Raw genomic sequence first — 56,470 nt, 5'->3', positions numbered from 1 at the left:
CATCTATACGCTGGCGCGCCTGCGTCTGGCTGAACGTGGTGTCACCGCTGTTTATGGTGGCGGTTTCTGCACCGTGACCGATCCACGCTTCTTCTCCTATCGCCGTGCCTCGCGCACTGGTCGCTTCGCCTCCCTTATCTGGCTTGAGGCGCCCAGCCTCACAAATACGATTCCTTTTTGACGGCGTCTGTTTTTCGTCACGCTGCGTTGCCGCTTCTCGCCATAGCAGGCTATGACTCGTCGCGGCGCCTTGCCTGACGAAAACAGCCACTCGTCAAAAGAGGATCGTATTTGCGAAGCTGGGCGCCCGCTAGACTTGCCTGACCTGAATCAACCCTCTGACGCTTGAATCTTCCAGAATCGACCGCATCTATAGCGGTATCTGGCAGGTTTCTTTATTCAGGATGGTTTTTAGGTCCGGCCTGCTCAAAAGGAAGGTGACTTATGCGAATAGACCGTTTAACCAGCAAATTACAGTTGGCCTTGTCCGACGCCCAGTCTTTGGCTGTCGGCCACGATCATCCGGCCATCGAGCCGGCGCACTTGATGCAAGCCATGCTTGAACAGCAGGGTGGTTCGATCAAACCTCTGCTGATGCAGGTGGGCTTCGACGTCAACAGCTTGCGTAAAGAGCTGACCAAAGAGCTCGACCAATTACCGAAAATCCAGAACCCGACCGGCGACGTGAATATGTCGCAGGATCTGGCGCGCCTGCTTAATCAGGCTGACCGTCTGGCGCAGCAGAAGGGCGACCAGTTCATTTCCAGTGAGCTGGTGCTGCTCGCTGCAATGGACGAGAACAGCAAGCTTGGCAAGTTGCTGCTCGGCCAGGGCGTGAGCAAAAAAGCCCTGGAAAACGCGATCAACAACCTGCGTGGCGGCGAAGCAGTTAATGACGCCAACCACGAAGAGTCGCGTCAGGCTTTGGATAAATACACCGTCGACCTGACCAAGCGCGCCGAAGACGGCAAGCTCGACCCGGTGATCGGCCGTGACGACGAAATTCGTCGCACCATTCAGGTGTTGCAACGCCGCACCAAGAACAACCCGGTGCTGATCGGTGAGCCTGGCGTGGGTAAAACCGCGATTGCCGAAGGTCTGGCCCAGCGCATCATCAACGGCGAAGTGCCGGATGGCCTCAAGGGCAAGCGTTTGCTGTCGCTGGATATGGGCGCGCTGATTGCCGGTGCCAAGTATCGCGGTGAGTTCGAAGAACGCCTGAAATCGCTGCTCAATGAGCTGTCGAAGCAGGAAGGGCAGATCATTCTGTTCATCGACGAACTGCACACCATGGTTGGCGCCGGTAAAGGCGAAGGCTCGATGGACGCCGGCAATATGCTCAAGCCTGCTTTGGCGCGTGGTGAGTTGCACTGCGTCGGCGCGACCACGCTCAACGAATACCGCCAATATATAGAGAAGGACGCAGCGCTCGAACGACGCTTCCAGAAAGTCCTCGTGGATGAGCCGAGTGAAGAAGACACCATCGCCATCCTGCGCGGCCTCAAAGAGCGTTACGAGGTTCACCACAAGGTGGCGATCACCGACGGCGCAATCATTGCCGCGGCCAAGCTCAGTCATCGCTACATCACCGATCGGCAACTGCCGGACAAGGCCATCGACCTGATCGACGAGGCCGCGAGCCGTATCCGTATGGAGATCGACTCCAAACCGGAAGTGCTCGATCGTCTGGAGCGTCGCCTGATTCAGTTGAAGGTGGAATCGCAGGCGCTGAAGAAAGAAAGCGATGAAGCGGCGATGAAACGTCTGGAGAAACTCCAGGAAGAAATCGTCCGTCTTGAGCGTGAGTATTCGGATCTGGAAGAAATCTGGAACTCGGAAAAAGCCGAGGTGCAGGGTTCTGCACAGATTCAGCAGAAGATCGAACAGTCGCGTCAGGAGCTGGAAGCGGCTCGTCGTAAAGGCGATCTGAATCGCATGGCCGAGTTGCAGTACGGGGTGATCCCGGATCTGGAACGCAGCCTGCAAATGGTCGATCAGCACGGCAAGAGCGAAAACCAGTTGCTGCGCAGCAAGGTGACTGAAGAAGAGATCGCTGAAGTCGTGTCGAAATGGACCGGCATCCCTGTGTCGAAAATGCTCGAAGGCGAGCGCGACAAGCTGATGAAGATGGAAAGCCTGTTGCACAAACGGGTGATCGGCCAGGAAGAAGCCGTGGTCGCCGTGGCCAACGCCGTACGGCGTTCGCGTGCCGGGTTGTCCGACCCGAATCGTCCGAGCGGCTCGTTCATGTTCCTCGGCCCGACCGGTGTCGGTAAAACCGAGCTGTGCAAGGCCCTGGCCGAATTCCTCTTTGATACAGAAGAGGCGATGGTGCGGATCGACATGTCCGAGTTCATGGAGAAACATTCCGTGGCACGGCTGATCGGTGCGCCACCGGGATACGTCGGTTACGAAGAGGGCGGTTACCTGACCGAGGCTGTGCGTCGCAAGCCTTATTCGGTGATCCTGCTGGACGAAGTCGAGAAGGCGCACCCGGATGTGTTCAACATCCTGCTGCAAGTGCTTGAGGATGGTCGCTTGACCGACAGCCATGGCCGCACGGTGGACTTCCGCAATACCGTGATCGTGATGACCTCGAACCTCGGTTCTGTGCAGATTCAGGAACTGGTCGGTGATCGGGAGGCGCAGCGTGCTGCGGTGATGGATGCGCTGACGTCGCACTTCCGTCCGGAGTTCATCAACCGGGTCGACGAAGTGGTGATCTTCGAGCCTCTGGCGCGTGATCAGATCGCGGGCATTACCGAGATCCAGTTGGGTCGTCTGCGTACTCGTCTGGCTGGGCGTGAACTGAAGCTGGAACTGAGTCCGGAAGCAATGGACAAGCTGATCGCGGTTGGTTACGACCCGGTGTATGGCGCACGTCCTCTGAAACGCGCGATCCAGCGCTGGATCGAAAACCCGTTGGCGCAATTGATCCTTTCGGGTCATTTCATGCCAGGCGACACGGCAACCGGCGTGGTCGAGAACGACGAAATCGTTTTCAACTAAGTCCAAACGCCAATGAAAATTGGCAGGCCCCACATTGTGGGGCCTTTTTTTTCGTTAGGCTGTTGAACTCAAAGGAAAAGGCTTGTAAAGTGCGCCCCGCAGTCAGTCGCCAAGACGGTCTCAGCTCACTGAGTTGAAATCTGAAATAAGTTGCAAATCATTAACTTGAAAGCAATTTAGGGGGTTGACAGAGGTGTTCTAGGTTGTAGAATAGCGCGCCTCAGACACACGAACGCAGCGATGCGAACGAGAGTCTAAGAGCTGTAAGTTTCACCGTTGTAAATTGAAATATGTAGTTCCGTGATAGCTCAGTCGGTAGAGCAAATGACTGTTAATCATTGGGTCCCAGGTTCGAGTCCTGGTCACGGAGCCAATTTCAAGCCGGGGTATAGCGCAGTCCGGTAGCGCGCCTGCTTTGGGAGCAGGATGTCAGGAGTTCGAATCCCCTTACCCCGACCATTTTTGGGTCGTTAGCTCAGTTGGTAGAGCAGTTGGCTTTTAACCAATTGGTCGTAGGTTCGAATCCCACACGACCCACCATTTTTGAAACCAGTTAACGCTGGAATCGAATCTTAAGATCAGAGGCCAAAAGCGCTGATCGAAGAAGGCGACTGAAAGGTCGCCTTTTTTTTACCGGGGTATAGCGCAGTCCGGTAGCGCGCCTGCTTTGGGAGCAGGATGTCAGGAGTTCGAATCCCCTTACCCCGACCATATTAAAAATCCTCGTATCGAAAGATACGGGGATTTTTTGCCTCAAATTCATGAACAGGCAGACACGAAAAAGCCGCGCTTTCCGAAAAAGAGCGCGGCTTGGTTTTTCCGGCAATCAGGCGCCGTCTTGATCCTTCAAGTGCTCGAACAGGCCTTTAGGCATTTTCTTGCCATTGGCTTCGAAATTGGCCTTCACGTTGTTGTAGGCCTCTTGCTCGTCGATGAAGCCGTCATGGTTGGTGTCGATCTTGTCGAAGTCGGACTTTGGCGCGACCTTGAGGAATTCCGCGCGGGATACCTTGCCGTCGCCGTCGGTATCAGTCTTCGCCATCGACGCATCGCCACACTTACCTTCACCGCATTTGCCTTCCGGCGCTTTCACCGAGGTTTCTGCCGAGGCCGCCATGTAGCCCTGAGCCAGCGGCTGTGCAGCGAATACCGAGCCGGACAACATCAGGCCGCCAGCCAGTGCAGCGCCGAGCAGGCCGATGGATTTTTTACCGAGAGTCGAAGTGCGGGACATTTACATTCTCCTGGGCTGCGCAACGCAACCACACGTTAAGGACGAGAGCCTGAGCAGGTGTTGCTCGGGTGTGGCCATTAAGCGGTGGCGGTGTATCGCGTCTGTGTCGCGGAGCGGGGAGTTTGTAAGCGAAGGTGGGATATAGAGGGCGCAGATACACTACGAGACAGAATCGCAAAGCAAATGTAGGAGTGAGCCTGCTCGCGATAGCGGTGTGTCAGACGACATCTTTGTCATTTGACACACCGCTGTCGCGAGCAGGCTCACTCCTACAGTGTTTAGTGCAGTTTGAGGCGCGGCTCGGTCCCGCGACCAATCTTGCTGCCGAGCATCAGCATTGCTGTGCGGAATGGCCCATACAGCGCCATCTGGTGCATGCGGTACAACGACACGTAAAACATCCGCGCCAGCCAGCCTTCGAGCATCACGCTGCCGGTCAGGTTGCCCATCAGGTTACCCACGGCCGAGAAACGCGACAGCGAGATCAGCGAACCGTAGTCGGTGTATTTGTACTCCGGCAAAGTCTTGCCTTCGATGCGCAGTTTCAGCGATTTGGCCAGCAACGACGCCTGTTGGTGCGCGGCTTGGGCACGCGGCGGTACGTTGCGATCGGTGCCCGGCTGCGGGCAGGCGGCGCAGTCACCGAAAGCGAAGATGTTTTCATCGCGGGTGGTTTGCAACGTCGGCAACACTTGCAGTTGATTGATGCGGTTGGTTTCCAGGCCGTCGATGTCCTTGAGGAAACCCGGTGCCCGAATACCTGCGGCCCAGACTTTCAGACTGGCCTTGATCTCGTTGCCGTCGGCGGTGATCAGGCTGTCGGCCGTCACTTCGCTGACCGAAGCGTTGGTCATCACGTTGACGCCGAGTTTCTCCAGGGTCTTGTGCACCGGGCCGCTGATGCGTTCTGGCAAGGCTGGCAACACCCGTGGCCCGGCTTCGATCAGGGTGATGTGCATGTTTTCCGGTTTGATCCGGTCGAGACCATATGCTGCCAGTTCATGCGCCGCGTTGTGCAACTCTGCGGCCAGCTCAACGCCTGTGGCGCCGGCACCGACGATGGCTACGCTGATCTGCTCGACCACATCGGTTTGCCCCGCATGCGCGCGCAGATAGTGGTTGAGCAGTTGCTGGTGGAAGCGCTCGGCCTGTTTGCGGGTATCGAGAAACAGGCAGTGCTGCGCCGCGCCCTGAGTGCCGAAATCGTTGGTGGTGCTGCCGACGCTGATCACCAGCGAGTCGTACTGCACTTCACGCGCAGGCACCAGTTCTACGCCGCTTTCGTCGTAGGTGGCGGCCAGCTGGATTTTCTTTTGGGCGCGATCGAGCCCGCTCATGCGTCCCAACTGGAACTCGAAGTGGTTCCATTTCGCTTGGGCAACATAGTTGAGTTCGTCTTCGGAAGAGTTCAGCGAGCCGGCGGCCACTTCGTGCAGCAGGGGCTTCCAGATGTGCGTCAGGTTGGCGTCGACCAGCATCACGCTGGCCGTGCCGCGCTTGCCCAGAGTCTTACCCAGACGGGTAGCCAACTCCAGACCGCCGGCGCCGCCGCCGACAATAACAATACGATGGGACATAGGGATAACTCGCAAGGTTTTTAAAGGAAATCGGTGCGGTTACCCAAGCGAGCGCCAAGCAGCTCATAGCGTCAGGTAACTGATAAATCGGCTCAACAGGCCCAGACCAATGGTCACTGCCAGTACCAGCACCAGGAGCATCCACGGCCGGAATGGCCGGCGCTCGACACGGTGTTGGGACAGTTGCAGGTACTCTTCGACATGTTTCTGGTCTTCGGGGTTCAGGCGGCTGGTCATAATTGCCTCGTCAGGTAGACGTTGCTGAATGTGAACAAGCTACAGCGGTTTTTATCCGGGGTTGAACGCAGCATAGCCGCTGTCCGGAACCGGCTCGACAGACACGCCATCATCGAGGCGAATGATCCCGCTTTGTAACACCCGCGCGGTAATTCCGCCATGCCCGCGCACGGCTTGAAAGGTGCCGGGGCCGAGGTTGTTCTGCAGGCGTGCGCAAGGCTGACACCAGCCAGTCGTTTCGAATATGGCCTGACCGATACGAAAGCGCCGACCCTTGAGGCTAAACAAATTGATACCGCTGATAACGAGGTTGCGTCGCAGATCTTCAGGCCTGACCGGTTGATCGACGGAGCGACCCATCAACGCGCTGATCACTGGCAGATGTTCGAACTGAATCAGCGTCACCTGCCGTGCGTTACGTAAACCAGGGCGAGCGTGGTCGCCGGTCAGCCCGGCCTCCAGCCGTGCTTCCACGGCATCCAGCTCGATCATCGGCCCACGGGATTCGGGGCGCACGCCGATCCAGCGAACGCGGCCGGTTTGCGGTACATCGGCGATCAATTGTTGAAGTGGCGTCACAGGCTGATTCCGACATCGAAAACGATACTGCGGCCGAGATTGCTACGCAGGAAATCCGGTGCATCCGGGTGAGCAAACAGTACCCGAGCGAACGTCGGACCGACCAGCGACAGTGAGCGCCAGCCTTGGCGCAAATACTCGGTCGGCGGCGGAAAGTGGCTGTTCAAATCCAGCACTTCGCGCTTGAGACTGGCGAAGGCGATGATATCCAGTTCGCCCAGATCCATGCCGCGTTCTTTGTAGTTGTGTGCTTTTTTACGCAAGGTTGGCGCCAGTCGCAGAAGAAACTCATTGGCCGGGATACGTTTGGGTTTGGCTTCGCGGCGTACCAATTGGCTGAGCGAGAAGGCGCTGCGTCGACGTTGCAATTCATCGCGCCATTCGTCGTTTAGCCGCCGGCCCTCATCGAGCACGAAGAACACTTCAAAGTTGGCGTCGCGAAACAGCACGTCCGGCGGCTCGCCGGCGGGGGCGAATTCGTCGGCGCGGTAGGGAATGTTCAAGCCTTGCAGCAGGCGCTGGCAGACCCAACGCTCACGCTCCCATTTGCGGGCATTGGACAGGAACGCGTTGGCTTGCTCGGCCGCGATGGTCAGCAGGCGTAAATAATCTGAGTCATCCATAGGCCCAAGCTTAGCGTTCAAATGCGACAAGCAGATAGCTTTGCATCGAGCGGTGTAGACTTTTCAGCACAGGAATCGCGCCCATGCAGAAGCTGTCGAAGGCTGCGATCTTTTGATCCTGTTTATTAAAGATCAAAATATCGCAGCCTTCGGCAGCTCCTACAGGGTATTCGAAGGAGAGGTGAGGGAATCATGATCGGTGCTGAACTGTTGTCGTTCACAAGTCTGACGCTCGGCTGGCTGATTTATTTGCCAGTGCTATTCTGGGCGATCATGCGCGCGCCTTGGGTCGAGCTGTTCAGCGACAGCCGTCGCCAGCACCTGCTGTTTGGCACAGTGTTCGCCCTGTTTCTGTTGTGGCTGGTGCGCAGGGATTTCGACACCGGCGTGTCTTATCACTTCATCGGCATGACAGCGGTAACGCTTCTGCTCGACTGGCCGCTGGCGATTGTCGGCGGGCTGATCGCACAAATCGGCCTGGTGCTACTCGGGCGTCAGGATCTCGCGGCGCTTGGGGTCAACGGTGCACTGTTTATCTTGTTACCGGTGGCCGTTACCGAGTGCGTGGCGATTCTCGTCGAACGTGCGCAGCCGCGTAATCCGTTCGTGTACATCTTTTGTTCCGGGTTTCTGGCGGCTGCATTGTCGGCGTTACTGTGCCTGCTGCTGAGCCTGACCTTGCTCTGGTACGACGGCCTCTTTGCCATGCCGGAATGGCTGGAAGACTTCATTGGTTACCTGTGGCTGATCATATTCCCCGAGGCGTTTATCAACGGGATGGTCATCAGTGCATTGGTGGTGTTCTGCCCTGAATGGCTGGAGACCTTCAATCGCACGCGCTACCTTTCGGCGCCGTGGAAGGACGACGATCCGAAGTCTTGATCCACATCAAACCCGTCACGCGCGGGAAATTTCATGCTCGGGCAAATCCCTTCAGGAGCAGCGGCATGAGTGTGTACGAATGGGCGAGGCAGGAAACCCGGCAGAGTCTGGAGATGGCGCAAGAGGTGGGTTTTGACCCGGGGTTGAGTTTGCGCGCCTTGCTCAGTGCAGTGGTGCAACAGAGCAAGGCGGTGCGCAACGCCGAAGACCTGGCTGACGAGTTGCGCTTTCTTGCGGAAAACCTCGACGACGATCAGGACTACGGCTTTATGCGACCCTGATCGGCCTCAGTGACGTGGATCGAAATCGCCGGAAAACATCTCGTCTTCTGCGTCCGGGGCCACCGGGATCTTGTGTTCTTCCGACGCCCAGGCGCCGAGGTCGATCAGTTTGCAGCGATCGGAGCAGAACGGCCGAAACTTGTTTTCGGGGGTGAATTCGACGGGCGCGCCGCAGGTCGGGCATTCAACGGTGGGAATCTGGCTCATGCTTGGCCTCCGGATAAAGTCAGGTAAAAGTGATGCAGACGTTCGACTTCGCTGTGCAGCCAGGCGAGGTCGCGGTCGTTGACCACCACGTCATCGGCACGGCTCAAACGGTCTTCGCGGCTCGATTGGGCCTTGAGGATTGCTTGAACCTGCTGTTCGCTGGTCTGGTCACGCTGCAAGGTGCGTTCGATCTGCAATTGTTGCGGGGCGTCGATCACCAGAATGCGCTGGGTCAGCGCGTATTGCCCGGACTCGATCAACAGCGGCGAAACCAGAATCGCGTAAGGCGATTTTGCCAGCGCCAAGTGATGAGCGATTTCCTCGGCGATCAACGGGTGCAGCAGTGCTTCGAGCCAGCGGCGCTCTTCAGGCACTTCAAAAATAAGTTTGCGCAGGGCGGCGCGATCGAGTGTGCCATCGGCTTGCAGGACACCGGCGCCGAAGTGTTCGGCAATTTTTGCCAGCGCCGGGCGCCCCGGTTCGACCACCCAGCGCGCCGCATGATCAGCGTCCACCACATGGATGCCAAGGTCGATGAAGTGCTGGGCTGCCGCGCTTTTGCCGCTGCCGATGCCGCCGGTCAGGCCGAGTATCCAGGGTTTTTTCACAGGGGTATTCATTGCAAACCGACAAACTGCCAATAGAAGTCGGTTATTTGACCACCCCAGAGCAAGGCAATCCAGCCGGCAATTGCCAGATAGGGGCCGAAGGGGATCGGCGTCGAGGTTTCCTGCTTGCGCAAACGCAGCAGAATCACCCCGATGATCGCGCCCACCAGAGACGACAGCAGGATCGTCAGTGGCAGAATCTGCCAGCCACCCCAAGCGCCACACAGTGCCAACAGCTTGAAATCACCGTGACCGATGCCGTCCTTGCCGGTCAGCAACTTGAACAGCCAGAACACCGACCACAGCGCCATGTAGCCCGCCACCGCGCCCCATAACGCATCGTGCAGGGGCACGAACAATCCGAAACTGTTGACGATCAGCCCAAGCCAAAGCAGCGGCAGCACCAACACATCCGGCAGCAACTGATGCTCGGTGTCGATCAGACTCATGGCCAACAAGCCCCAGGTCAGGAAGATCAACAGGCAAGCCTGCCAGCCAAAACCGAAATGCCAGGCAATGAATGCCGAGAGCAGGCCGCAGGCCAGTTCGGTCAGCGGATAACGTTTGCTGATCGGCGCAGCGCAGGCCGAGCAGCGCCCGCGCAACCACAGGTAACTGAGCAGCGGAATGTTTTCCCACGGGCGGATCTTGTGCGCGCAGTGCGGGCACTCGGAGTGGGGCAGCATCAGGTTGTAGGTCGGCTGCGGCGTTTCACCGGGCAAACCGAGCACATCCTGGGCCTGCTGGCGCCAATCGCGTTCGAGCATTTTCGGCAGGCGCCAGATCAGCACATTGAGGAAGCTGCCGACCACCAGCCCGAGGAGCAGCGCGGTACAGACAAAGGCCAGAGGATAGAGGGCAAACAGTTCTTCGATAGGCATGTCAGATCGCTGAGCCGAGTTGGAAGATCGGCAGGTACATGGCCACGACCAGCCCGCCGACGATCACCCCCAGCACGACCATGATGAACGGCTCCATGAGGCTGGTGAGGTTGTCGACCATGTTATCCACTTCTTCTTCGTAAAACCCTGCGACCTTGTCGAGCATCTCATCCAGCGCGCCGGACTCTTCGCCGATGGCGGTCATTTGTACCGCCATGTTCGGGAAGACCCCGGTGGTGCGCATCGAGAAGTTCAACTGCATGCCTGTGGCGACGTCCTGGCCAATCCGTAGCACCGCGCGCTTGAACACTACGTTGCCGGTCGCACCGGCCACCGAGTCGAGCGCCTCCACCAACGGCACCCCGGCGGCGAAGGTGGTCGACAAGGTTCGGGCAAATCGCGCCACGGCGGACTTGTACATCAGCGTGCCCACCAACGGCAGTTTCAGTAGCCAGGTGTCGCGCCGGTCACGTAGCGCCTGGGATTTCTTCAGTGCATGGCGAGTACCGAACACGGCCGCGATCACCACACCGAGTACGGCCCACCACCATTGCTGCATGAACTCCGAGATCGAGATGACCATCAGCGTGAACGCCGGCAGTTCTGCGCCGAAGCCGGAGAACACCGATTGAAATTGCGGCACCACTTTCACCAGCAGAATCCCGGTGACCACCATCGCCACCAGTACCACGGCGGTGGGGTAGGTCATGGCTTTCTTGATCTTGGCTTTGAGTCGTTCGCTTTTTTCCTTATAGGTCGCGACACGCTCCAGCAAGGTATCGAGCGCACCGGACTGTTCGCCGGCATCGACCAGGTTGCAATACAACTCGTCGAAATACTGCGGCTTCTTGCGCAGCGCCGTGGCGAAGCTGTTACCGGCCGCGACTTCCTGTTTTACCTCATCGACCAGTTTGCGCATGGCCGGGTTGTCGAAGCCTTCGCCGATGATGTCGAACGACTGCAGCAGCGGCACACCGGCCTTCATCATGGTTGCCATTTGCCGGGTGAACAGGGCGATGTCCTGCGCCTTGATGCGCTTGCCGAAGCTCAATAAGGAAGCCGACTTCTTGCGTACCTTGCCCGGATTGATGCCTTGTTTGCGCAACTGCGCCTTGACCAGTGCAGGGTTATGTCCGCTGAGCTCACCGCTGAGTTTGCTGCCCTTCTTGTCGGTACCTTCCCAGGCGTAGATGCTGATTTTCGCTGCCTTGACCGCCATGTTCAGTCCTTGGTGACCCGGTTGATTTCTTCCAGGCTGGTGATGCCTTGCATGGCCTTGTGCAGCCCTGAGGTGCGTAAGTCGTCGAAGCCGTCGCGCCGCATCTGGCTGTCGATTTCCAGCGAGTTGCCTTCGGCCATGATCAGGCGTTGCAGTTCAGCTGTGTTCTTCACCACTTCATAAATCCCCACGCGCCCCTTATAGCCGCCGTTGCAGTGATCGCAACCGACCGGCTCGTAGATCGTGAAATGGCCGATGCGTTCCGCGGGGAAACCTTCCTTGATCAGTGCTTCACGGGGGATTTCGATGGGCTTCTTGCAATGACTGCATAATTTGCGCGCCAGCCGCTGGGCGATGATCAGGCTGACCGAGGTGGCAATGTTGAAGCCGGGAATGCCCATATTATGCAAGCGTGTCAGGGTTTCTGCGGCGCTGTTGGTGTGCAGGGTCGAGAGCACGAGGTGACCGGTTTGCGCCGCTTTGATGGCGATCTCGGCGGTTTCCAGATCACGGATCTCACCGACCATGATCACGTCCGGATCCTGACGCAGGAACGAGCGCAGGGCCTGAGCAAAGTCGAGTCCTTGTTTGGGATTGACGTTGACCTGGTTGATACCTTCCATGTTGATCTCTACCGGGTCTTCGGCGGTGGAGATGTTGATGTCGACGGTATTGAGAATATTAAGCCCGGTGTACAGCGACACGGTTTTCCCTGACCCGGTGGGGCCGGTGACCAGAATCATGCCTTGCGGCTGCTTGAGCGCGGCCATGTACAAATCTTTTTGCGCCGGCTCGTAACCGAGCGCATCAATGCCGATTTGCGCGCTGGACGGGTCGAGAATCCGGATCACCACTTTTTCGCCCCACAGAGTGGGCAGGGTGTTGACCCGGAAGTCGATCGACTTGCTCTTTGACAGGCGCATCTTTATTCGCCCGTCCTGCGGTTTGCGTCGCTCGGAAATGTCGAGGCTGGCCATGACTTTCAGGCGCGCAGCAATGCGCCCGGCCAGTTGAATCGGTGGTTTGGCCACCTCGCGCAGAATGCCGTCGGTGCGTACCCGCACGCGGTAGTTTTTTTCGTAGGGTTCGAAGTGCAGGTCGGAAGAGCCGCTTTTGATCGCATCCAGCAGCATCTTGTGGACGAAGCGCACCACCGGCGCATCATCGGCGTCGATGACGCCGATGGCATCCTCTCTGCCGTCGTCGATGGACTGGACATCGACACCGTCGAGGTCAACGTCGGCCATCTCCTCGAGACCACTGGCATGGGTGTCGAAGAACTTTTCGATGGCATCGGTGAGTTTGTCGTCTTCGACCAGAATGGCTTCGGTGCTCAGCCCGGTGCTGAACTGGATGTCGTTGATCGCCTGGTGATTGCTCGGATCGGATATGCCCACGAACAGTTTGTTGCCACGCCGCCACAGGGGCAGGGCGTGGTGTTGGCGCACCAGTTTTTCGCTGACCAGGCCTTTGGGCTGGGTTTCCTTGTCCAGGCAGTTGAGGTCGAGAAACGCCATGCCGAAATGCTCTGACGCGATCTCGGCCACCTGCCAGCCTTTCACCAGTTTGTTCTGCACCAGATAACTGACCAGCGACAGGCGATTGCGCTGGGCCTGTTGCCAGGCTTGTTGTGCACTTTTTTCCGTCAGCAGTTCAGCCTGCACCAATTGTTTGGCCAGACCGCTCAGAGCGATGTCATTCATGGGGATTCCGCACGCTTGCAGTTCATGACTTATAGCCTAGTCAAGTGACAGCGCCAAACACGGCGGGTACAGGTGACAAAAAGTGTCAGATAGTGCGGTTACAGGTTGTAGGAAAGGGCGGAGCGCGGTATCGGCGCCCACTGCTCAGGGCCTGAAGGCGTTGGCATGGGCTATGCTGCGTCCTTTGCAGATCATGAGATTTCGACTCATGCATGGAGCGTGTCTATGAAAAAACAACAAGGTTTTACCCTGATCGAGCTGCTGATCGTCGTCGCGATCATCGGCATTCTGGCGACGATTGCGTTGCCGCAGTACACCAAATATCAGGCGCGCTCGAAAGTGACGGCCGGCCTGGCGGAAGTCAGCGCCCTGAAAGTGCCGTTCGAGGACACCATCAACCAAGGTACCGATCCAACGCTGACGCTGGTCGCGGGTAGCGCTACCGCGACTACTTCCAACTGCACACTGGCGGCTTCGGGCACGGCTTCGACCGGTGCCGGTTCGATTACCTGCACGCTGGTTGCCGCTCCAGGGCCGGTATTGGGTAAAACGATCACGCTCACCCGTACCGGTGCTGCAACAGGCAGTACGTCGGGCGTTTGGAGCTGTGCTACGACCGTTAACGCGGACTACTCGCCAAAGGGCTGTACTGCCAGCGGTACGTAATGTCAGGTCTTGTCTGAGCAATAAATGCCCCGCAATGCGGGGCATTTTTCATTGTCTGACGCTTCACAAAAGCTTCAATAATTTCAGCGCCTTAGGAACTTTCCGAAAAACCGCAACTTGCATGTGAATTTTGCACATGTCATGCAATTTGCATGAATCCGGAAATTTGCATTATTTATAAGGTATTGATTTATAAGGATTTTATGTGTTTTAAAAAGTTGGCACAGCGTTCGCAATATATCCAGTAACCCTGCTGACAAGACACGCAGCAGACTTTCCAGAAAAACAGGAGTTACTCGTATGAAGAAGTTCGCTATCACTGCCGCTGCTGCTACCGCGCTGACCCTGACCATGGCTTCCGGTGCGTTTGCACAATCCACCCAGGCTACCCAGGCTCCAATGACTCTGGCCGCCGGTGAAATGACCAAGGCTAAAGAAACTACTTCCGATACCTGGATCACTACCAAAGTCAAAAGCGACCTGGTTACCGAAAAAGGCATCCCAGGCACCGACATCAAAGTAGAAACCAACAAAGGTGTGGTATCGCTGTCGTCGACTGTAGCTATCACCGAAGCTCAGAAAACCACCGCGGTGAACATCACCAAGAAAATCAAAGGCGTCAAAGCGGTCTCCGCTGACGGCCTGAAAGCCGAGTAAGGCATGACTTCTCGCCTGGACCGGGAGAAGGCGCGACAGACGGGCCGAGCAATACGTCTGCCGCCACTTTAGAGTTCATGCGAACGGTCACACGGAAGTGACCATTACAGGCCCCGCCATTCGTGTCGGGGCCTGTTTTATTGTGTGGAAGCAAAGATCGCAGCCTGCGGCAGCTGCTACATGGGATACGATCCCTGTAGGATCTGCCGCAGGCTGCGATCTTTTGATCTTTCAGTTACCGCGTTTGCTGTTGATCTGCCGCAGGCGATTGCCTTCAAAGCGCAGGTATTGGTACATGCCGTTGCTCGGCCCGTACGTCCACTCCTCGACCTGGAACTCTTCCCGGCGATTGGCGCTACGCTTGTAGCCCAGCACGTCGCGGCTGACTGGTTCGCCACACTTTTGCAGCACTTCGCTGGAGCGATCGCCGAGGCTGATCAATTGGCTGCCACAGCGCAGCGTGTCGGACGCCACGGCATGGCCGGCAGCGAAGCTCAGTGTCAGCGCGGCCAGCCATTGGCGCTTCATCACTCGGCATCCAGGTGCATTTGTGTCACTACACGACCATCGCTTTCAGACTCGCCAAGGTTGGCGTCGATGAAATACACGCGGTCGTCCGCCAACTGGCCTTTGTCGACCAGATAGTCCTTGATGCTGCTGGCGCGATCCTGACCCAACTGACGCAGCAATACATCGCTGCCGCTCCAGAAGCTGATCACGCCTGCGCGCATTTTCGCCGTGCGTTCTTCCTTGCCCAGATCCTTCCATTCGGCCGGAGGCTGAGTTTTCAGGCGGGTGCGGTAGATGCCTTCAAGCAGCGGGCCTTTTTCGCCGTCCGGCACCTGCAGCAACGATGCCTGGGCCGGCACCTTGTCGCCGCGACGCTGGAGCATCTTGTAGTAGTTGTACTGATATTCACGTTCCAGACGCTGTTCGGCGAGCAATGGGCCGTCGCTGCTTTTCGCGGCAGTGCCTTCGATTTCCAGGCGCAGGGCCGGACGTGCCTTGAGCGCTTGGGACAACTTGTCCAGCGCACCTTGGGCATCCTTGCTCAAGTCACTTGAGCCAGGCGCGAAGGACACCGTCCCGAGGTCTTCGGAACCGCCGCCGCTAATCAGTCCGCCAATCAGTTTGAATGGGGCGGCTGCAGCTTTGACGATGAGGTTGCGCAGGGTCTGCCAGACAATCGGCATCACGCTGAACTGCGGGTTGTTCAAGTCGCCGGTCACCGGCAGTTCGATGGAGATCTTGCCGTCGACGTCCTTGAGCAAGGCGATCGCCAGTTTCAGCGGCAAGCTGACGGCATCCGGGCTGTCGACTTTCTCGCCGAGTTGCAGTTGCTCGACCACCACTTTGTTCTCGGCTTTGAGCTGGCCCTTGGTGATCAGGTAATGCAGGTCGAGATTGAGCCGGCCCTTGCGGATGCGGTAACCGGCGAACTTGCCGGAATAGGGCGTCAGGGTGGTCAGTTCGACCCGTTTGAAACTGGTGGTGATATCGAGGCTGGCCATCGGGTCGAATGGATTGACCGCGCCCTTGATGGTCACTGGTGCATAGCGGTCGACCTTGCCATTGATGTCGACGCTGGCTGGTTTCGTCTGACGACTGTCGATGGTGCCGATCTGGCCGTTAAGTTGCTGGACGGCGGTGGCGAAGTTCGGCGTCAGGCTGAAGTCGGCGAAGTTGGCGGAACCGTCATTGATGGCGATGCCGCCGATGTGAATGCCCAACGGCTTGTCTTTGCTGGCCGGTTTGGCCGCGGCGGTTTTTGCTCCGCTGTCGGCAGGCTGTGGAATCAGCAGGTCATCGATGTTGGTGGTGCGGTCATCGTTGATCATGAAGCGCACATACGGCTGGAACAGGTTGACCTTGTCGATCGACAGGCTGTCGCCGTGCTGATAGTTCAGGCCTTCCACCACCACTTGCTGCCATTTGAGGAAGTCGCGGGTTTTCAGGGTGTCGAGGGTGTGCAGTTGATCGATCTGCGCACGTCCGGTCACGCTGAGGGCCAGCGGCGCGGTACTTTTCAGATTGACCTTGAGGTCACTGCCCAGCATGCCGCTGCGCAGTTCGAGGCGAATGAACGGATTGATGTACGACTGTGCGACACGCAGGTCGATGTCCTGGGTTTTGACGTTGAGCTGAGCGTTGACCGGGGCGAGGTTGACCGTGCCATCGGCGCTGATCTTGCCTTGCTTGCCCAGCCCGCTGTCGAGCTTGAGCTTGAAGGGCGAGCCGTTGAGGCTGTCGAAATCCTGCAGGTTGACGTTCAGCGGGGTGATGTCCAGCGCGACTGCAGGCGTTGCCGAACGGTCGGCGAGATGCACGGTGTAGTTGCGCAATTGCACGTCTTTGAGCAGCACTTGCCAGGGTTTGCTCGGCGCCGTCGGTTCAGCTTTCGGCGAGTCTGCGGCCGCTGGAGTACTGGCTGGTTCGGCGGCGGCTTTGGCTGCCGGTTTCGACGGTTGACTGGCGAACAGTTTTTGCCAGTCCAGTTGGCCGTCGGCTTCAAGCGCGGCCCAGGTTTCGAGCTTCTGGCTACGGATCTTGCCGACCACCACTTGTTGTTTGGCCAGATCAACGCTGGTTTCGCTGACATCGAGGCGTTCGAGTTTCGCCAGTGGGCGACCGTCCGGCGCCTTGATCGCGAAAGGCGCAATGCTCACCGCGACGTTATTGAGCAGCAGTTCGGTTTCTTTCGACAGATTGAGTTTGTATTCGGTGCTGAGGCTGATCACGCCGTCTTCGAGCACCAATGGCACAGAATCACGCACGTAAGGCCAGAAAGCTTTCATCCTGCCGTCGGTAACTTTCAGCGTGCCTTCGGAGGTGAACGGGATCAGGCTGAAGTTGCCTTTCCAGTCGATCTGCCCACCCGCCGGACCGGCGGCGACCAGCGTCATATCGGCGCTGTCTTCGGGCAGGGTGCTGAGGTTTTTCAACTCGAAATCGAGTTTGTCGTAAAGGAATTCGATCGGCTCGCTTGGCCGTGCATCCTGGAAGTGCAGCATGCCGCCGGCCAGTTTGATGCGATCAATGCGCAGCGGGAAAGGTTTGGCGTTCGGATCGGTCGGGGTCGGCTCGCTGGCTGGAAGCTTGAACAGGCTTAGCAGGTTGAGCTTGCCGTCTTTGCCAAAGACGATTTCGGTTTTGGATTTTTCCAGTTCGATATCGGACAGGTGCAGGGCTTTTGTCCACAGGCTGTCGAGTTGCAGGTTGGCGTACAGTCGCTCGAAACCGACCTGTTCCTTACCCGGCTCGCCAATGACCAGCCCCCACAGCGTGACTTCAAGGCTGAACGGGTTGAGCTCGATACGCTGCAGATGCGCGGGCACCGTCGCGTAATTGGCCAGTTGCTGGTTGGCTATGCGCAGGGCGATGCCCGGCAAAATCAGAAACCCCAGCAGGCTGTAAAGGGCCAGAGCAGTCAACAAGGCGCCTATCGCGCGAATCAATCCTTTGGGCATGTGCGGCTTCATCTGTCTGAATCGGAGTGCCTTGGAGTATGGCACGCGATTCTGGTTCCGAAGTGCCTGGTGTGGGACAGGATTGTTCAGATTCTTCTGTAGGAACAAATAACATGTGGGAGCGAGCCTGCTCGCGAAGGCGTTGTATCAGTCGCTATATCTGCTGTTGATACACCGCTTTCGCGAGCAGGCTCGCTCCCACATCGGATGGTTGTCAGCCGCGCGGGAGGGCTCAGAGCTGCAGGATGAGGGTTTTCAGGGGTGGCTGCTGGTCCATCGACGGGAAGTCGGCGCCGGGCGTCATCACGCTCCACTCGCGCACCGGGCGGCCGGCCTTCTCGGCGCAGCGCAGCACTTGTTCGCGCCAGTCGTCCATGCTGACTTTCGCCAGGTTGTTGCAGCAGATCAGCACGCCGTTGTCGGCGGTGGTCAGCAGGGCGGGTTTGAGCAGGCTCTGATAGTCGCGCAGCAGGTCGACGGTGCCGAATGCACTTTTGGCCCAGGCCGGTGGATCGAGCAGCACCAGATCGTATTGACGCTGTTCGAGGCGCTGATAGCTTGGCAGTTTCTGCCCGCGCCGCTGGCTGATCGGCAGGCCGGCGAGTTGGCGGATGGCCGGAAAGTAGTCGGACTGGATGAACTCCATCGGCGGCAATGTCGGGTTGAGCAGGCCGTTTTCACGACCGACTGCCAGATTGCCTTCGGCGAAATCCAGGTTACACACCTCACGCGCACCCCCGGCCGCAGCACTGAGGCCGACGCCGCAGGTGTAGGCGAACAGGTTGAGCACGGATTTGCCCTTGGCGTGGTCCTTGACCCAGCCGCGGGTGTTGCGCAGGTCGAGGAACAGCAGTGGATCCTGCCCCGCATGACGCCCGCGTACGCGGTAGTTCAGGCCCCATTCGTGACCGACCAGATCAGCCAGTGCAGCATCGTCGGCTTTATAGACGTTGTCTTCACGGTCGATGCGCGAGTTGCCACGGGAGCGATCGTTGTAGACCAGCAGCGTTTCGAGCCCCAGGGTTTGATTGACCATGGCGTGCAGTTGCAGCAGATCGTCGCGCTCCAGCGTCTGGTGAAAGCTCTGTACCAGCAGTTGCGGGCCGTAGCGGTCGATGGTCAGGCCACCGGCGCCTTCCTGGCTGCCATGGAACAACCGATAGCAATCGGTGCCCTGGCTGTGCAGCTCGGCGAGCAAGTCCTGGCGTTGATCGAGGGCGGCGCGCAGCGCCTGATTCAAGGAAGACATGCGGGCGCCTTGCTGGTGAGAATTGGGGCGCGGGAGTTTAGCAGCTTGGCGGGCAATCGAGTTGCGGCCGTCGCGAGCAGGCTCGCTCCCACATGGGAATGCACTCCAAATGTGGGAGCGAGCCTCTCGCGAAGCTTTTAGGTCAACAGGCCCATCCTGCGCTTCGCCCGTTGCACCGAGCCATTGCGCATTGCCCAGCGCAGCATCGGTGCGCTGCGTTTGACGCTAGCGCGAATCAACTGGCGTTGCAGCGAGCTCTGGCGGACGTCGAGCATGTCACTGGCCCAGTCCGGCAGCAGATCAATTCCTGCCTTCATCATCAGATCGCCAAACGGTCGCGCCAGAACGCTCGGCGCTGGCGCGGCCAGTAACAAGCGCAACACTTCACGACTGCGTTGATCACACAGCAACTGGGGGCGCATGTGTTGCAGGTAATCGGCCACAGCTTGTCGCGATTTCGGCACATCGCGTGCGCCCAGACGCTCAGCGACGATAGCGATTTCCGCGTAATAACGATCTTGATCCAGCAACGACAACTGCGGGTTGCGATAGCGCAAATGCGCCGCAAGGAAGTTGCTGACCTCCGCCACATGCACCCACGTCAGCAAGTCGGGATCGCTGGCCGCATAGGGCCGGCCATCGGGTGCGGTACCGACCACTTGCAGGTGAATAGTGCGGACTTTCTCGATCAGCCAATCAGCATCCCGGCGCGAGCCAAACGTGGTGCCGGAGACGAACTGACTGGTGCGGCGCAAACGCCCGAGCATATCCTGGCGAAAGTTCGAATGATCCCAAACCCCGGCCAGCGCCAGCGGATGCAGCGCTTGCAGCAACAGCGCGCTGATACCGCCGATCAACATGCTGCTGAAGTCACCGTGCACCTGCCAACTGACGGAGTCGGGGCCGAACAGGCCGGGATCACCCTTGGGGTTTTCCAGGTCGAGTTGACCGAGCGACAGCCCGGTCAGACTCATGAGTTGGTTTTCGATACGGCTGCGGATGAATTCCATGACCACTCAGTGCTGAAGGGCGGGCGCGATCGGTTGAGCGCGCCCGCAATGTTACTGATTGAGGCGCTTGTCGATCAGGCCCTGTACCACGCTCGGATCGGCCAGGGTCGAAGTGTCGCCGAGGCTGTCGAGTTCGTTGCAGGCGATCTTGCGCAGAATGCGCCGCATGATCTTGCCTGAGCGGGTTTTCGGCAAGGCCGGCGCCCATTGGATCAGATCCGGTTTGGCGAAGCTGCCGATTTCCTTGCTGACGTGGGCCAGCAATTCTTTCTTCAGGTCATCACTCGGTTCGGCGCCATTCATGGGCGTGACGAAGGCGTAGATGCCCTGGCCTTTGACGTCATGGGGATAACCGACCACTGCGGCCTCGGCGATGCTGTCGTGCAGCACCAACGCGCTTTCCACTTCGGCGGTGCCGATGCGATGGCCGGAGACGTTGATCACGTCGTCGATGCGCCCGGTGATCCAGTAGTCACCGTCCTCGTCGCGGCGCGCGCCGTCGCCGGTGAAGTAATAGCCGGGGTAGGGTTTGAAATAAGTGTCGACCATTCGCTGCGGGTCGCCGTAGACGCTGCGAATCTGCGCCGGCCAGCTGGATTTGATGGCGAGCACGCCGCTGCCGGCGCCTTTGATTTCCTTGCCTTGCTCGTCAAGTAGCACCGGTTGCACGCCGAACATTGGCTGGGTGGCGCAGCCCGGTTTGATCCGCTGCGCGCTGACCAGCGGGCTGAGCATGATGCCGCCGGTTTCGGTCTGCCACCAGGTGTCGACGATGGGGCAGCGCTGTTCGCCAACCACATTGAAATACCATTCCCACGCTTCCGGGTTGATTGGCTCACCGACGCTGCCGAGTAGTCTGAGGCTGGCGCGCGACGTTTCCTTCAACGGTTCGGCACCTTCGCGCATCAACGCGCGCAGGGCGGTCGGTGCGGTATAGAAAATGTTGACCTTGTGTTTATCAATCACCTGCCAGAATCGTGAGCTGCTCGGATAACTCGGCACGCCTTCGAACATCAACGTGGTCGCGCCGTTGGCCAGCGGGCCGTAGACGATGTAGCTGTGGCCGGTGACCCAGCCGACGTCGGCGGTGCACCAGAACACCTCGCCATCGCGGTAATCGAGCACGTACTTGAAGGTCATTGCCGCTTGCAGCAGGTAGCCGCCAGTGGTGTGCAAAACGCCTTTGGGTTTACCCGTGCTGCCGGAGGTGTAGAGGATGAACAGCGGGTCTTCGGCGTCCATCGGTTCTGGCGGACAATCGTCGCTGACGTCGCGCACGGCCTGGTGATACCAGAGGTCGCGGCCCTCGATCCAGTCGACGTTGCCTTGGCTGCGTTCGACCACCACGACGGTGCTGACGTCCGGGCAACTTTGCAGGGCTTTGTCGACATTCTGTTTCAACGGCACGAACTTGCCGCCGCGCACGCCTTCATCGGCAGTGATCACTGTGCGGCAATCGGCATCGAGAATGCGGTCACGCAGCGAGTCTGGGGAGAAGCCGCCAAACACTACCGAATGAATCGCGCCAATCCGCGCGCAAGCGAGCATGGCGTATGCGGCTTCGGGGATCATCGGCATGTAGATGCACACCCGGTCGCCTTTCTTCACGCCACGGCTTTTCAGCACATTGGCCAGACGGCAGACATGGTGGTGGAGTTTTTTATAAGTGATTTGCGCTGATTCGGCAGGGTCGTCGCCTTCCCAAAGGAGGGCAGTCTGATCGCCGCGTTGTTCGAGGTGGCGGTCGATGCAGTTGTAACTGACGTTCAGCTTGCCGCCGGCAAACCAGGCGGCCTCACCGGTTTTCAGGTCGTAGCGCTGAACGGTTTGCCACGGCGTGCTCCAGTCGAGGAAGCGGGTGGCTTGTTCGGCCCAGAAGGTGCCGGGGTGTTCAATGGATTCGCGGTACAGGCGCTGATAGTCGTCCTGACTCAACTGAGCAGCCCGGCGGACGGCATCGGCTTTGGGGAACGTGCTGATATCGAACATGACGGTTCCTTATTCTTGTTGTGCGACAGGAATAAAGATGCGCCGAGAGGGCAAAGGGTTCAAGCCGGATCAGCATTCCGATGGCTGAACCTGATGTTGAATGCCCCCCAAAACAACTGTAGGAGCCGAGCTTGCTCGCGAAAGCGGTGGTTCAGTCAACACAGATGTTGAATGACACGCCGCATTCGCGAGCAGGCTCGCTCCCACATTGAATATGGGTTGCCCACTGGAATTGTGGGCACCCCATTCACATCAACCGCGGTGACGACCGCGGAAGTAGTTGATCAGGCCCTGAGTGGACGCATCGTCAGCGTTGCTCTCATCGCTGCCGACCAGGCGGTTGTAAACGCCTTTGCCCAATTCCTTGCCCAGCTCCACGCCCCACTGGTCGAAGGCGTTGATGCCCCAGACTACGCTTTGCACGAACACTTTGTGTTCATACATGGCAACCAGCGCGCCGAGACGACGTGGGCTGATGCGTTCGACCACCAGGGTGTTGCTCGGACGGTTGCCCGGGATCACCTTGTGCGGTGCCAGTTTGTGCACTTGCTCTTCGCTCATGCCTTTGTCGCGCAGTTCGGCCTCGGCTTCCGGCAACGTCTTGCCGAGCATCAGTGCCTGGCTCTGCGACAGGCAGTTGGCGTACAGCCACTGATGGTGGTCGGATACCGGGTTGAAGCTGACGATCGGCACGATGAAGTCGGCCGGGATCAGTTGGGTGCCTTGGTGCAGCAACTGGTGGTAAGCGTGCTGACCGTTGCAGCCGACACCACCCCAGATCACCGGCCCGGTATCGGTCGACACCGGGGTGCCGTCCTGACGCACGCTCTTGCCGTTGGACTCCATGTCCAGCTGTTGCAAGTGCTTGGTGATGTTGCGCAGGTAGTGATCGTACGGCAGGATTGCGTGGCTTTGCGCGCCCCAGAAGTTGCCGTACCAGACGCCGAGCAGGGCCAGCAGCACCGGCATGTTCTGTTCGAACGGCGCGGTCTGGAAATGCTGGTCCATGGTGAAGGCACCGGACAGCAGTTCCTTGAAGTTGGACATGCCGATGGCCAGGGCGATCGGCAAACCGATGGCCGACCACAGCGAGTAACGACCGCCGACCCAGTCCCACATCGGGAAGATGTTTTCTTCGCGGATACCGAACGCCACGGCGGCCGCGTTGTTGCTCGATACGGCGATGAAGTGGCGATACAGCTCGGCCTCAGAACCGCCCTGAGCCAGGTACCAGGCGCGAGCGGCCTGAGCATTCTTCAGGGTTTCGAGGGTGTTGAACGATTTCGACGAAACGATGAACAGCGTGGTTTCGGCGCGCAGCTTTTGCGTCAGTTCGTGAAACTCACTGCCGTCAATGTTCGCCAGATAGTGGCAACGCACGCCTTTTTGCGCGTAGGACAGCAGCGCTTCGGAAACCAGCTCGGGGCCGAGGAACGAGCCACCGATACCGATGTTCACCACGTCGGTGATCGGCTTCTCGGTGTAACCGCGCCACAGACCGTCGTGAATACGGCCAACCAGATCAGTGATCTGGTTGAGCACCTTGTGCACTTCCGGCATCACGTTGACGCCATTGACCGACAGTTTGTCGCCCACTGGACGGCGCAGGGCTGTGTGCAGCGCCGGTCGGCCTTCGGATGAGTTGACGATTTCGCCGTCGAACAGCGCTTTGATCGCGCCCTTCAAATCGACTTCATTGGCCAGACCCACCAGCAGGTTGCGGGTCTCGGCGTTGATCAAATTCTTCGAATAATCGAGAAACAGTCCGCAGCTGCTCAGGGTGAACTGATTGAAGCGCTGCGGATCGGCGTTGAAGGCTTCGCGCATGCTGAAATCCTGCATGGCTTGGCGGTGATCTTTCAACGCTTGCCAGGCGGGCAGAGCGGTAACGTCGTGAGGAGTGCGGTAGTACGCCATCGCTGCGGTTTTCCTTTTTACTTGAACGGCCTTTTGAACACTGAACAGACCGCCATGCCATGTTTGGGCATGGGGTCAAACTGCGTCGACACGATTTATTGGCGCAGGGCGAATACAGTAAACCTCGCGCTGCGATCTGTCTTGACTTTGTCTGACCTGTTTCCGGTACTTTTTTAACATCAAGGTTAGAAACAGTCCGACAAACGGACGAGGATGAGGAGGTTCAGGCGAGCTGAACAGGAATGGCGTTGCTGGTGTGGCTCAGCTCATTGCCCGCAGCCATGTAAAGCATGCGCGGTTTGAAGTTGAGCAACTCGGCTTCGCTGTAGTGCGCGTAGGCGCAGATGATCACCCGGTCGCCGACTTTGGCTTTGTGCGCCGCGGCGCCATTCACCGAAATCATTCGCGAACCTTCTTCGCCACGAATCGCGTAGGTGGTGAAACGCTCGCCGTTGTCGACGTTGTAAATCTGGATCTGCTCGTATTCACGGATGCCGGACAAGTCCAGCCACTCGCCATCGATGGCGCACGAACCTTCGTAATCGAGCACTGCGTGGGTGACTTCGGCGCGGTGCAGTTTGGCCTTGAGCATGATCGCGTGCATGAGGAGTTTCCCGGGTTGGAATCAAACGGCGGGCAGTGTGCCCGAAGGCTTTATGAGCAGCAATACAGCTGAAACTCAATCTTCCTAACACCGAAACCCCCTGTGGGAGCGCGCCTGCTCGCGAATGCGTCGGATCAGTCGACATCGTTGTCAGCTGACGGATCGCATTCGCGAGCAGGCTCGCTCCTACAGGGGGTTTCGCAGTGTTTTCAGCTCGGGGTGTCGAGGTTCAGGTGCAGGTTGTCGATCAACCGTGTGGTGCCGAGGAAGGCGGCCACCAGAATCACCAGATCACGGTCTTCAGCCGTTGCCGGACGCAAGGTCAGGGCGTGGCGGATTTCCAGGTAATCCGGGCGCAGGCCTGCGGCTTCCAGTTGTTGCGACTGTGCGCTGATCAGCGCCGGGAAGTCGCGTTCGCCTTGCTTGATCGACTCGGCAATGTTGCTCAGGGCGCGGTAGACCACTGGCGCTACGGCGCGTTGATCCTCGCTGAGGAAACCATTGCGCGATGACAGCGCCAAGCCGTCGGCAGCACGCACGGTCGGCTCGCCGATGATCTGGATCGGCATGTTCAGGTCATGCACCAGCGCGCGGATCACCGCCAGTTGCTGGTAATCCTTCTGGCCGAAAATCGCCAGATCCGGCTGGACCATGTTGAACAGCTTGCTGACCACCGTTGCCACACCTTCGAAATGCCCCGGACGGCTGGCGCCGCACAGGCCTTCGGACAGTTGCGGCACGCTGACCCGGGTCTGCCCGGCCATGCCGTCGGGGTACATCTCGTCGACGGTCGGCGCGAACAGCAAATGGCAACCTGCTTGCAGCAGTTTTTCCTGATCTGCTGCCAGCGTGCGTGGGTACTTGTCGAGGTCTTCGCCAGCACCGAATTGCAGCGGGTTGACGAAAATGCTCGCGACCACGAAGTCCACCCGTTGCGTGGCTTTGGTCACCAGTGCGACATGGCCGCTGTGCAGGTTGCCCATGGTCGGCACGAAGCCGATGCGCTTGCCTTCGCTACGGGCGCGGGCGACGGCAGCGCGCAGTTCGCGTACGGTTTTGACAGTATTCATGCAGAGAATCCGTGTTCGATGCCCGGGAACGTGGTGGCTTTGACTTCGCGCACATAAGCCTTCAGTGCGGACTGGAGGCTGTCCTGACCGTGCATGAAATTCTTGACGAATTTCGGCACGCGGCCAGTGATCGACAGGCCAAGCATGTCGTGCATCACCAGCACCTGGCCGTCGGTGGCGTTACCGGCACCGATGCCGATGACTGGAATTTTCACTGCCTGGCTGATTTCCGCGGCCAGTTCGCTTGGTACGCATTCCAGCAGCAGCATGGCCGCGCCGGCCTGTTCCAGCGAGATCGCGTCGGCACGCATCTGCCGCGCCTGATTCTCGTTGCGGCCCTGCACCTTATAACCACCGAGAATGTTCACCGCTTGCGGGGTCAGACCCATGTGCGCACAGACCGGCACACCGCGCTCGGCGAGCAGGCGGATCGACTCGGCCAGCCACAGAGCCCCTTCAACCTTGATCATGTGCGCACCGGCCTGCATCAGCATGGCGCTGTTGGTCATGGTTTGTTCAAGGGTGGCGTTGGCCATGAACGGCAGGTCGGCCAGGATCAAGGCATCGGTGTTGCCGCGTTTGACGCAGGCAGTGTGGTAGGCCATTTCTGCGGTAGTCACCGGCAGCGTGCTGTCGTGACCTTGCAAGACCATGCCGAGGGAGTCGCCCACCAGCAGCACTTCGACACCGGCCTGATTACAGGCGTGGGCGAAGGTCGCGTCATAGCAGGTCAGCATGGTGATCTTTTCACCTTTCTGCTTGAGGCTCTGGAGCGTGGTCAGGGTGATGGCTGGCATGTAAAAAATCCTCGTTCAGGCGCTCTGGAAACTACTGCGAGTAACGCGCGTGATTCTTCATCTACTCAGGCGCACGCTCTTTTGTCGTGCTTATAAGGCCTGGCTTGCGCCCGTATGTGCCGGGTTGGCGGCAGCGGGACGCCTATAGTCGTGATGAGCCAACAGGAAGTCAATTACGTGTGTTACCGCAATGTTACGAGGGGTGTGTTACCGGCGTTACTGATGCGATTCAGCGGTGCGGCGGGGCTGATTCGACGAATTTTTGTCCGACAAAAACCTTGTTGGAAAAGGGCTTTTGTGGCGAGGGGATTTATCCCCGTTGGGGTGCGCAGCGCCCCCTATATCTGCCATCACGGTACATCAGGCTGATCGCATTCAGCCTTTTTGGGGCTGCTGCGCAACCCAACGGGGATAAATCCCCTCGCCACAAAGGCTCAGGAGATTGCAGTCAATCAGTCGGCAGGCGTTCGAGGCCGACGAACAGGCAGGCGGCGAGCAGGTCGGGGAGGGTACGACCGTCAGGTAGGCGCAGGTCTGGCGGCGTCAGTTCCGCGAGGGGATACAGCACAAACGCGCGTTCCTGGATCTGGTAATGCGGGACTTTCAGGCGTGGTTCGTCGATCAGTCGATCACCGAACAACAGAATGTCCAGATCCAGCGTGCGCGGGCCCCAGCGCTCCGCGCGTTCGCGGCCCTGGTCATTCTCGATCGCCTGTAAGGCATCGAGCAATTGCAGTGGCGCGAGATCGCTGTCGAGCGCCGCGACCGCGTTGGTGTAACGCGGTTGCCCAGGCAGCAGCGAGTCGCTTTGATAGAAGGCTGAAACACCGGCGAGGGTCGTTTGCAGCAATTGCCCCAGCGCCTCGACGGCGCTGCGCAATTGTTCGGCCGGGTCAGCAAGGTTGCTGCCCATGCCGATGTAGATGCGTTCCATGCCTTTACTCGCCTGTCGAAGCGCTCGGGGCACCGGCGCGTTTGCGCTTGGAGCCGCCACTGCGACGACGTTTGCGTGGCGCGCCACTGGCGTCATCACCCTTGCCGCTGAGGTCACGGATCATGTCGCGACGCTCGCTTTCGTTGGCATCCTGATAGTCAGTCCACCATTCGCCGAGGCCGTCAGTCTCCTCGCCAGCGCTTTCACGTAACAGCAGGAAGTCATAACCGGCGCGGAAACGCGGGTTGTCCAGCAACAGATCGGCACGTTTGCCGCTGCGGCGTGGCAGACGCTCCTGCATGTCCCAGATCTCGCGGATCGGCATGGTGAAGCGCTTCGGAATCGCGATGCGCTGGCACTGCTCGGCGATCAGCTCGTGGGCGCCTTCCTGCATTGCCGGAATCGGTGGCATGCCACGCTCTTGCAAGCGCAACACCCGGGCCGGCAGGGCAGGCCACAGCAGGGCGGCAAACAGGAACGCCGGGGTTACCGGTTTATTCTGCTTGATGCGCAGATCGGTGTTGGTCAGCGCTTCACTGATCAGCGTGTGGGTGTATTCCGGGTTGTGTTCCAGCGCATCGGCACTGGCCGGGAACAGCGGGGCGAACAGTTGCAGGTCGACGAGCATTTCGAAGGTGATTGCGGCGTGTCCCGAGAGGAACAGCTTGAGCACTTCTTCGAACAGGCGCGCCGAAGGGATCTCGCGCAGCATCGGTGCCAGTTCGCGAATGGGCTGCACGGTGTGCTTTTCGATGCCGAAGTTGAGCTTGGCGGCAAAACGCACGGCCCGCAGCATGCGCACCGGATCTTCCTGGTAACGCTGCTTCGGATCGCCGATCAGGCGGATCAGGTGATTGCGGATGTCGTGTACGCCGTTGGCGTAGTCGAGGATGCGCTCGCTGACCGGATCGTAATACAGCGCGTTGATGGTGAAGTCGCGACGTTGCGCGTCTTCTTCCAGGGTGCCGTAAACGTTGTCGCGCAGAATGCGCCCGCTCTCGTTGCGCGAAGACTGGTTACTGTCTTCGTCGTCTTCGTTTTGCGGGTGATTGGCGCGGAAGGTCGCGACTTCGATGATTTCGCGACCGAAATGGATATGCACCAGTTTGAAGCGACGGCCGATAATCCGCGCATTGCGGAATTCGGCGCGGACTTGCTCGGGTGTGGCGCTGGTGGCGACGTCGAAGTCCTTGGGCGTAATGCCCAGTAGCATGTCACGCACGCAACCGCCGACCAGATAAGCCTGGTAACCGGCACCTTGCAGGCGTTCGACGATATTCACCGCGTAGCGGCTGAACTGCGTTTTCTGCAGCGAGTGTTGACCGCTGTTGAGCACTTCAGGGGTGCTGCGGATGTGTTGCGTACGACGCACGGGAGTTCGGAATGACTGGAACAACTTCTTCAGCATGGGATGCACTGTTTGAAGGAATGTTCGGCCATACCAAAGAATGACCGCATGATGGGCGCAGATTCTAGCATTTAGTCGGGGGATGGTGTAGGACACGGCAGATTTGAGCTGTAAGCCGCAAGCTGCAAGGGTCGAGCAAGGGAAATTCGAAGGATTTTGCCGGGAGGGAGAAACTACAAGGGGAGCCGAAGCTCCCCAAGAAGTAGTTGCGTGCTCTTTTTATTATTGATTCGGGCTTCTTGTTTTTGTTGAGTGCCCTCGCCACAAAGCGTTTCCTTCGTGACCCTCCCAATCGGGAGCCAAGAGCAAACGGATTGCTTTGGTCGCTGAATTGCAGTGATCTCTCGATCCAACCAGTACAGGCTCTGTCTTAGGACAGTTTTTGTTGTTCTCGGCCTGGTCGTGGGGCAAGCCCCAAATACAACGCCTCTCCAAAAGAATCAGTTAGCTGCGCCTCTCGCCGTCTTGTTTTTATTGTGCGTGAGTCGATTCGTCTTATTTTTATTGTCTTGTGCATTGCTTGTTATTGTTCTTGTACCAAACATATAGCAGGTGCCGTGCCAACTTTTGCGAAACCCAATAAAACAAGGGGTTAGGTCGATATAACCGTTTTGTCAGGGCGAAAAAAAGCCGGGGTTTCGTTACCGATAACCCCGGCTTCTGTTACGTGAATCGACTGAGGTAACAGTTTTTTCACATCTTCAAGCGTTACCCACACACCCGACAGGTAACGTTCAGCTCTCGCTGGCGACCCCGGTCTTGCGCCGTGGGATACCCAGACGCTGACGGCGTTCCCACAGACATTTACGGCTGACGCCCAGTTTGCGCGCCAGTTCGGTTTCGGTCATGTGGTCCTGATGTTCGAGGACGAAGTGCTGGAAGTAGTCTTCCAGCGACAGGTCTTCGGTCGGTTCGTGGCTGCTGTTACTGGCGTTACTCGCCGTTTGTGGCGGCAGGCCGATGAACTCGTCGTCGTCCAGATCGCTCAGCTCGATGTCGATGCCCAACAGATCCGCAGAGATTTCTGGACTCTCGCTCAGAATCACCGCGCGTTCGACGGCGTTTTCCAGCTCGCGCACGTTACCCGGCCAGGAATAGTGACGGATGGCCTGTTCGGCATCCGCCGCAAACTTGAGGTCGGTACGGTTGATGCGCGCACTCTGGCGAGCGAGGAAAGCCGTGGCGATTTCGTTGACGTCGGCGCCGCGTTCACGCAGGGCCGGCAGTTTCAGCGCAATCACGTGCAGACGGTAATAAAGGTCTTCACGGAACTGGCCGATTTTCGCCAGGCTTTTGAGGTCCCGGTGAGTGGCCGCAATAAGGCGTACATCAACTTTCTGCGACTGCACCGAGCCGACTCGACGAATTTCGCCTTCCTGCAACACGCGCAACAAGCGCGCCTGGGCTTCCAGCGGCAGTTCGCCGATTTCGTCGAGGAACAGAGTACCGCCATCCGCCGCTTCGACCAGACCGGCGCGACCGGCGCTGGCACCGGTGAACGCACCTTTCTCGTGGCCGAACAGTTCGGATTCGATCAGGCTTTCCGGAATGGCTGCGCAGTTCACCGAGATCATCGGTGCCTTGGCGCGTTTCGACAGGTTGTGCAGGGCGCGGGCTACCAGTTCTTTACCGGTACCGGACTCACCCTGGATCAACACATTGGAGTCGGTCGGTGCGACTTTGCGGATCTTGCTGTAGAGATCCTGCATCGGCGGGCAGGAACCGATAATGCCGATTTCACCGTTACTGTTGTCGGTCGCGGCTTTGCTGCTGCCACTGGACGATTTGCCTGCAACGACTTCGCTGACAGCCGGCGTCGATTGGCGATCACGCAGGATCCGCGCAACCGCCTGGAGCATTTCATCGTGGTCGAACGGCTTGGCGATGTAGTCGACCGCGCCCATTTTCATCGAGTCGACCGCCGAGCGCAGGCTGGCGTAACTGGTCATGATCAGCACCGGCGTGCCCTGGCCGAGCTTGATCAACTCGGTGCCCGGCGCGCCCGGCAGGCGCAGATCACTGACGATCAGATCGAACGTCGGAATGGTGAAGCGTTCTTGTGCTTCCTGCACTGAACCGGCTTCGCTGACCTGATACTGATTACGTTCCAGCAGGCGGCGCAAGGCGGAGCGGATAATGGTTTCGTCTTCGACGATCAAAATGTGCGGCATTGATTCGATACTCTCGACGGTCTCAGTTCACAGCGGACGTCGCTTCGACATGACGCGGTAAGGTCACCCGGATACGGGTGCCGCGTTGGCTTTGTACATCAGCCGGGCTGTCGATGGTGATTTGTCCATAATGCTCTTCAACGATGGAATAGACCAGTGCAAGGCCCAGACCGGTGCCTTCGCCAGGATCCTTGGTGGTGAAGAAGGGTTCGAACAATCTGTCCATGATGTTCTTCGGAATACCGCTGCCTTCGTCCTCGACGATCAGATCGACCGTGTGTTCGCCGGCTTCGCTTTTGACCCGTACCGCGCTGTGCGGCGGCGAGGCGTCGCGGGCGTTTGAAAGCAGATTGATCAAGACCTGGGCGAGCCGCTGCGGATCGCCTTCGACCCAGTGATCGGGATCACAAAGGTTGTAGAACTGCACTTCGAAATTGCGCCGGTTCAAGGCCAGCAGACCGATGGCATCCTGCGCCACTTCCGCCAGGCAAACCGGCTCGTCGCTGTGCTGATGGCTACCGGCGTGGGCAAAGCTCATCAACGACTGCACGATGCGCGAGACGCGTTTGGTCTGTTCGAGGATCTGTCCGCTGATTTCCGTCAGCTCGCTGTCGTCTTCGCGTTCTTCGCGCAGGTTCTGCGCCAGGCAAGCAATGCCGGTGATCGGGTTACCGATTTCGTGGGCGACACCCGCCGCAAGACGACCAATGCTCGCCAGACGCTCGGAGTGCACCAGTTTGTCTTCGAGCATCTGCGTTTCAGTCAAATCCTCGACCAGTAACACCAGACCACTGTTACCCGGTGCCAACGGTTCATCAATCGCCGCTTTGTGCAGGTTCAGCCACCGGGTCTGGCCATCGAGGGCCAAATGCTGTTTGTGCAAATGTTCGTCGGGCAGATTGATGAAGCCCTGGAGCAATTCTTTCCACGGTTCACCAATGGTGCTCAAGCGCGAACCGACCACGCGCTGCGCAGCGATTCCGGTGAGTTCTTCCATGGCCTTGTTCCACATCAGGATCTCTTGATCCTTGGCCAGCGAGCAGACGCCCATCGGCAGTTCCTGCAAGGTCTGGCGATGGTAACGACGCAAGGCGTCGAGTTCGGCAGCCAGGCCCGTAAGGCGTGAGTGGTAATCCTCGAGGCGGCTTTCGATGAAGTGAATGTCTTCGGTCACATAGTTTTCACCGCCAGCCTTGTACGGCAGGAAGGTTTCGACCATGTCTTGCGCCACGCTCGGGCCCATCAGGCCGGAAAGGTTGGCTTCGATGCGGTCGCGCAAGCGGCGCAAGGCGTAGGGGCGACGCTCGTCGAACGGCAGATAAAGGTCGCGCAGCGCCTGCTCGACTTCTTTCTGCGCAGCCTTGGCGCCCAGCGGTTTGGCCAACTGCGTGGCGAATTCCTGCGGCGAGGCGGCGTGTAGCTCACGACGTTGTGGGCGACGGACGTTATCCACCGCGCAGGCTTCGGCGGCGGAAGCCTCTTCAGGGCTGGCGTTGGTGAACAGCGAGATCAGGGTGAACATCAAAACGTTGGCCGCCAGCGACGCGATGGCCGCCATGTGCCAACTGGTGTCATCCAGCACGTAAATCATGTTCAGCAGCGGTATGTAGAAGCCCTGCAGATTACCGACCAGTGGCAACAGCATGGTAACGACCCAGACCAGAATCCCCGCCAGCAGACCGGCGATGAAACCGCGACGGTTGGCGGTCGGCCAGTACAGCACTGACAACACGCCGGGAAGGAATTGCAACGTGGCGACGAAGGCCACGATGCCGAGGTTGGCCAGATCCTGCCCGGCGCCGAGCATAAGGTAGAAGCCGAAGCCGGCCATGATGATCGCGACGATCAGCGCGCGGCGAGTCCACTTCAGCCAGCGGTAGATGTTGCCTTCGGCGGGTGGCTGATAAAGCGGTAGCACCAGATGGTTGAGCGCCATGCCCGACAGCGCCAGGGTGGTGACGATGATCAGTCCGCTGGCCGCTGACAGCCCACCGACGTAAGCCAGCAAGGCCAGCGGCTTGCTGTTGGCGGCAATGCCGATGCCGAGAGTGAAATATTCCGGGTCGGTGGTGGCGCCGAGCTTGAGTCCGGCCCACAGGATCAGCGGCACCGCCAGGCTCATCAGCAACAGGAACAACGGCAAGCCCCAACTCGCACTGACCAATGAGCGCGGGTTGAGGTTCTCGGTGAACGTCATGTGATACATGTGCGGCATCACGATCGCCGAGGCGAAGAACACCAGTAGCAGCGTGCGCCATGGGCCTTCCTGCAACGGCGTGTGCAGTGCGGCGAGAGCAGTCTGATTTTGTAACAGCCACAGCTCAAGCTGTTGCGGGCCGTCGAACACACCGTACAACGCATAGAGACCGACGCCGCCGAGGGCGATCAGTTTGATCACCGACTCGAAGGCAATCGCGAACACCAGACCTTCGTGTTTCTCGCGGGTAGCGATATGCCGGGAGCCGAAGAAAATCGTGAACAGAATGATCAGCGCACAAAACGCCAGTGCCACGCGGCTCTGAATCGGCTCGCCGGTGAGAATGCCGATGGAGTCGGCCACCGCCTGAATCTGCAACGCCAGTAACGGCAACACGCCGATCAGCATGAAGATCGTGGTCAGCGCGCCGGCCCAGGTGCTGCGAAAGCGGAACGCAAAAAGATCCGCCAACGACGACAGCTGATACGTGCGGGTGATCTTCAGAATCGGATAGAGCAGCACCGGCGCCAGCAGAAACGCGCCGGACACGCCGAGATAACTGGACAGAAAGCCGTAGCCGTACTGATAAGCGAGGCCGACCGTGCCGTAGAACGCCCACGCACTGGCGTAAACCCCCAGCGACAAGGTGTAGGTCAGCGGGTGGCGAATGATTGCGCGCGGGATCATGCCCCGCTCACTGATCCAGGCTACGCCGAACAGCACCGCCAGGTAGGCGGCGCTGACCAGGATCATCTGGGTCAGGCTAAAGCTCATCGGCATCTTTTTGGCTCTGCAGGATGAAGGTCACGACAATCAGGATCAGCCAGAGCAGATAAGGGCGATACCAGGCGCCCGTAGCGTCGATCCACCAATCCATGATGGCGGGGGAAAACAGGTAGATCCCCACGACTAAAAGCAGGACCAAGCGATAGATGTACATCCCGGCCTCTCTTTTTATGCGCGTGCCCGAAAACGTGCGGCGATGGTAACGGATGGCGGCGCGACTGCAAGTGTCGTCATAGCAGTTGCGCTTCGGGCAGGGTCAGTGTGCGCGGGATCTTGCTTGCATCCCAGTGCGCGCTACCCCAGATGAGCAGTTCCTGTGGCGTCGCGTGTTCGAGTTCGGCGCCGGGGTTTTGCCCCAGTGCGCGCAGAGCCCGCAGTAGCAAAGGCGTCGCTTGATCGGCTTCGAGCGGAGGCGAACGGTATGACTTGCCGAGCTTGTTGCCGTCCGGCTGAGTGATCAGCGGCAGGTGCAGATAGCGCGGCTGGCGCAGACCCAGTAGTTCTTGCAGATAGAGCTGGCGGGGTGTCGAGTCGAGCAGGTCGGCGCCGCGCACGATGTCGGTGATGCCTTGCCAGGCGTCGTCGAGCACCACGGCCAATTGATAGGCATACAACCCATCTCGACGGCGAATGACGAAGTCGCCGACGTCACGGCCCAGATGCTGGCGGTATTCGCCCTGCACACGGTCGATGAAGTGGTATTCCAGCTCTGGCACGCGCAGTCGGATCGCAGCGTCTTGCTGGTCGTGACCGGCGTTGCGGCACAGGCCCGGATAAATGCCGTGATACGGCTCCAGTTGTTTGCGCGAGCAGGTACAGGCGTAAGCCAGGCCGTGATTGAACAGGCTGTTGAGCACGTCAGCGTAAGCGTCGTGGCGATCACTCTGGCGCACCATCTCGCCATCCCATTCGAAGCCGTAGCTCTCCAGCGCCTGGAGGATGGCGGTCTGTGCGCCGGGTTCTTCACGAGGCGGGTCGAGGTCTTCCATGCGCACCAGCCAGCGGCCACCGACCGAACGGGCGTCTAGATAGGAGGCGAGGGCGGCAACCAGTGAGCCGAAGTGCAAATGGCCACTGGGTGTCGGGGCAAAGCGGCCGATGTAGGCGGAGGATTTTTTGGCAGTCATGAGGGCGAAACTACTTTTGGGGCTATACGCAGGTCAACCTGTGGGAGCGAACCTGCTCGCGAAAGCGATGGGTCAGTCAATATCGATGTTGAATGTCATACCGCTTTCGCGAGCAGGCTCGCTCCCACAAAGGCTCAAAGGCAAAAGGCAGAAACAAAAACGGAGCGTTCGCACGCTCCGTTTTTCGTTCAGGTCGGGATTACTTGCCGACCTGCTTTTCCTTGATTTCAGCCAGGTTCTTGCAGTCGACGCACATGTCGGCGGTAGGACGGGCTTCGAGGCGCTTGACGCCGATCTCGATGCCGCACGAATCGCACCAACCGTATTCGCCGTCTTCGATCAACTGCAGTGTCTTGTCGATCTTCTTGATCAGCTTGCGCTCGCGATCACGGGCGCGCAGTTCGAGGGCGAACTCTTCTTCCTGACTGGCACGGTCGGCCGGGTCGGGGAAGTTGGCTGCTTCGTCCTTCATGTGATCAACAGTGCGGTCGACTTCCTGCATCAAGTCCAGTTTCCACTTGGTCAGGATCTTGGTGAAGTGCGCGCGCATGGGTTTGCCCATGTACTCTTCGTCTTTGGCCTGAACATAGGGTTCGAAGCCAGTGATCGCCGTTTGCTGCTGTTGCTTTGCTTGGGTGGGCATGAAATGGACCGCCTCTACTCTTGTAATCCATTGCGCAGGATTGCTCCATCACCGACACCTGCCGGCCCTGCGGCTGCAAGCGGGCGAACTTACCAGATCAATTCGGCCTGCGCTACTCCCGGATGTCGAGGCCCCGGCGGGTGGCGCTTGCAAATGTTTGGCAAGCCGTGTCTGGCGGTGCGGGAGACCTGTTCAATCACTGATTTTAGTCAATCCTGGAGCGTACGCTCATATCGTTACAGTCCAGCGTTCTTGAGGCTGAGACCGCGGCGAGTTCTCGCTCGTTCCGGGAGATGAGTAGAATCGTCTCTTTTTCGCCGTCGAAGGAAATCCAATGGCTCAGCCCTACAGTGCGCGCAGTCGTGCGATCGAACCGTTTCATGTGATGGCGTTGCTGGCGCGGGCCAATGAATTGCAGGCCGAGGGGCACGATGTCATCCACCTGGAAATCGGCGAGCCGGACTTCACCACGGCCGAGCCGATCATCCGTGCAGGGCAAGCGGCGCTGACGGCGGGTAAAACGCGTTACACGGCGGCGCGCGGGATTCCCGAGTTGCGCGAGGCAATCTCCGGTTTCTATCAGTCGCGCTACGGCTTGAGCATCGATCCTCGGCGAATTCTGATCACGCCGGGCGGTTCGGGTGCGTTGCTGCTGGCCAGTGCGCTGCTGGTCGATCCGGGCAAGCATTGGTTGCTGGCGGATCCCGGTTATCCGTGTAACCGCCACTTTCTGCGCTTGGTCGAGGGCGCGGCGCAGTTGGTGCCTGTCGGCCCGGAGGTGCGTTATCAACTGACCCCGGATCTGGTCGAACGGCATTGGGACCACGACAGCGTTGGCGCGTTGGTCGCGTCGCCGGCCAACCCGACCGGCACGATTCTGACCCGCGATCAGTTGGCCGGGTTATCCACAGCCATCAAGGCCCGGCACGGGCATCTGGTGGTGGACGAGATCTATCACGGCCTGACTTACGGCACCGATGCCGCCAGCGTGCTGGAAGTCGATGACAGCGCCTTTGTGTTGAACAGTTTCTCCAAGTATTTCGGCATGACCGGTTGGCGCCTCGGCTGGCTGGTGGCACCGGAGGCGGCGGTCGGCGAGCTGGAAAAACTTGCACAGAACCTCTACATCAGTGCGCCAAGCATGGCGCAATACGCGGCACTGGCTTGCTTTGAACCAGACACCATCGCGATTCTGGAAGAGCGTCGTGCCGAGTTCGGTCGTCGTCGGGATTTCCTTCTGCCAGCGTTGCGCGAGCTGGGTTTCAACATTGCCGTGGAACCCGAGGGCGCATTCTATCTCTATGCAGATATCAGCAAGTTCGGCGGCGATGCCTTCGCGTTCTGCCGACATTTCCTTGAAACCGAGCATGTTGCGTTTACCCCGGGGCTGGACTTCGGACGCTATCAGGCCAGCCATCATGTGCGTTTTGCTTACACGCAAAACCTCCTTCGCTTACAGGAAGCGGTGGAACGGATTGCGCGTGGCTTGAAGAGTTGGCAAGGCTGATGCGTTTTTATCCTCCTCTGGAAGAGGCGCGACTGATTCGTCGTTACAAGCGTTTTCTCACTGATATCGAGACCGTTGACGGCGAGTTGTTGACCATTCACTGCCCGAATACCGGTTCGATGCTCAATTGTCAGGTCGAAGGCGGGCAGGTCTGGTTCAGTCGCTCCAATGATCCGAAGCGCAAACTGCCCGGCACTTGGGAAATCGGCGAAACCCCGCAAGGTCGCTTGTTTTGCGTGAACACCGCGCGGGCTAACGGGTTGGTCGAAGAAGCTTTGCTGGCCGGGGTTATCACTGAGCTGAACGGGTTTACCGCGCTGAAGCGTGAGGTGGCTTACGGGCAAGAGAAGAGTCGCATCGATTTTCGCCTCGAATACACAAGCGGCCCGGCCTATGTCGAGGTGAAAAGCGTCACGCTGGGTTTCGATGGTACTGATGTGGCGGCGTTCCCCGATGCCGTGACCCAGCGCGGCGCCAAGCATCTGCGTGAACTGGCGCACCTGGCGCGGGACGGCATTCGCGCGGTGCAGTTGTATTGCGTGAATCTCAGCGGGATCGAGGCCGTACGGCCCGCCGAGGAGATCGATTCGGCCTACGCCGATGCCTTGCGTGAAGCAGTCGCCTGTGGTGTTGAAGTGCTGGCTTACGGCGTACGGCTCAACCATGAAGAGATGGTGATCGACCGCCGCCTCGATGTGCTGCTCAACGGCTAAACATTGATCCACAGGCCCTGAGCATCTTCACGGCAGTCAATGGCCGTCAACGACTGCCCGGCGCAAGGCCCGACGACGCATTCACCGTCCTCGATCAGAAACAGTGCGCCATGGGTGGCGCACTGAATCAAACTGTTGCTCGGGTCGAGAAACTGGTCGGGATGCCATTCCAGACCCACGCCTCGGTGCGGACAGCGATTCAGATAGACATACGCCTGACCGTTGCGGCGCACGGCAAACAGCTTTTTCCCGTCGATTTCAAAACCGCGGCTACCGGCCTCGGCCAGATCGGCGCCCGCGCACAGAAACTTCATGGCTATCCTCTAATGTCTGCTCGTGTCCGGATATGTCCGAGCTTGACGTTTAAATGCAAACAATTATCAAATGGCGCCCTTCACCCGAAGGGTGGCTGACAGACGCCGAGGATACTTGGCCTGGCATCCGCGTGCGCGGGAAAACCTCATTCAAGGAAGCTGTGTATGCGCCTGAGTACCCACGTTGCTGTGCTGTGTGTCGGACTTTTAGTCAGCCACCAGGCTGCAGCGGCTGATTTGCCGCAACGTTGGGTCAGTGCTGGCGGCGCGTTGTCGGAGTGGGTCAGTGCGCTGGGCGGCGAATCGAAGCTGGTGGGCGTCGATACCACCAGTCAGCATCCGCAATCGTTGAAAGCGCTGCCAAGCATTGGTTATCAGCGCAGCCTTTCGGCTGAGGGCATCCTCAGTTTGCGTCCGGATATTCTTATTGGCACCGAAGAAATGGGGCCACCGCCGGTGCTGTCTCAGGTGAAAGCAGCCAAGGTGCAGGTGGCGTTGTTTTCGGCGCAGCCGGATCTGCCGACGCTGGAGAAAAACGTCACGCACTTGGGGCTGTTACTCGGCGCTGAACAACAGGCCGCGCAATTGCTGCAAAGTTATCATCAGCAACTCGATGCTCAGAAAGCGCGGGTTGTTGAGGCACAGTCCAAACACAAGGCACCGGGTGTGCTGTTGTTGCTGGGGCATGCGGGAGGGAAACCTTTGATCGCCGGCAAGGACACCGCCGCCGATTGGCTGCTGGAGCAGGCCGGCGGGCACAATCTGGCGACGCATACCGGCTACAAGCCGTTTTCCGTGGAATCCCTCGCCAGTCTCGACCCAGAGGTTTTGGTATTCGCTGACCGTGCGCTGACCGGTGACGCGGCGAAAGCGGCGCTGTTCAAGGAAAACCCGATTCTTAATGCCAGCCGTGCCGCCAAGGCCGGACGTGTGCTGGAGCTTGATCCGACCTTGTTGGTCGGTGGGCTTGGGCCACGCCTGCCAGCGGCGTTGCAGACTCTGTCTGACGGTTTCTACCCGGCCAAGAGCGGCCAATGACCACATTGGTCAAACCCCGTGGCCTGTTCATCGGCCTGACGCTCCTGTGTTTGCTGGCGATATGGCTGTCATTGGCCCTCGGCCCGGTCAGCTTGCCGCTGTTCGATACATTGCGCGCGGCGTTGCGCATGCTTGGTGTGCCGCTGGCGCCGGACGGGCTGGAGCAGGCTGAACTGATTCTCGGGCAGATTCGTCTGCCGCGGACTTTGCTCGGGCTGGCGGTGGGCGGTGTGCTGGCGCTGTCCGGCGTGGCGATGCAAGGACTGTTTCGTAACCCGTTGGCCGATCCGGGACTGGTCGGTGTTTCCAGTGGCGCGGCATTGGGCGCGGCAGTTGCGATTGTCGGCGGCTCGTTTTTTGGCGGTTTGCCGGAATGGTTCGGACCTTATCTGTTGTCGGTGTGTGCGTTTCTCGGCGGCCTCGGGGTGACTGCGCTGGTCTATCGACTCGGTCGGCGTAACGGCCAGACCAACGTCGCGACCATGTTGCTGGCCGGTATCGCGCTGACGGCGCTAGCGAGTTCGGCGGTCGGACTGTTCACCTATCTGGCGGATGACGCGACTTTGCGTACGCTGACTTTCTGGAACCTCGGCAGTCTCAATGGCGCCAGTTACGCGCGGTTGTGGCCGTTGTTGATCATCAGTGCCGGGGTCGCGTTGTGGCTGCCGCGTCGGGCGAAAGCATTGAATGCCTTGTTGCTCGGGGAATCCGAGGCCGGGCACCTGGGGATTGATGTCGAGCGGCTCAAGCGGGAATTGGTGTTTTGCACCGCGTTGGGTGTTGGCGCCGCAGTGGCAGCGGCGGGGATGATCGGTTTCGTCGGATTGGTAGTGCCGCACCTGGTGCGCTTGTTGGCCGGGCCGGATCATCGTGTGTTGCTGCCGGCCTCGGTGCTCGCCGGGGCGAGTCTGTTGCTGCTGGCGGATCTGGTCGCACGGCTGGCGCTGGCGCCGGCGGAGTTGCCAATCGGCATCGTCACGGCGTTTATCGGCGCGCCGTTCTTCCTTTATCTGCTGCTGCGAGGGCGTGCCTGATGCTGCGTGCGCACAATCTGCACATCCAGCGCGGGCGCAAGGCTGTGCTCAGCGAAGTCTCGCTGCAACTTCAACCGGGCGAAGTGCTGGGTGTGCTCGGGCCAAATGGCGCGGGCAAAAGTACCTTGTTGGGCGCCTTGTGCGGTGAGTTGACGGCCAGTGAAGGCGAGGTCTCGCTCGACGGCGAGGCCTTGAGTCACTGGACGGGAGTGCAGCGCGCCCAGCGTCTGGCGGTACTGCCGCAGGTCTCGACCCTGGATTTTGCTTTCCGTGTCGAAGAAGTGGTGGGCATGGGGCGCCTGCCTTATCAAAGTGGCCGAGTGCGCGATGACGAAATCATCGTGGCGGCTTTGGCGGCGGCGGATGCCGGGCATCTGAGCGGACGCAGTTATCTGGCGTTATCGGGGGGCGAGCGTCAGCGCGTGCATCTGGCGCGGGTGCTGGCGCAATTGTGGCCGGGTCAGACTGGGCAAACGTTGCTGCTTGATGAACCGACGTCGATGCTTGATCCATTGCATCAACACACAACCCTGCAGGCGGTGCGCGAGTTTGCCGATCGCGGCGCGGCGGTGCTGGTGATCCTGCATGATCTGAATCTGGCGGCGCGCTATTGTGATCGTATTCTGCTGCTTGCAGACGGCCGCCCCGTGGCGCTGGATACACCGGAGCAAGTACTGCGACCGGATTCGCTGAAAGCGGTGTTCGGTCTCGAAGTGTTGGTGCAACCGCACCCGGAGCGTGGGCATCCGCTGATCATCGCCCGCTGAATTCTTCATCGAGGTGATGACATGCGTGGGATCTGGGGGTTGGCGCTGCTGGTATTGGCGGGGTGTCTGGCGGGGTGTCAGCATGTTGCGTTGCCGCCTCCGGTCAGTGGCGACATTCGTGATCTGCACAACGGCCAACTGCTGACGACGCAGCAATTGCTGGCGCGTCTTGCCAAGCCCACGCGGGTGATCATTGGCGAGCAGCATGACAATGCCGATCACCATGCCGCGCAGTTGTGGTTGTTGCAATCGCTGAGCGAGCAACGACCGCAGGGCAGCCTGCTGCTGGAAATGCTCACGCCGGATCAGCAGCCGAAAGTCGATGCGCTTCGCCAATCTGCGTCGCTGCCCAGCGACCTCCCTAATGCGCTGTCCTGGCAGGATGGCTGGGACTGGAATCTTTATGGGCCGATCGTTCGCTTCGCCCTCACACAACCGTATCCGCTGCTGGCGGCCAACCTTGAAAGCACTGAAATCCGCGCGTTCTATCAACAGCCGCCGCGCTTGAGCGGGGCACGCAGCAATGCGCAAACCGTGAAAGCGACTCTGCTGGAGCAAATCAGCGATTCTCACTGCGGTCTGCTGCCCAAATCGCAGATGCCGGCGATGCTAGCGGTTCAGCAGCAACGGGACAGGCGTATGGCTGAGCGTCTGTTGGCTGCGCCGACGCCCTCATTGCTGTTGGCGGGGGCATGGCATGCGCGCAAGGATGTGGGAGTGCCGCTGCACCTGCTGGATTTGGGCGCAACGGAGGCGCCGACAGTTCTGATGCTGGCCGAGCAGGGGACTGAGGTCACCGCCGCCATGGCTGATTACGTCTTGTACACGCCCGCTACAGCCAAGCGCGATTACTGCGAAGAGATGCGTAAGCAGTTCGGCAAATGACTTTCTTGCAGGCAAAAAAAGACCCGGTAAAAAACCGGGTCAAATAACCGTGATTAGCCTGATGAGGAGATAATCTGAGAGTCCGAACCAAGGGCTTTTCAGAATATCGACTGATCTCGCGACCAGTTGTGATAATCATAGCGATTCTCATTACCGAGTCAACCACTGTTTCCGGATTTATTTTATTTAGTCTCGAAAATGGCGGGAATGCCCCGTAAACAGGGGGCTTGGTGTCAGTCTTTGCGCGCAGTGAATTGGCTGACCTGCCTGTTCAGTTGGCCGATCCGCCGCGCCATGCTCTCGATCAGGCTGTGGGCAATCTTCGGGTTGGTGCGGGTCATGTTCAAAAATTGCTCACCGGGGATCAGCATCACGGTGCTCGCTTCACGGGCGATGACCGTGGCATTGCGCGGCTCGCCAGTGAACACTGCCATGGCGCCGAAAATCTCGTCTTTGGGCACATCGCCGACCTTGTGTCCGTCGACAAACGCCTCGGCGTGGCCATCGATGATCACAAATACATGATCGGCAGCGTCACCCTGGTTGATCAGGATTTCCCCGGCCTCCACCCGTTTGAAACCATTGGTACTGCGAAACTCGCGCGGTTTCAGTTCGGCTACGGCGTGGGCGAGGATTGCCATTTGCCCCAACAGGTATTCGAGGAATTGATCCGCCCGGCCGGGCTCGGCATACACATGCTGGACAATCTCACTGCGCCGATAAGGTTGCAAGCGCAGTGGCCCATCACTGCACAAACGGCAATCGGCCCAGGCTTCGCCCTGTTGCAGGCCGAACAAATCACCTTCCTGCCAGTAAAACAGCGCCCGTGCACCGATGCCGCCATGGATCACACCGTCAGTCAGCAGAAACAACTGATCGCCTGGCAACTGCGCCATCAGGTCATCCGTCGATTCCAGTTGCAGATCCGGCCCGCACGGTGCCAAGCCGTGCAGCCACTGCGCAGGCAAATTCTGCAAGCGATTGATCAGCGCATCGGCAAACGCCGATTGTTCCCCCAGCAAATACATGACGGTCAGGGCCCGTTCAATTCTTGTGACGCGAGGAAATGGCTTCGAGCTGCTTGTTCAGGGCGTCCTTGCGCTCGGCGGGGATATCGTTCCAGTGCACATCCATCAGCGCGCCCTCGATCGCATACAGCAACACCTTGGATGCGCGAAACCCGCGGGTACGCACGGCCCGGTAAGCGTCCACCGCGCCCAGGCGACGCAAGTCCGAGGCGCTGTGGATGCCCACGGCATGCAGCCATTGCGCCGACGTCTTGCCAAGATTCTTCAGGTGTTGCAGTTCATCATTCATCAAGCCTCCTTGCGACGGCCGAATGGTGCGTGGGCGAGCTTCTCAGGAGTGTAGCCATCAGTAGGAAAAGCGTGGTTGTTTGGTCGGATTCAACGCAAACGCTTCTAAGAAAGGGCGCTTGAATGGCCTGCGGACGCAGAAAGGAGGGGGCACAGATCATTGTAGGAGTGAGCCTGCTCGCGATAGCGGACTGACAGGCAACATATTTGTTGAATGTTGGACCGATATCGCGAGCAGGCTCGCTCCTACAGGGGTAGGCGTTATGTCTGGGAGTGAGGGAGATTTAGCGGGTGCGATAACGCAGGCGCGTGCCGAAATTCATCGACATCAGAATTTCGTCGGCACTCAACTCCGGCGGGAAGTACGCCCCGGAAATCTGTGCGTGGGCCAGGCTTGCACCTTCAAGCGCCGCATTGCGGAAATCAATGCCGCGCAGGTCGGCGGAGCGGAAGTACGCGTCCCGGAAATCCACGCCATCGGCATTCAGTTCGCGCAGGTCGAGCCCGCGAAAGTCGCCGCCGACCATATCGATCGGACCGTCTTGTGGGCGTTCCTTGTTGAAACCTGTGATGTCGTCTTTGTGCAGCAAGGCATACAGCGGGGAGTCGAGCAGTTTCGGCTGGCTCATGTCAGATCACCTGTTGGTTTTATGACGCCAGTATAGTGCCACTATTTGGCGGCCGTGAAGCGAGCGAGGGCTCCACGGCCGAAATAGTTTCTTACAAGCCTGGCAGGCGCTGACGAATCTGCGCGACCACGGTGTCCAGCGTGCCGGATTCATTGGTCTGCACGCGTTTGCTGCGCAGAATCTCTTCCGGCGTCAGTGCTTCGCGATTGGCCTGCTGCGCTTCGATCACAGCGAGCGTGGCGTCAGACGGATCCTGTTTGTCTGACTGACGAATCGCCAGCCAGCTCTCGATCACCGCTTGCGGCGCGTTGCAGTCGAGGATCAGGAACGGCGTCCCGGTGGCTTCGGCGATTTTTGCGGCGCTGTCGCGTTGCTCACGCTTGAGGTAGGTCGCATCGATGACCACCGGGAAACCGGCGTGCAGAATGACTTCAGCGATCTCATGCAGGCGCGAGTAGGTTTTTGCGCTGGCGTCGGCGCTGTAAATGCCAGCCTGCACATCGTTGGCGACGGTTTGTTCGCCGAACAGGCGCTTGCGCTCGACATCCGAACGCAGGCGAATCGCACCCAGTGCCTCGACCAGGCGCATGGCCACGTGGCTTTTGCCGACAGCGGAAACACCGTGGGTGATCGCCATGAAACGCGAAGGAATGGTGCTGTAGCTTTCCGCCAGGTTGGCGTAGTTGCGGTATTGGCGCAGGGTGGTCGCACGCTGCACGGGAGTGGCATCTGCCGGCATGCTGAACAGCGCAACCTTGGCGCGAACCAGCGCACGGTAGGCTTTATAGAAGTTCAGCACTTCCAGGCCTTGGTAGTCACCGGTCAACTCAAGATATTGGCTGATGAAGCGGCGAGCCAGTGATTTCAGACCACGGTCTTCAAGGTCCATCGCCAGGAAACCGGTATCGGCCCAGACGTCAGTGAAGCGGAACGGCTCGTTGAATTCGATGCAGTCGAAAATCACCACTTTGCCGTCGATGACGGTGGCGTTGCCCAGGTGAATGTCACCGTGGCATTCGCGGGTGAAACCTTCGGTCTTGCGTTGGGCGAACAGCGGCTTGAGACGGTCGAAGCTGCTTTCGGCCCAGGCTTTCAGTGCCTCGAGTTGCAGCAGATCGTTTTTGTCGCTGAGGAATGGCAGGATCTGCTCGAAGTTTTGCGCGACCGGTGCCATCACGCTGTCCGGGGTGCCGGCGTCGTGTTCGGCAGGGACTTTTGGCGCGGTGAGGTGGAAGTGCGCGATCTGCTGCGCCATCTCATCGATGTGCTGGGTGGTCAGTTCGCCATTGGCTTGCAGGGTGCTGAGCAAACCGGTCTGTGGGAACTGGCGCATTTTCAGCAGGTATTCGATGGCCGGACCGTCGCCGCCCAGTTGCGGAGCCTCGATACTGCCGGTGACCGGCAACACTTCCAAATACAAATCGTCGGTCAGACGCTGGTTCAGACGCAGCTCTTCAGCGCAAAAGTGTTCGCGTTGTTCGAGGTTGGTGAAGTCGAGGAAGCCGAAATTCACTGGCTTCTTCACTTTATAAGCGAAGGGGCCGGTGAGGATCACCCACGAGATATGGGTTTCGATGACCTGGAACCCTTCGACGGGGTGCGGGTAGAGGGCCGGGTTTTGCAGGGCAGCGATCAGTGACTGGCTCACGGGCGATCCTTCAGAGACTGGGGGAAATTCAAGGTCGCCATTATGGCCGCTCGCCAGCCTGACGCAAACCTCGGAGCGCTCCTGTTGAGTATGAATAAAGTGCGTATAATCCGCCGCCATGACTCGAACTCGATCCCCCCGTACCAAGAAAAAACCACCATCCAAGGGCCTGCGCCCGTGGCTGAGCTGGGCCATTAAACTCAGTCTGGTCGGCCTTGTGGTGCTGGCCGGCTTCGCCGTTTACCTCGATGCCGTGGTGCAGGAGAAGTTCTCCGGCAAGCGCTGGACCATCCCGGCCAAGGTATACGCGCGCCCGCTCGAGCTGTTCGTCGGACAAAAGCTGAGCAAGGACGATTTCCTCACCGAACTCGATGCCCTCGGCTATCGTCGCGAAGCCGTGAGCAATGGCCCCGGTGCTGCGGCCGCCAATGGCAATACCGTCGACCTGAACACCCGTGGCTTCCAGTTCTATGAAGGTCTGGAAAAAGCGCAGCCAGTGCGCGTGCGCTTCTCCGGCGATTATGTCGCTGAGTTGTCGGCGACCAACGGTTCGAAATTGTCCGTGGTTCGCCTTGAGCCGTTGTTGATCGGCGGGATTTATCCGAAGAATCTTGAAGACCGCATCCTGATCAAGATCGATCAGGTGCCGCCGTACTTGCTCGATACGCTGATCGCCGTGGAAGACCGCGACTTCTACAACCACTGGGGCGTGTCGCCGAAGTCGATTGCCCGGGCTGTCTGGGTCAACACCTCTGGCGGCAAGATGACGCAGGGTGGCAGTACGCTGACCCAGCAGTTGGTGAAAAACTTCTACCTGACCAACGAACGCAGCCTGACTCGCAAGCTCACCGAAGCGATGATGGCGATGTTGCTGGAACTGCATTACGACAAGAAAGAAATCCTTGAGGCGTACCTCAACGAGGTCTTCGTCGGTCAGGACGGTCAGCGCGCGGTGCACGGTTTTGGTCTGGCCAGCCAGTTCTTCTTCGGCCAGCCATTGTCCGAGCTCAAACTGCATCAGGTCGCACTGCTGGTCGGCATGGTCAAGGGGCCTTCCTACTACAACCCGCGGCGTAATCCTGAACGCGCGCTTGAGCGGCGTAACCTGGTGCTCGACGTGCTCGTTCAGCAAGGCGTGGCAACGGCGGAGCAGGTCGACGCGGCGAAGAAAATGCCATTGGGCGTGACCACTCGCGGCAAACTGGCCGACAGTTCGTTCCCGGGCTTTATCGATCTGGTCAAACGCCAGTTGCGTGAAGACTACCGCGACGAAGACTTGACCGAAGAAGGTCTGCGCATCTTCACCAGTTTCGACCCGATTCTGCAGATGAAGGCTGAAGCGTCGGTCAACGACACCTTTAAACGACTGGCCGGGCGCAAGGGCTCCGATGACGTTGAAGCGGCAATGGTCGTGACCAACCCGGAAACCGGCGAAGTGCAGGCAATGATCGGTAGCCGTCAGGCAAGTTTTGCCGGCTTCAACCGGGCGCTCGATGCTGTGCGCCCAGTGGGTTCGCTGATCAAGCCGGCGGTGTATCTGACTGCGTTGGAGAAACCGAGCAAGTACACGCTGACCAGTTGGCTGTCGGACGATCCGTTGTCGGTCAAAGGTGCTGACGGTCAGGTCTGGAAGCCGCAGAACTATGATCGCCGTTCCCACGGCACGGTGTTCCTCTATCAGGGCCTGGCGCATTCCTACAACCTGTCGACTTCGCGTCTGGGTCTGGAAGTGGGTGTGCCCAACGTACTCAAGACGCTTGGGCGTCTGGGCGTAACCCGTGAGTTCCCGGCGTTCCCGTCGATGCTGCTGGGTGCCGGCGCCATGACCCCGATCGAAGTCGCGACCATGTACCAGACGCTGGCCAACGGTGGCTTCAACACGCCGATGCGCGGCATCCGCAGTGTGCTGACGGCCGAAGGCGAGCCGCTCAAGCGGTACCCGTTCCAGATCGAACAGCGTTTCGATCCGGCGTCGATCTACCTGATTCAGAACGCCATGCAGCGCGTGATGCGTGAAGGTACCGGTAGTTCGGTTTATAACGTGCTGCCGAAAACCCTGACGCTGGCGGGCAAGACCGGCACCAGTAACGATTCCCGTGACAGCTGGTTCGCCGGTTTCAGTCAGGATCTGCTGGCGGTGGTCTGGCTGGGTCGCGACGATAACGGCAAGACGCCATTCACCGGTGCCACCGGTGCGTTGCAGGTCTGGACCAGTTTCATGCGCAAGGCCGATCCGCTGCCGTTGGACATGCCGCAGCCGGACAACATCGTCCAGGCGTGGGTTGATTCGCGTACCGGGCAAGGCTCCGATGCCAACTGCCCAGGGGCGGTGCAGATGCCGTATATTCGCGGCAGCGAACCGCCACCCGGCGCTGCGTGTGCAAGCGAAACGCCTGCTTCGCCGGAGTCGGTGATGGATTGGGTCAAGGGCTGGATGAATTAAGCAAAGAGGGTTTCAAGTGAACAAGTGGTTGATTCCAGCGGTGACCGCCGTGGCTTTGCTCAGCGGCTGCTCTACCGTACAGCGTGGTTCGATCCCGGTGGTTGATTCCGGCACGGCCGTGTCCAACAGCGAACGTATTTCAGCCAATGGCGGCTTCCGTCAAACCACGGTGAAGCGTCCGGTGCAGGCTCAGACTCAAGCGATCCCGCAGGGTGATACCGGCGTGGTAGTGATGGTGCCGGGTGGTGGTGCGACGACATCGGCGCCGATCAGCACTTCGCCGATCGTGCCGGGTCCGGCGTCGGGCGGTATTACGGCCGGGCCGTATAACCCGTCGTCGGTAGAATCGGCGCCAATCAACTCCGGCAATTACAACATGCCGTCGACCCCGAGCGGCATTCCTTCGGCCAGCAGTGGCGGCGGACTGTCGGCGGATGAGCAACTGGACGGCCCGGTGCTCGCCTTGCTGACCACGGCGCAACAGCAGCAGGCCGGTGGCGACCTCAACGGTGCGTCCTCCAGTCTGGAGCGTGCACAGCGCGTTGCCCCGCGTGAGCCGCAAGTGCTTTATCGTCTGGCGCAAGTACGCATGGCGCAAGGTGATGCGCCGCAAGCCGAGCAGTTCGCCCGTCGTGCGCTGACCATGGCCAACGGTCGTCCTGACTTGCAAGCGAATCTATGGGAAATCATCGCGCAGTCCCGTGAAAAACAAGGTGATTCCGCCGGTGCTGCTCAGGCCCGTCAGAAGGCCAAGGTTTCGCTGTGATGGATGCCCGTTTTCCGAAAATCGCCGATCAGTTGTTGCTGATCGAGCGTGAACTGCGCACGCAAGGCTGGTGGGATGAGGTGTCGCCGTCGGCCGAAGCGCTGAGCAGTGTCGAGCCGTTTTCGGTCGATACGCTGGACTTCGAGCAGTGGCTGCAATGGATCTTCCTGCCGCGGATGAAGATGATCCTTGAGCAGGATCTGCCGTTGCCCAATGCCTCGGGTATTCAGGAAATGGCCGAAATGGTCTTTGCCCAGCGCAATCTTCAGGGCAAGGATCGTCAGCTGCAGGTGTTGCTCAAAGAGTTCGACCTGCTGATCACCGCCTCGCGCTGATCGAGTCCTTTCTGGAACGGACACCGGATCAATGTAGGAGCTGCCGCAGGCTGCGATCTTTTGATCTTTAAAATCAAAAGATCGCAGCCTGCGGCAGCTCCTACAGGCGTCTATTCACAATTCTGCGCAATCTGCTTCTGCGCCTCAACAATGCGCTCCTGACGCTGCGCATCATCCAGCCGTCGCATCTGTCCCTCGACTTCCTCCCTCAAACGCGGATTGTTCTGCAACTGCGCAAGGTTCGTCCGCGCCTGTTCGCAAAAGGTCTTGAGCTGCGCCTGTTGGTCAGCGACCTGTTTCTTGACCTTGTCGTCGATCGCTTTCTGATCACCCAACACACCGCTACCCGGCATTGGCGCAGGTTTCTGCGCGGGCGAGGAGGGCGTCTGCATGCTGGTCGACGGCTGACCCGGTGGCGGCTGTGCGTCGAAGTGCGTAACACCTTGGGCATCGACCCATTTGTAGATTTGAGCGGCCGAACACCATGGGCTGAGGCCGATCAGCAGAGTGAGGAGTAGCGTTCGCATGCTGATTCCTTGGCAAAATTGCGCAATTGACACTAACAGAGTAGCGGTTTTCAGGTTTTTTCTTGCGTTCTCATGTGCTTACCCACAATTAACCACACAGACGACTTGACTTGGAGAGGGCGAAACAGAAGAATCCAAAGTCCGCTGTAGAGGGACTGCCAGAAGCAGACCCACTCGGTAGATCATGAGGCGCACACCCGCGCCGACCTGTTACACCCGCAACGCGTTACCTCGCGCTGGGTGGGAAAGGCCCGCAACACTTGGGACGATCCCAATACTTGCTCAGTCAGTGCTGACGTAGTCGGCGACCACCGTCGCTCATGCTCTGCCGAGAAGTAAACCTATTAAGACCCGCCCCTTTTTTGTGGACGGTATTCTGGCGTTTTAGAGGTGAACAACGTGGAGCTTTTATCTGGCGGTGAGATGCTCGTCCGCTTTTTGCGTGACGAAGGCGTCAAATATATCTACGGGTACCCGGGTGGTGCTCTCCTGCATGTTTACGATGCCCTGTTCAAAGAACCGGAAGTGACTCACATCCTGGTTCGTCACGAGCAAGCGGCAACCCATATGGCTGACGGTTATGCCCGTGCCACCGGTAAAGCCGGCGTGGTATTGGTGACGTCCGGTCCTGGCGCCACAAACGCCATTACCGGTATCGCGACCGCCTATATGGACTCGATTCCAATGGTGATTATTTCCGGTCAGGTGCCAAGCACCATGGTCGGTACCGACGCGTTCCAGGAAACCGACATGATCGGTATCTCCCGGCCGATCGTGAAGCACAGCTTCATGATCAAGCACGCTTCGGAAATCCCGGAAGTCATGAAGAAGGCGTTCTACCTGGCGCAATCCGGTCGTCCGGGCCCGGTCGTGGTCGATATCCCGAAAGACATGACCAACCCGGCCGAGAAGTTTGAATACATCTTCCCGAAGAAAGCCAAGCTGCGTTCCTACAGCCCGGCCGTTCGTGGCCACTCGGGGCAAATCCGCAAGGCAGCAGAAATGCTCCTGGCGGCCAAGCGTCCAGTGCTCTATTCGGGCGGCGGCGTGATCCTCGGCAACGGTTCCGCACCGCTGACCGAACTGGCGAAAATGCTCAACCTGCCAGTGACCAACACGCTGATGGGCCTGGGCGGTTTCCCGGGCACTGATCGTCAGTTCATCGGCATGCTCGGTATGCACGGCAGCTACACCGCCAACCTGGCGATGCACCATGCTGATGTGATCCTCGCGGTCGGCGCGCGTTTCGACGATCGCGTGATCAATGGCCCGGCGAAGTTCTGCCCGAATGCCAAGATCATTCACATCGACATCGACCCGGCTTCGATCTCCAAAACCATCAAGGCCGACGTACCTATCGTGGGTCCGGTGGAAAGTGTCCTGACCGAAATGGTCGCGATCCTCAAGGAAATCGGCGAGACCCCGAACAAGGAGTCCGTGGCCAGTTGGTGGAAACAGGTTGATGAATGGCGCGGTGATCGCGGCCTGTTCCCTTACGACAAGGGCGACGGCAGCAAGATCAAACCGCAGACCGTGATCGAAACCCTGTGCGAAGTGACCAAGGGCGACGCCTTTATCACTTCCGACGTGGGCCAGCACCAGATGTTCGCTGCGCAGTACTACACGTTCAACAAGCCGAATCGCTGGATCAACTCCGGTGGCCTGGGCACCATGGGCTTCGGTTTCCCGGCGGCCATGGGCATCAAGTTGAGCTTCCCGGATGACGATGTTGCCTGCGTCACCGGCGAAGGCAGTATCCAGATGAACATCCAGGAACTGTCGACCTGCCTGCAATATGGCTTGCCAGTAAAAATCGTCATCCTGAACAACGGTGTTCTGGGCATGGTTCGTCAGTGGCAGGACATGAGCTACGGCAGCCGTCACTCGCACTCGTACATGGAATCGTTGCCTGACTTCGTCAAACTGGCTGAAGCCTACGGTCACGTTGGCATGCGCATCACCGACTCGAAAGACTTGAAGTCGCAGATGGCGGAAGCGTTTGCCATGAAGGATCGCCTGGTCGTGCTGGATATTTCGGTCGACACCAGCGAGCACGTCTATCCGATGCAGATCAAAGACGGCTCGATGCGCGATATGTGGCTGAGCAAGACGGAGCGTACTTAATCATGCGGCACATTATTTCCTTGCTTCTGGAAAACGAACCCGGCGCTTTGTCTCGTGTAGTCGGCCTGTTCTCGCAGCGCAACTACAACATCGAAAGCCTGACCGTGGCCCCGACCGAAGACCCGACCCTGTCGCGTCTGACGCTGACCACCGTCGGGCACGATGAAGTCATCGAGCAGATCACCAAAAACCTGAACAAGCTGATCGAAGTGGTCAAGCTGGTGGACCTGTCGGAAAGTGCTCACATCGAGCGCGAACTGATGCTGGTCAAGGTCAAGGCCACTGGCGCCCAGCGCGCCGAGATCAAACGCACCACCGATATTTACCGTGGACAGATCGTCGATGTCAGCGCCAGCGTGTATACCGTTCAATTGACCGGTACCAGCGACAAGCTCGACAGCTTCATTCAGTCCATCGGCACCGCATCGATTCTGGAAACCGTCCGTAGCGGCGTGACCGGCATTGCCCGCGGCGACAAAGTACTCAGCATCTAAACCAAATTAGCGAATGGCCTGAACGGCCTGGATATAAAGGGGAAATTCATGAAAGTTTTCTACGATAAAGACTGCGACCTGTCGATCATCCAGGGCAAGAAAGTTGCCATCATCGGTTACGGTTCCCAGGGCCACGCCCAAGCGTGCAACCTGAAAGATTCCGGTGTCGACGTTACCGTTGGTCTGCGTAAAGGTTCGGCCACCGTTGCCAAAGCTGAAGCTCACGGCCTGAAAGTGACCGACGTTGCTTCCGCAGTTGCTGCTGCCGACCTGGTCATGATCCTGACCCCGGACGAGTTCCAGTCGTCGCTGTACAAGAACGAAATCGAGCCGAACATCAAGAAAGGCGCCACCCTGGCCTTCTCCCACGGCTTCGCGATCCACTACAACCAGGTTGTTCCGCGTGCTGACCTCGACGTGATCATGATCGCGCCGAAAGCACCGGGCCACACTGTACGTTCCGAGTTCGTGAAGGGCGGCGGTATCCCTGACCTGATCGCGATCTACCAGGACGCCTCGGGCAACGCCAAAAACGTTGCGCTGTCCTACGCTGCTGGCGTGGGTGGCGGTCGTACCGGCATCATCGAAACCACCTTCAAGGACGAGACCGAAACCGACCTGTTCGGCGAACAAGCCGTACTGTGCGGCGGTACCGTTGAACTGGTTAAAGCCGGTTTCGAAACTCTGGTTGAAGCTGGCTACGCGCCGGAAATGGCCTACTTCGAGTGCCTGCACGAACTGAAGCTGATCGTTGACCTCATGTACGAAGGCGGTATCGCCAACATGAACTACTCGATCTCCAACAACGCTGAATACGGCGAGTACGTGACCGGCCCGGAAGTGATCAACGCCGAGTCCCGTCAGGCCATGCGCAACGCCCTGAAACGTATTCAGGACGGCGAATACGCCAAAATGTTCATCAGCGAAGGCGCAACCGGCTACCCTTCGATGACCGCCAAGCGTCGTAACAACGCCGCTCACGGTATCGAAATCATCGGCGAGCAACTGCGCTCCATGATGCCGTGGATCGGTGCCAACAAGATCGTCGACAAAGCCAAAAACTAAGTCGTCGTCCCTTGTACAAAAAACGCGGCCTCGGCCGCGTTTTTTCGTTTGCGCCGGTGGTTCTGGTATAAAGCTGCATCGTTTGTGGCCGAACCGTCGTCCCAGACACCTGTCGAATTTTTCCAAACCGTTGCAAGGTAATGTCCATGAGCGAACGTCCCGAAGAGCCGAACAAGGCTTCTGACGCCGAAAGCCTGCTGCCCATCGATGAACACATCGAAGAAGGGCACGACGCAGAAGGTCGTAAAGTCCGGCATCGTGGTATCTATCTGCTGCCGAATCTGTTCACCACTGCGAATCTGTTCGCAGGTTTCTATTCCATCATCAATTCGATGAGTGCGCAGGCTGCCTTGAGTGCTGGTGATGCAGCGAACGCGAGCAAGTATTTCGCGTTTGCGGCGATCGCGATTTTCGTTGCGATGGTGCTCGACGGCCTCGACGGTCGGGTTGCGCGCATGACCAATACGCAAAGTGCGTTTGGTGCCGAGTACGACTCGCTGTCGGACATGGTCGCATTCGGTGTTGCGCCGGCGTTGCTGGCCTTCGGCTGGGCACTGGGCGACATGGGCAAGGTCGGCTGGATGGTCGCCTTCATCTATGTAGCAGGTGCAGCCTTGCGTCTGGCCCGTTTCAACACCCAGGTCGGTACGGCGGACAAGCGCTACTTCATTGGCCTGGCCAGTCCGGCAGCTGCTGGCGTGGTGGCGGGGATTGTCTGGGCGTTCAGCGATTACGGGATTCAGGGTTCGAAGATGTCGTTCCTGGTCGCGCTGATGGTAGCGGCAGCCGGGATGCTGATGGTCAGCAACATCAAGTACAACAGTTTTAAAGAGCTGGACTTGAAGGGACGCGTACCGTTCGTTGCGATTCTCGCCGTGGTGTTGGTGTTTGCCGTCGTGTTCAGCGATCCACCGCGCATTCTGCTGCTGGTGTTCCTCGCCTACGCGGCTTCCGGCCCCGTGCAATACCTGTTGCATCTTCGTCGGCACAAAAAAGCCGAGTGATGTAATTTCCCGCATACTCCGCAGTCTATGGGTGCATCTGTCCTCCAAAGCTGCGGAGTTGTCATGTTGATCAAAATCCCCAAAGCGTCTGACTGCCACGAGTCGGATGTCACGCCTGAAGCCATTTATCTCTCTCGCCGCCAATTGCTCGGAGCTACCGCGGCCGGTATCGCTGTGAGCGGTCTGCCACGTTGGGCCAGTGCTGACGATGCTGCTCGGTATGCCGATGTGGAGCCGGGGAAGGCGCCTGCATGGCTTGTCGATAAGCTTTCTTCTACTAAATGGGGCGCCGTCAACGTCAAGGATGAGGCGATCACGCCTTATAAGGACGCCACGCACTACAACAACTTCTATGAGTTCGGTACCGACAAGGGCGACCCGGCAGCCAATGCTGGTTCGTTGAAGACCGAACCTTGGAGTGTGGTGATCGACGGGGAGGTGAACAAGCCAGGGCGATATGCACTGGAAGACTTCATGAAGCCGTACCAGTTGGAGGAGCGAATCTATCGCCTGCGCTGTGTCGAAGCTTGGTCGATGGTGATTCCGTGGATCGGTTTTCCAATCTCTGCATTGCTCAAGCAGGTCGAGCCGACTGCCAATGCGAAGTACATTCGCTTCGAAACGTTGCAGGATCCCAAGAGCATGCCCGGACAGCGTTCTGGTTTTGCTTTGATCGACTGGCCTTATGTAGAGGGTTTGCGTCTGGACGAAGCGATGAATCCATTGGCGATTCTGGCCGTCGGCATGTATGGCCGCGAGCTGCCTAACCAGAATGGCGCGCCGCTGCGTTTGGTGGTGCCATGGAAGTACGGCTTTAAAAGCGTCAAATCCATCGTGCGTATCAGTCTGGTCAGCGAGCAGCCGAAGACCACCTGGCAGAGCATTGCGGCTGATGAGTACGGGTTTTATGCGAACGTGAACCCGACGGTTGATCACCCTCGCTGGACCCAGGCGCGGGAGCGGCGGTTGCCAAACAGTCTGTTCAAGCCAAACGTGCGTGATACGCAGATGTTCAACGGCTACTCGGATGAAGTCGCTTCTTTATATACAGGGCTCGATCTGCGGAAGAATTACTGATGCGATTCCCGTTCTGGCGTATAGGCGTTTTCATTGCGGCGGCGATCTGGCCGATGCTCTGGTTGTATCAGGCGCTTGAGGATTTGCTTGGACCGGATCCCGGAAAAGTGCTGGTGGATCGATTAGGGCTGGGGACGCTGGTGCTGTTGTTGATCACCCTGAGCATGACGCCTTTGCAGAAACTCACCGGGTGGGCGGGGTGGATTGCTGTTCGCCGGCAATTGGGACTTTGGTGTTTCGCCTATGTGGTGTTGCACCTGTGCAGCTATATGGCATTTATCCTGGGGTTCGATTGGTCGCAACTGGCGGTCGAGTTGCGCAAGCGGCCCTACATAATAGTCGGTGCGTTGGGTTTCCTTGGTCTGTTGGCATTGGCGGTGACGTCCAATCGCTACAGTCAGCGTCGTTTGGGTTCGCGCTGGAAGAAGCTGCATCGCCTGGCGTACGTAATTCTGGGGTTGGGTTTACTACATATGTTGTGGATCGTGCGCGCCGATCTTGAGGAGTGGGCGGTCTATGCCTCTATAGGTGCGGTGCTTCTGGTGCTGCGTATTCCGCCGGTGACGCGTCGTATCCCGCGTTTGCTGGGCAAAAAGCCGGTTTTGCAAGAAAAGCGAAATTAACGGTTGACGGCAGATTCTGGACGTCTATAATTCGCCCCACTTCCGGCGCAGTCGAAACGGAAAACTCCTTGAGATTCAATGAGTTATACGGTTTTCGATAGCGGGTCGCTTCAGATCATCGAAGCCTGGAAGGAGTTGGAAATGCCGGTTGTTATGGCGCTTTCAACGTTTCGATCTTCTCGGTCGAAAGCGGAGAAAAAGAGGTGTTGACAGCAGCGTGTAACGCTGTAGAATTCGCCTCCCGCTGACGAGAGATCGGAAGTGCAAGTGGTTGAAGTTGTTGAAGAATTCTTCGAAAACTTCTGAAAATAATCACTTGACAGCAAATGAGGCTGCTGTAGAATGCGCGCCTCGGTTGAGACGAAAGATCTTAACCAACCGCTCTTTAACAACTGAATCAAGCAATTCGTGTGGGTGCTTGTGGAGTCA

General features: G+C 58.8%; 53 protein-coding genes and 4 tRNA genes (1 of these 57 cut by a window edge). 25 read left to right on the top strand and 32 right to left on the bottom strand.

From position 1 onward, the window contains the following. The 6 genes from pgeF to JFT91_RS01165 form a co-directional block, all read left to right on the top strand. On the top strand, positions 1-181 hold the 3' end of the coding sequence (gene pgeF / locus JFT91_RS01190) for a peptidoglycan editing factor PgeF (protein WP_201231374.1). 569 nt of this gene lie to the left of the window's left edge; only the last 181 of its 750 coding nucleotides appear in the window; its start codon lies beyond the left edge, outside the window; its stop codon occupies positions 179-181. Between the two features lie 263 nt (positions 182-444). Continuing rightward, a complete protein-coding gene (clpB, locus tag JFT91_RS01185; RefSeq protein ID WP_201231373.1) occupies positions 445-3,009 on the top strand; it encodes an ATP-dependent chaperone ClpB in 2,565 nt (854 codons plus the stop codon). 297 nt (positions 3,010-3,306) lie between these two features. Next, a tRNA-Asn gene (locus JFT91_RS01180) sits at positions 3,307-3,382 on the top strand. A 9-nt stretch (positions 3,383-3,391) separates the two neighbouring features. Beyond that, positions 3,392-3,468, top strand: a tRNA-Pro gene (locus tag JFT91_RS01175). A 5-nt stretch (positions 3,469-3,473) separates the two neighbouring features. Beyond that, positions 3,474-3,549 (top strand) — tRNA-Lys (locus JFT91_RS01170). Between the two features lie 94 nt (positions 3,550-3,643). Further along, positions 3,644-3,720, top strand: a tRNA-Pro gene (locus JFT91_RS01165). A 115-nt stretch (positions 3,721-3,835) separates the two neighbouring features. On the opposite strand, the gene JFT91_RS01160 is transcribed toward JFT91_RS01165, so the two are convergent. The 5 genes from JFT91_RS01160 to JFT91_RS01140 all read right to left on the bottom strand — a co-directional run bounded on the left by JFT91_RS01160 (position 3,836) and on the right by JFT91_RS01140 (position 7,259). After that, positions 3,836-4,243: an HvfA family oxazolone/thioamide-modified RiPP metallophore gene (locus JFT91_RS01160; RefSeq protein ID WP_201231372.1), complete on the bottom strand. Its 408-nt coding sequence runs from the start codon at positions 4,241-4,243 to the stop codon at positions 3,836-3,838. A gap of 278 nt (positions 4,244-4,521) precedes the next feature. Then, on the bottom strand, positions 4,522-5,820 hold the full coding sequence (locus JFT91_RS01155; protein WP_201228540.1) for an NAD(P)/FAD-dependent oxidoreductase: 1,299 nt from the start codon (positions 5,818-5,820) through the stop codon (positions 4,522-4,524). A 63-nt stretch (positions 5,821-5,883) separates the two neighbouring features. After that, on the bottom strand, positions 5,884-6,057 hold the full coding sequence (locus JFT91_RS01150) for a DUF3094 domain-containing protein (protein WP_007909875.1): 174 nt from the start codon (positions 6,055-6,057) through the stop codon (positions 5,884-5,886). Positions 6,058-6,108: 51 nt separating this feature from the next. Then, positions 6,109-6,636 carry an MOSC domain-containing protein gene (locus tag JFT91_RS01145; RefSeq protein ID WP_201231371.1) on the bottom strand — a complete coding sequence of 176 codons (528 nt, stop codon included), beginning with the start codon at positions 6,634-6,636 and terminating at the stop codon, positions 6,109-6,111. After that, the gene (locus tag JFT91_RS01140) at positions 6,633-7,259 is read right to left on the bottom strand and encodes a DUF1780 domain-containing protein (RefSeq protein ID WP_007909887.1); all 627 of its coding nucleotides are present in this window, start codon (positions 7,257-7,259) and stop codon (positions 6,633-6,635) included. The genes JFT91_RS01145 and JFT91_RS01140 overlap by 4 nt, the downstream gene beginning before the upstream one ends. Positions 7,260-7,451: 192 nt before the next feature. Here JFT91_RS01140 and JFT91_RS01135 point away from each other — a divergent pair, with 192 nt between their 5' ends. Both JFT91_RS01135 and JFT91_RS01130 read left to right on the top strand, forming a co-directional pair. Further along, complete coding sequence (locus JFT91_RS01135; protein WP_201231370.1) at positions 7,452-8,141, top strand: energy-coupling factor ABC transporter permease; 690 nt, start codon at positions 7,452-7,454, stop codon at positions 8,139-8,141. Between the two features lie 65 nt (positions 8,142-8,206). Next, positions 8,207-8,422, top strand: a complete 216-nt coding sequence (locus JFT91_RS01130; RefSeq protein ID WP_007959584.1) for a hypothetical protein — start codon at positions 8,207-8,209, stop codon at positions 8,420-8,422. Positions 8,423-8,428: 6 nt separating this feature from the next. Here the strand turns inward: JFT91_RS01130 and yacG are convergent, their stop codons facing one another. Genes yacG through pilB form a run of 5 tightly spaced genes read right to left on the bottom strand, consistent with a single transcriptional unit; the run spans position 8,429 to position 13,040 of the window. Next, entirely contained in the window at positions 8,429-8,629 is a 201-nt protein-coding gene (yacG, locus tag JFT91_RS01125) for a DNA gyrase inhibitor YacG (RefSeq protein ID WP_127651961.1), read from the bottom strand. Then, on the bottom strand, positions 8,626-9,249 hold the full coding sequence (gene coaE, locus JFT91_RS01120) for a dephospho-CoA kinase (protein ID WP_201231369.1): 624 nt from the start codon (positions 9,247-9,249) through the stop codon (positions 8,626-8,628). Before coaE ends, yacG begins: the two co-directional genes overlap by 4 nt. Continuing rightward, positions 9,246-10,118 (bottom strand): prepilin peptidase, encoded by an 873-nt coding sequence (locus tag JFT91_RS01115; protein ID WP_201231368.1) that lies wholly within the window; start codon positions 10,116-10,118, stop codon positions 9,246-9,248. Before JFT91_RS01115 ends, coaE begins: the two co-directional genes overlap by 4 nt. Before the next feature lies 1 nt (position 10,119). Next, positions 10,120-11,337 (bottom strand): type II secretion system F family protein, encoded by a 1,218-nt coding sequence (locus JFT91_RS01110; RefSeq protein ID WP_201231367.1) that lies wholly within the window; start codon positions 11,335-11,337, stop codon positions 10,120-10,122. A 2-nt stretch (positions 11,338-11,339) separates the two neighbouring features. Beyond that, complete coding sequence (pilB, locus tag JFT91_RS01105; protein WP_201228533.1) at positions 11,340-13,040, bottom strand: type IV-A pilus assembly ATPase PilB; 1,701 nt, start codon at positions 13,038-13,040, stop codon at positions 11,340-11,342. A 225-nt stretch (positions 13,041-13,265) separates the two neighbouring features. Between pilB and JFT91_RS01100 the strand changes: the two genes are divergently transcribed. Then, on the top strand, positions 13,266-13,706 hold the full coding sequence (locus tag JFT91_RS01100; RefSeq protein WP_201231366.1) for a pilin: 441 nt from the start codon (positions 13,266-13,268) through the stop codon (positions 13,704-13,706). A gap of 300 nt (positions 13,707-14,006) precedes the next feature. Beyond that, entirely contained in the window at positions 14,007-14,363 is a 357-nt protein-coding gene (locus JFT91_RS01095; protein ID WP_016986244.1) for a BON domain-containing protein, read from the top strand. A gap of 231 nt (positions 14,364-14,594) precedes the next feature. On the opposite strand, the gene JFT91_RS01090 is transcribed toward JFT91_RS01095, so the two are convergent. The 16 genes from JFT91_RS01090 to dksA form a co-directional block, all read right to left on the bottom strand. Then, positions 14,595-14,891 carry a DUF2845 domain-containing protein gene (locus JFT91_RS01090; RefSeq protein WP_201231365.1) on the bottom strand — a complete coding sequence of 99 codons (297 nt, stop codon included), beginning with the start codon at positions 14,889-14,891 and terminating at the stop codon, positions 14,595-14,597. Next, on the bottom strand, positions 14,891-17,842 hold the full coding sequence (locus JFT91_RS01085) for a DUF748 domain-containing protein (protein WP_201231364.1): 2,952 nt from the start codon (positions 17,840-17,842) through the stop codon (positions 14,891-14,893). Before JFT91_RS01085 ends, JFT91_RS01090 begins: the two co-directional genes overlap by 1 nt. Positions 17,843-18,062: 220 nt before the next feature. Then, entirely contained in the window at positions 18,063-19,079 is a 1,017-nt protein-coding gene (locus tag JFT91_RS01080) for a class I SAM-dependent rRNA methyltransferase (protein ID WP_201231363.1), read from the bottom strand. A 137-nt stretch (positions 19,080-19,216) separates the two neighbouring features. After that, on the bottom strand, positions 19,217-20,089 hold the full coding sequence (locus tag JFT91_RS01075; RefSeq protein ID WP_201231362.1) for an oxygenase MpaB family protein: 873 nt from the start codon (positions 20,087-20,089) through the stop codon (positions 19,217-19,219). 51 nt (positions 20,090-20,140) lie between these two features. After that, the gene (acs, locus tag JFT91_RS01070) at positions 20,141-22,078 is read right to left on the bottom strand and encodes an acetate--CoA ligase (RefSeq protein ID WP_201231361.1); all 1,938 of its coding nucleotides are present in this window, start codon (positions 22,076-22,078) and stop codon (positions 20,141-20,143) included. 252 nt (positions 22,079-22,330) lie between these two features. Next, positions 22,331-23,995: a glucose-6-phosphate isomerase gene (gene pgi, locus JFT91_RS01065; protein ID WP_201231360.1), complete on the bottom strand. Its 1,665-nt coding sequence runs from the start codon at positions 23,993-23,995 to the stop codon at positions 22,331-22,333. Between the two features lie 223 nt (positions 23,996-24,218). Further along, the gene (gene panD, locus JFT91_RS01060; RefSeq protein WP_201147301.1) at positions 24,219-24,599 is read right to left on the bottom strand and encodes an aspartate 1-decarboxylase; all 381 of its coding nucleotides are present in this window, start codon (positions 24,597-24,599) and stop codon (positions 24,219-24,221) included. Positions 24,600-24,808: 209 nt separating this feature from the next. Continuing rightward, positions 24,809-25,669: a pantoate--beta-alanine ligase gene (gene panC, locus JFT91_RS01055; RefSeq protein ID WP_201231359.1), complete on the bottom strand. Its 861-nt coding sequence runs from the start codon at positions 25,667-25,669 to the stop codon at positions 24,809-24,811. Then, positions 25,666-26,466 carry a 3-methyl-2-oxobutanoate hydroxymethyltransferase gene (gene panB / locus JFT91_RS01050; protein ID WP_201231358.1) on the bottom strand — a complete coding sequence of 267 codons (801 nt, stop codon included), beginning with the start codon at positions 26,464-26,466 and terminating at the stop codon, positions 25,666-25,668. Before panB ends, panC begins: the two co-directional genes overlap by 4 nt. Positions 26,467-26,914: 448 nt before the next feature. Next, complete coding sequence (gene folK, locus JFT91_RS01045; protein ID WP_201231357.1) at positions 26,915-27,400, bottom strand: 2-amino-4-hydroxy-6-hydroxymethyldihydropteridine diphosphokinase; 486 nt, start codon at positions 27,398-27,400, stop codon at positions 26,915-26,917. A gap of 4 nt (positions 27,401-27,404) precedes the next feature. After that, positions 27,405-28,808, bottom strand: coding sequence for a polynucleotide adenylyltransferase PcnB (locus tag JFT91_RS01040; RefSeq protein WP_201228522.1), 1,404 nt, complete (start codon positions 28,806-28,808; stop codon positions 27,405-27,407). A 734-nt stretch (positions 28,809-29,542) separates the two neighbouring features. Further along, positions 29,543-30,979 carry a sigma-54-dependent transcriptional regulator gene (locus tag JFT91_RS01035; protein WP_201231356.1) on the bottom strand — a complete coding sequence of 479 codons (1,437 nt, stop codon included), beginning with the start codon at positions 30,977-30,979 and terminating at the stop codon, positions 29,543-29,545. Positions 30,980-31,001: 22 nt separating this feature from the next. After that, on the bottom strand, positions 31,002-33,956 hold the full coding sequence (locus tag JFT91_RS01030) for a sensor histidine kinase (protein ID WP_201228520.1): 2,955 nt from the start codon (positions 33,954-33,956) through the stop codon (positions 31,002-31,004). Then, positions 33,940-34,116 carry a hypothetical protein gene (locus JFT91_RS01025; RefSeq protein WP_003176118.1) on the bottom strand — a complete coding sequence of 59 codons (177 nt, stop codon included), beginning with the start codon at positions 34,114-34,116 and terminating at the stop codon, positions 33,940-33,942. Before JFT91_RS01025 ends, JFT91_RS01030 begins: the two co-directional genes overlap by 17 nt. Positions 34,117-34,192: 76 nt before the next feature. Then, positions 34,193-35,089, bottom strand: a complete 897-nt coding sequence (gluQRS, locus tag JFT91_RS01020) for a tRNA glutamyl-Q(34) synthetase GluQRS (protein WP_201228519.1) — start codon at positions 35,087-35,089, stop codon at positions 34,193-34,195. A 199-nt stretch (positions 35,090-35,288) separates the two neighbouring features. Continuing rightward, on the bottom strand, positions 35,289-35,732 hold the full coding sequence (gene dksA, locus JFT91_RS01015; RefSeq protein ID WP_141127898.1) for an RNA polymerase-binding protein DksA: 444 nt from the start codon (positions 35,730-35,732) through the stop codon (positions 35,289-35,291). Between the two features lie 334 nt (positions 35,733-36,066). Between dksA and JFT91_RS01010 the strand changes: the two genes are divergently transcribed. Beyond that, a complete protein-coding gene (locus JFT91_RS01010; RefSeq protein WP_201231355.1) occupies positions 36,067-37,239 on the top strand; it encodes a pyridoxal phosphate-dependent aminotransferase in 1,173 nt (390 codons plus the stop codon). Then, complete coding sequence (gene sfsA, locus JFT91_RS01005; protein WP_201231354.1) at positions 37,239-37,952, top strand: DNA/RNA nuclease SfsA; 714 nt, start codon at positions 37,239-37,241, stop codon at positions 37,950-37,952. The genes JFT91_RS01010 and sfsA overlap by 1 nt, the downstream gene beginning before the upstream one ends. Here sfsA and JFT91_RS01000 read toward each other — a convergent pair. After that, a complete protein-coding gene (locus tag JFT91_RS01000; protein WP_201231353.1) occupies positions 37,949-38,266 on the bottom strand; it encodes a Rieske (2Fe-2S) protein in 318 nt (105 codons plus the stop codon). The genes sfsA and JFT91_RS01000 overlap by 4 nt on opposite strands. 165 nt (positions 38,267-38,431) lie before the next feature. Between JFT91_RS01000 and JFT91_RS00995 the strand changes: the two genes are divergently transcribed. From JFT91_RS00995 to JFT91_RS00980, 4 genes are read left to right on the top strand one after another with little or no spacing between them, the layout of a single operon-like run. Further along, positions 38,432-39,304, top strand: coding sequence for a heme/hemin ABC transporter substrate-binding protein (locus JFT91_RS00995; protein ID WP_201231352.1), 873 nt, complete (start codon positions 38,432-38,434; stop codon positions 39,302-39,304). Between the two features lie 50 nt (positions 39,305-39,354). Beyond that, on the top strand, positions 39,355-40,338 hold the full coding sequence (locus JFT91_RS00990; RefSeq protein WP_192553605.1) for a FecCD family ABC transporter permease: 984 nt from the start codon (positions 39,355-39,357) through the stop codon (positions 40,336-40,338). Next, on the top strand, positions 40,338-41,105 hold the full coding sequence (locus tag JFT91_RS00985; protein WP_201231351.1) for a heme ABC transporter ATP-binding protein: 768 nt from the start codon (positions 40,338-40,340) through the stop codon (positions 41,103-41,105). Before JFT91_RS00990 ends, JFT91_RS00985 begins: the two co-directional genes overlap by 1 nt. Positions 41,106-41,126: 21 nt before the next feature. Next, positions 41,127-41,990, top strand: a complete 864-nt coding sequence (locus JFT91_RS00980; RefSeq protein WP_201231350.1) for a ChaN family lipoprotein — start codon at positions 41,127-41,129, stop codon at positions 41,988-41,990. Between the two features lie 233 nt (positions 41,991-42,223). Here JFT91_RS00980 and JFT91_RS00975 read toward each other — a convergent pair whose 3' ends face one another. The 4 genes from JFT91_RS00975 to JFT91_RS00960 all read right to left on the bottom strand — a co-directional run bounded on the left by JFT91_RS00975 (position 42,224) and on the right by JFT91_RS00960 (position 45,583). Then, the gene (locus JFT91_RS00975; RefSeq protein WP_201231349.1) at positions 42,224-43,018 is read right to left on the bottom strand and encodes a Crp/Fnr family transcriptional regulator; all 795 of its coding nucleotides are present in this window, start codon (positions 43,016-43,018) and stop codon (positions 42,224-42,226) included. A gap of 16 nt (positions 43,019-43,034) precedes the next feature. Then, positions 43,035-43,307, bottom strand: a complete 273-nt coding sequence (locus tag JFT91_RS00970; protein ID WP_003228231.1) for a TfoX/Sxy family protein — start codon at positions 43,305-43,307, stop codon at positions 43,035-43,037. A gap of 283 nt (positions 43,308-43,590) precedes the next feature. Then, the gene (locus JFT91_RS00965) at positions 43,591-43,935 is read right to left on the bottom strand and encodes a pentapeptide repeat-containing protein (protein WP_201228511.1); all 345 of its coding nucleotides are present in this window, start codon (positions 43,933-43,935) and stop codon (positions 43,591-43,593) included. Between the two features lie 91 nt (positions 43,936-44,026). Continuing rightward, the gene (locus JFT91_RS00960; RefSeq protein ID WP_201231348.1) at positions 44,027-45,583 is read right to left on the bottom strand and encodes an AAA family ATPase; all 1,557 of its coding nucleotides are present in this window, start codon (positions 45,581-45,583) and stop codon (positions 44,027-44,029) included. A 118-nt stretch (positions 45,584-45,701) separates the two neighbouring features. Between JFT91_RS00960 and mrcB the strand changes: the two genes are divergently transcribed. Genes mrcB through JFT91_RS00945 form a run of 3 tightly spaced genes read left to right on the top strand, consistent with a single transcriptional unit; the run spans position 45,702 to position 49,127 of the window. Beyond that, complete coding sequence (gene mrcB, locus JFT91_RS00955) at positions 45,702-48,026, top strand: penicillin-binding protein 1B (protein WP_201231347.1); 2,325 nt, start codon at positions 45,702-45,704, stop codon at positions 48,024-48,026. Positions 48,027-48,042: 16 nt separating this feature from the next. Next, positions 48,043-48,792, top strand: a complete 750-nt coding sequence (locus tag JFT91_RS00950; RefSeq protein ID WP_201231346.1) for a tetratricopeptide repeat protein — start codon at positions 48,043-48,045, stop codon at positions 48,790-48,792. Next, positions 48,792-49,127, top strand: coding sequence for a YqcC family protein (locus tag JFT91_RS00945; RefSeq protein ID WP_201231345.1), 336 nt, complete (start codon positions 48,792-48,794; stop codon positions 49,125-49,127). Before JFT91_RS00950 ends, JFT91_RS00945 begins: the two co-directional genes overlap by 1 nt. Positions 49,128-49,237: 110 nt before the next feature. Here the strand turns inward: JFT91_RS00945 and JFT91_RS00940 are convergent, their stop codons facing one another. Further along, a complete protein-coding gene (locus tag JFT91_RS00940) occupies positions 49,238-49,654 on the bottom strand; it encodes a DUF4124 domain-containing protein (protein WP_201231344.1) in 417 nt (138 codons plus the stop codon). Between the two features lie 399 nt (positions 49,655-50,053). On the opposite strand from JFT91_RS00940, the gene JFT91_RS00935 reads away from it, so the two are divergent. The 6 genes from JFT91_RS00935 to msrQ all read left to right on the top strand — a co-directional run bounded on the left by JFT91_RS00935 (position 50,054) and on the right by msrQ (position 56,041). Further along, a complete protein-coding gene (locus JFT91_RS00935) occupies positions 50,054-51,778 on the top strand; it encodes an acetolactate synthase 3 large subunit (RefSeq protein ID WP_201228505.1) in 1,725 nt (574 codons plus the stop codon). 2 nt (positions 51,779-51,780) lie between these two features. Continuing rightward, positions 51,781-52,272 (top strand): acetolactate synthase small subunit, encoded by a 492-nt coding sequence (ilvN, locus tag JFT91_RS00930; RefSeq protein WP_003176102.1) that lies wholly within the window; start codon positions 51,781-51,783, stop codon positions 52,270-52,272. A 48-nt stretch (positions 52,273-52,320) separates the two neighbouring features. Next, on the top strand, positions 52,321-53,337 hold the full coding sequence (gene ilvC, locus JFT91_RS00925; protein ID WP_003228216.1) for a ketol-acid reductoisomerase: 1,017 nt from the start codon (positions 52,321-52,323) through the stop codon (positions 53,335-53,337). Positions 53,338-53,483: 146 nt separating this feature from the next. Then, positions 53,484-54,341: a CDP-diacylglycerol--serine O-phosphatidyltransferase gene (gene pssA, locus JFT91_RS00920; RefSeq protein WP_064118674.1), complete on the top strand. Its 858-nt coding sequence runs from the start codon at positions 53,484-53,486 to the stop codon at positions 54,339-54,341. Between the two features lie 63 nt (positions 54,342-54,404). Next, entirely contained in the window at positions 54,405-55,418 is a 1,014-nt protein-coding gene (msrP, locus tag JFT91_RS00915) for a protein-methionine-sulfoxide reductase catalytic subunit MsrP (protein ID WP_201231343.1), read from the top strand. Continuing rightward, the gene (msrQ, locus tag JFT91_RS00910; RefSeq protein WP_201231342.1) at positions 55,418-56,041 is read left to right on the top strand and encodes a protein-methionine-sulfoxide reductase heme-binding subunit MsrQ; all 624 of its coding nucleotides are present in this window, start codon (positions 55,418-55,420) and stop codon (positions 56,039-56,041) included. The genes msrP and msrQ overlap by 1 nt, the downstream gene beginning before the upstream one ends. The last annotated feature ends 429 nt before the right edge of the window (positions 56,042-56,470 follow it).

It is taken from the genome of Pseudomonas sp. TH08, from assembly GCF_016651275.1.
Lineage (GTDB): Bacteria > Pseudomonadota > Gammaproteobacteria > Pseudomonadales > Pseudomonadaceae > Aquipseudomonas.
This window is presented reverse-complemented; position numbering and strand designations above follow the sequence as displayed.

Coding starts and splice junctions, on each gene's coding strand:
- JFT91_RS01130 (WP_007959584.1), top strand. CDS start 8,207: ATGAGTGTGTACGAATGGGCGAGGCAGGAAACCCGGCAGAGTCTGGAG.
- JFT91_RS00985 (WP_201231351.1), top strand. CDS start 40,338: ATGCTGCGTGCGCACAATCTGCACATCCAGCGCGGGCGCAAGGCTGTG.
- folK (WP_201231357.1), bottom strand. CDS start 27,400: ATGGAACGCATCTACATCGGCATGGGCAGCAACCTTGCTGACCCGGCC.
- JFT91_RS01035 (WP_201231356.1), bottom strand. CDS start 30,979: ATGCCGCACATTTTGATCGTCGAAGACGAAACCATTATCCGCTCCGCC.
- JFT91_RS01080 (WP_201231363.1), bottom strand. CDS start 19,079: ATGTCTTCCTTGAATCAGGCGCTGCGCGCCGCCCTCGATCAACGCCAG.
- msrP (WP_201231343.1), top strand. CDS start 54,405: ATGTTGATCAAAATCCCCAAAGCGTCTGACTGCCACGAGTCGGATGTC.
- panB (WP_201231358.1), bottom strand. CDS start 26,466: ATGCCAGCCATCACCCTGACCACGCTCCAGAGCCTCAAGCAGAAAGGT.
- mrcB (WP_201231347.1), top strand. CDS start 45,702: ATGACTCGAACTCGATCCCCCCGTACCAAGAAAAAACCACCATCCAAG.
- JFT91_RS00965 (WP_201228511.1), bottom strand. CDS start 43,935: ATGAGCCAGCCGAAACTGCTCGACTCCCCGCTGTATGCCTTGCTGCAC.
- gluQRS (WP_201228519.1), bottom strand. CDS start 35,089: ATGACTGCCAAAAAATCCTCCGCCTACATCGGCCGCTTTGCCCCGACA.
- msrQ (WP_201231342.1), top strand. CDS start 55,418: ATGCGATTCCCGTTCTGGCGTATAGGCGTTTTCATTGCGGCGGCGATC.
- panC (WP_201231359.1), bottom strand. CDS start 25,669: ATGAATACTGTCAAAACCGTACGCGAACTGCGCGCTGCCGTCGCCCGC.
- pssA (WP_064118674.1), top strand. CDS start 53,484: ATGAGCGAACGTCCCGAAGAGCCGAACAAGGCTTCTGACGCCGAAAGC.
- JFT91_RS01040 (WP_201228522.1), bottom strand. CDS start 28,808: ATGCTGAAGAAGTTGTTCCAGTCATTCCGAACTCCCGTGCGTCGTACG.
- JFT91_RS01140 (WP_007909887.1), bottom strand. CDS start 7,259: ATGGATGACTCAGATTATTTACGCCTGCTGACCATCGCGGCCGAGCAA.
- pgi (WP_201231360.1), bottom strand. CDS start 23,995: ATGGCGTACTACCGCACTCCTCACGACGTTACCGCTCTGCCCGCCTGG.
- JFT91_RS01025 (WP_003176118.1), bottom strand. CDS start 34,116: ATGTACATCTATCGCTTGGTCCTGCTTTTAGTCGTGGGGATCTACCTG.
- JFT91_RS01150 (WP_007909875.1), bottom strand. CDS start 6,057: ATGACCAGCCGCCTGAACCCCGAAGACCAGAAACATGTCGAAGAGTAC.
- JFT91_RS00995 (WP_201231352.1), top strand. CDS start 38,432: ATGCGCCTGAGTACCCACGTTGCTGTGCTGTGTGTCGGACTTTTAGTC.
- JFT91_RS01155 (WP_201228540.1), bottom strand. CDS start 5,820: ATGTCCCATCGTATTGTTATTGTCGGCGGCGGCGCCGGCGGTCTGGAG.
- JFT91_RS01030 (WP_201228520.1), bottom strand. CDS start 33,956: ATGCCGATGAGCTTTAGCCTGACCCAGATGATCCTGGTCAGCGCCGCC.
- JFT91_RS00970 (WP_003228231.1), bottom strand. CDS start 43,307: ATGAATGATGAACTGCAACACCTGAAGAATCTTGGCAAGACGTCGGCG.
- JFT91_RS01095 (WP_016986244.1), top strand. CDS start 14,007: ATGAAGAAGTTCGCTATCACTGCCGCTGCTGCTACCGCGCTGACCCTG.
- dksA (WP_141127898.1), bottom strand. CDS start 35,732: ATGCCCACCCAAGCAAAGCAACAGCAGCAAACGGCGATCACTGGCTTC.
- panD (WP_201147301.1), bottom strand. CDS start 24,599: ATGCACGCGATCATGCTCAAGGCCAAACTGCACCGCGCCGAAGTCACC.
- JFT91_RS01110 (WP_201231367.1), bottom strand. CDS start 11,337: ATGGCGGTCAAGGCAGCGAAAATCAGCATCTACGCCTGGGAAGGTACC.
- sfsA (WP_201231354.1), top strand. CDS start 37,239: ATGCGTTTTTATCCTCCTCTGGAAGAGGCGCGACTGATTCGTCGTTAC.
- JFT91_RS00980 (WP_201231350.1), top strand. CDS start 41,127: ATGCGTGGGATCTGGGGGTTGGCGCTGCTGGTATTGGCGGGGTGTCTG.
- JFT91_RS01090 (WP_201231365.1), bottom strand. CDS start 14,891: ATGAAGCGCCAATGGCTGGCCGCGCTGACACTGAGCTTCGCTGCCGGC.
- clpB (WP_201231373.1), top strand. CDS start 445: ATGCGAATAGACCGTTTAACCAGCAAATTACAGTTGGCCTTGTCCGAC.
- JFT91_RS01135 (WP_201231370.1), top strand. CDS start 7,452: ATGATCGGTGCTGAACTGTTGTCGTTCACAAGTCTGACGCTCGGCTGG.
- JFT91_RS01160 (WP_201231372.1), bottom strand. CDS start 4,243: ATGTCCCGCACTTCGACTCTCGGTAAAAAATCCATCGGCCTGCTCGGC.
- JFT91_RS01075 (WP_201231362.1), bottom strand. CDS start 20,089: ATGGAATTCATCCGCAGCCGTATCGAAAACCAACTCATGAGTCTGACC.
- ilvC (WP_003228216.1), top strand. CDS start 52,321: ATGAAAGTTTTCTACGATAAAGACTGCGACCTGTCGATCATCCAGGGC.
- ilvN (WP_003176102.1), top strand. CDS start 51,781: ATGCGGCACATTATTTCCTTGCTTCTGGAAAACGAACCCGGCGCTTTG.
- yacG (WP_127651961.1), bottom strand. CDS start 8,629: ATGAGCCAGATTCCCACCGTTGAATGCCCGACCTGCGGCGCGCCCGTC.
- acs (WP_201231361.1), bottom strand. CDS start 22,078: ATGTTCGATATCAGCACGTTCCCCAAAGCCGATGCCGTCCGCCGGGCT.
- JFT91_RS01000 (WP_201231353.1), bottom strand. CDS start 38,266: ATGAAGTTTCTGTGCGCGGGCGCCGATCTGGCCGAGGCCGGTAGCCGC.
- JFT91_RS00945 (WP_201231345.1), top strand. CDS start 48,792: ATGGATGCCCGTTTTCCGAAAATCGCCGATCAGTTGTTGCTGATCGAG.
- JFT91_RS00975 (WP_201231349.1), bottom strand. CDS start 43,018: ATGTATTTGCTGGGGGAACAATCGGCGTTTGCCGATGCGCTGATCAAT.
- pilB (WP_201228533.1), bottom strand. CDS start 13,040: ATGAATGACATCGCTCTGAGCGGTCTGGCCAAACAATTGGTGCAGGCT.
- coaE (WP_201231369.1), bottom strand. CDS start 9,249: ATGAATACCCCTGTGAAAAAACCCTGGATACTCGGCCTGACCGGCGGC.
- JFT91_RS01100 (WP_201231366.1), top strand. CDS start 13,266: ATGAAAAAACAACAAGGTTTTACCCTGATCGAGCTGCTGATCGTCGTC.
- JFT91_RS00940 (WP_201231344.1), bottom strand. CDS start 49,654: ATGCGAACGCTACTCCTCACTCTGCTGATCGGCCTCAGCCCATGGTGT.
- JFT91_RS01085 (WP_201231364.1), bottom strand. CDS start 17,842: ATGAAGCCGCACATGCCCAAAGGATTGATTCGCGCGATAGGCGCCTTG.
- JFT91_RS01010 (WP_201231355.1), top strand. CDS start 36,067: ATGGCTCAGCCCTACAGTGCGCGCAGTCGTGCGATCGAACCGTTTCAT.
- JFT91_RS01115 (WP_201231368.1), bottom strand. CDS start 10,118: ATGCCTATCGAAGAACTGTTTGCCCTCTATCCTCTGGCCTTTGTCTGT.